45 protein-coding genes, 1 pseudogene and 2 riboswitches (1 of these 48 running past the window's edge) are annotated in these 57,671 nt (G+C 35.7%); of the genes and pseudogenes, 14 read left to right on the top strand and 32 right to left on the bottom strand.

Annotation, left to right across the window (positions count from 1 at the left end; all coding sequences use genetic code 11):
- From BLQ66_RS11170 to BLQ66_RS11095, 16 genes are all read right to left on the bottom strand, one after another.
- Positions 1 to 660: the 5' portion of a DUF2225 domain-containing protein gene (locus BLQ66_RS11170; protein ID WP_074522221.1), read on the bottom strand. Its footprint begins 123 nt before the window's first position; 660 of the gene's 783 nt are visible here — the first part of the coding sequence; the start codon lies at positions 658 to 660; its stop codon lies off the left edge, out of view.
- Between the two features lie 123 nt (positions 661 to 783).
- Positions 784 to 1,395, bottom strand: a complete 612-nt coding sequence (locus tag BLQ66_RS11165; protein WP_074522220.1) for a TetR/AcrR family transcriptional regulator — start codon at positions 1,393 to 1,395, stop codon at positions 784 to 786.
- Positions 1,396 to 1,922: 527 nt separating this feature from the next.
- Complete coding sequence (locus BLQ66_RS11160; RefSeq protein ID WP_074522219.1) at positions 1,923 to 2,228, bottom strand: type II toxin-antitoxin system PemK/MazF family toxin; 306 nt, start codon at positions 2,226 to 2,228, stop codon at positions 1,923 to 1,925.
- Between the two features lie 46 nt (positions 2,229 to 2,274).
- The gene (locus BLQ66_RS11155; RefSeq protein ID WP_027431278.1) at positions 2,275 to 3,258 is read right to left on the bottom strand and encodes a LacI family DNA-binding transcriptional regulator; all 984 of its coding nucleotides are present in this window, start codon (positions 3,256 to 3,258) and stop codon (positions 2,275 to 2,277) included.
- Position 3,259: 1 nt separating this feature from the next.
- The gene (gene ptsP, locus BLQ66_RS11150; RefSeq protein WP_074522218.1) at positions 3,260 to 4,879 is read right to left on the bottom strand and encodes a phosphoenolpyruvate--protein phosphotransferase; all 1,620 of its coding nucleotides are present in this window, start codon (positions 4,877 to 4,879) and stop codon (positions 3,260 to 3,262) included.
- A gap of 21 nt (positions 4,880 to 4,900) precedes the next feature.
- Positions 4,901 to 5,158: an HPr family phosphocarrier protein gene (locus tag BLQ66_RS11145; RefSeq protein WP_027431280.1), complete on the bottom strand. Its 258-nt coding sequence runs from the start codon at positions 5,156 to 5,158 to the stop codon at positions 4,901 to 4,903.
- A gap of 241 nt (positions 5,159 to 5,399) precedes the next feature.
- A complete protein-coding gene (locus tag BLQ66_RS11140) occupies positions 5,400 to 5,777 on the bottom strand; it encodes a response regulator (protein WP_074522217.1) in 378 nt (125 codons plus the stop codon).
- Between the two features lie 2 nt (positions 5,778 to 5,779).
- The gene (locus BLQ66_RS11135) at positions 5,780 to 7,972 is read right to left on the bottom strand and encodes an ATP-binding protein (protein ID WP_074522216.1); all 2,193 of its coding nucleotides are present in this window, start codon (positions 7,970 to 7,972) and stop codon (positions 5,780 to 5,782) included.
- 4 nt (positions 7,973 to 7,976) lie between these two features.
- The gene (locus tag BLQ66_RS11130; RefSeq protein ID WP_074522215.1) at positions 7,977 to 10,547 is read right to left on the bottom strand and encodes an ATP-binding protein; all 2,571 of its coding nucleotides are present in this window, start codon (positions 10,545 to 10,547) and stop codon (positions 7,977 to 7,979) included.
- 84 nt (positions 10,548 to 10,631) lie between these two features.
- Positions 10,632 to 11,921, bottom strand: coding sequence for a transglutaminase domain-containing protein (locus tag BLQ66_RS11125; protein ID WP_074522214.1), 1,290 nt, complete (start codon positions 11,919 to 11,921; stop codon positions 10,632 to 10,634).
- An 8-nt stretch (positions 11,922 to 11,929) separates the two neighbouring features.
- Complete coding sequence (locus BLQ66_RS11120) at positions 11,930 to 12,493, bottom strand: DUF5662 family protein (protein WP_074522213.1); 564 nt, start codon at positions 12,491 to 12,493, stop codon at positions 11,930 to 11,932.
- 14 nt (positions 12,494 to 12,507) lie between these two features.
- Positions 12,508 to 13,782, bottom strand: a complete 1,275-nt coding sequence (locus tag BLQ66_RS11115) for an ATP-binding protein (RefSeq protein WP_074522212.1) — start codon at positions 13,780 to 13,782, stop codon at positions 12,508 to 12,510.
- Between the two features lie 24 nt (positions 13,783 to 13,806).
- Positions 13,807 to 15,300: a carboxypeptidase M32 gene (locus BLQ66_RS11110; protein ID WP_074522211.1), complete on the bottom strand. Its 1,494-nt coding sequence runs from the start codon at positions 15,298 to 15,300 to the stop codon at positions 13,807 to 13,809.
- 110 nt (positions 15,301 to 15,410) lie between these two features.
- Entirely contained in the window at positions 15,411 to 16,757 is a 1,347-nt protein-coding gene (locus BLQ66_RS11105; RefSeq protein WP_074522210.1) for a vWA domain-containing protein, read from the bottom strand.
- 1 nt (position 16,758) lies between these two features.
- A complete protein-coding gene (locus tag BLQ66_RS11100) occupies positions 16,759 to 17,805 on the bottom strand; it encodes a leucine-rich repeat protein (RefSeq protein WP_074522209.1) in 1,047 nt (348 codons plus the stop codon).
- A gap of 3 nt (positions 17,806 to 17,808) precedes the next feature.
- Complete coding sequence (locus BLQ66_RS11095; RefSeq protein WP_074522208.1) at positions 17,809 to 19,170, bottom strand: GGDEF domain-containing response regulator; 1,362 nt, start codon at positions 19,168 to 19,170, stop codon at positions 17,809 to 17,811.
- Between the two features lie 209 nt (positions 19,171 to 19,379).
- On the opposite strand from BLQ66_RS11095, the gene BLQ66_RS11090 reads away from it, so the two are divergent.
- The 3 genes from BLQ66_RS11090 (at position 19,380) to BLQ66_RS11080 (ending at position 23,650) form a co-directional block, all read left to right on the top strand.
- Entirely contained in the window at positions 19,380 to 21,134 is a 1,755-nt protein-coding gene (locus tag BLQ66_RS11090) for a GGDEF domain-containing protein (protein ID WP_074522207.1), read from the top strand.
- A complete protein-coding gene (locus BLQ66_RS11085; protein ID WP_074522206.1) occupies positions 21,127 to 22,836 on the top strand; it encodes a GGDEF domain-containing protein in 1,710 nt (569 codons plus the stop codon). Before BLQ66_RS11090 ends, BLQ66_RS11085 begins: the two co-directional genes overlap by 8 nt.
- Positions 22,837 to 23,149: 313 nt before the next feature.
- On the top strand, positions 23,150 to 23,650 hold the full coding sequence (locus BLQ66_RS11080) for a DUF2798 domain-containing protein (protein WP_074522205.1): 501 nt from the start codon (positions 23,150 to 23,152) through the stop codon (positions 23,648 to 23,650).
- Positions 23,651 to 24,454: 804 nt separating this feature from the next.
- Here BLQ66_RS11080 and BLQ66_RS11075 read toward each other — a convergent pair.
- Positions 24,455 to 25,936, bottom strand: coding sequence for a DUF1846 domain-containing protein (locus BLQ66_RS11075; RefSeq protein WP_027431291.1), 1,482 nt, complete (start codon positions 25,934 to 25,936; stop codon positions 24,455 to 24,457).
- 157 nt (positions 25,937 to 26,093) lie between these two features.
- Positions 26,094 to 26,203, top strand: a riboswitch (TPP riboswitch).
- Between the two features lie 65 nt (positions 26,204 to 26,268).
- Between BLQ66_RS11075 and thiD the strand changes: the two genes are divergently transcribed.
- The 7 genes from thiD (at position 26,269) to BLQ66_RS12360 (ending at position 34,925) form a co-directional block, all read left to right on the top strand.
- A complete protein-coding gene (gene thiD, locus BLQ66_RS11070; protein ID WP_074522204.1) occupies positions 26,269 to 27,147 on the top strand; it encodes a bifunctional hydroxymethylpyrimidine kinase/phosphomethylpyrimidine kinase in 879 nt (292 codons plus the stop codon).
- 111 nt (positions 27,148 to 27,258) lie between these two features.
- Positions 27,259 to 28,575 (top strand): phosphomethylpyrimidine synthase ThiC, encoded by a 1,317-nt coding sequence (thiC, locus tag BLQ66_RS11065; protein ID WP_074522203.1) that lies wholly within the window; start codon positions 27,259 to 27,261, stop codon positions 28,573 to 28,575.
- A 46-nt stretch (positions 28,576 to 28,621) separates the two neighbouring features.
- Positions 28,622 to 29,290 carry an energy-coupled thiamine transporter ThiT gene (locus BLQ66_RS11060; RefSeq protein ID WP_074522202.1) on the top strand — a complete coding sequence of 223 codons (669 nt, stop codon included), beginning with the start codon at positions 28,622 to 28,624 and terminating at the stop codon, positions 29,288 to 29,290.
- A 165-nt stretch (positions 29,291 to 29,455) separates the two neighbouring features.
- Entirely contained in the window at positions 29,456 to 30,214 is a 759-nt protein-coding gene (locus tag BLQ66_RS11055) for a CAP domain-containing protein (RefSeq protein WP_074522201.1), read from the top strand.
- A 79-nt stretch (positions 30,215 to 30,293) separates the two neighbouring features.
- Complete coding sequence (locus tag BLQ66_RS11050; RefSeq protein WP_074522200.1) at positions 30,294 to 31,496, top strand: exonuclease SbcCD subunit D; 1,203 nt, start codon at positions 30,294 to 30,296, stop codon at positions 31,494 to 31,496.
- Positions 31,483 to 34,722: an AAA family ATPase gene (locus BLQ66_RS11045; RefSeq protein WP_074522199.1), complete on the top strand. Its 3,240-nt coding sequence runs from the start codon at positions 31,483 to 31,485 to the stop codon at positions 34,720 to 34,722. The genes BLQ66_RS11050 and BLQ66_RS11045 overlap by 14 nt, the downstream gene beginning before the upstream one ends.
- A 20-nt stretch (positions 34,723 to 34,742) precedes the next feature.
- Positions 34,743 to 34,925: a helix-turn-helix domain-containing protein gene (locus BLQ66_RS12360; protein WP_408606431.1), complete on the top strand. Its 183-nt coding sequence runs from the start codon at positions 34,743 to 34,745 to the stop codon at positions 34,923 to 34,925.
- 23 nt (positions 34,926 to 34,948) lie between these two features.
- On the opposite strand, the gene BLQ66_RS11035 is transcribed toward BLQ66_RS12360, so the two are convergent.
- The 4 genes from BLQ66_RS11035 to pepT form a co-directional block, all read right to left on the bottom strand.
- Positions 34,949 to 37,402: an amidohydrolase family protein gene (locus BLQ66_RS11035; RefSeq protein ID WP_074522198.1), complete on the bottom strand. Its 2,454-nt coding sequence runs from the start codon at positions 37,400 to 37,402 to the stop codon at positions 34,949 to 34,951.
- Between the two features lie 71 nt (positions 37,403 to 37,473).
- Positions 37,474 to 37,953: a Cys-tRNA(Pro) deacylase gene (gene ybaK, locus BLQ66_RS11030; protein ID WP_074522197.1), complete on the bottom strand. Its 480-nt coding sequence runs from the start codon at positions 37,951 to 37,953 to the stop codon at positions 37,474 to 37,476.
- Positions 37,954 to 38,149: 196 nt separating this feature from the next.
- The gene (locus BLQ66_RS11025; protein ID WP_074522196.1) at positions 38,150 to 38,401 is read right to left on the bottom strand and encodes a hypothetical protein; all 252 of its coding nucleotides are present in this window, start codon (positions 38,399 to 38,401) and stop codon (positions 38,150 to 38,152) included.
- Between the two features lie 20 nt (positions 38,402 to 38,421).
- Complete coding sequence (gene pepT / locus BLQ66_RS11020; RefSeq protein ID WP_074522195.1) at positions 38,422 to 39,654, bottom strand: peptidase T; 1,233 nt, start codon at positions 39,652 to 39,654, stop codon at positions 38,422 to 38,424.
- A 182-nt stretch (positions 39,655 to 39,836) separates the two neighbouring features.
- Between pepT and BLQ66_RS11015 the strand changes: the two genes are divergently transcribed.
- Positions 39,837 to 40,928: a papain-like cysteine protease family protein gene (locus tag BLQ66_RS11015; RefSeq protein WP_074522194.1), complete on the top strand. Its 1,092-nt coding sequence runs from the start codon at positions 39,837 to 39,839 to the stop codon at positions 40,926 to 40,928.
- Positions 40,904 to 41,410, top strand: a complete 507-nt coding sequence (locus BLQ66_RS11010; protein WP_074522193.1) for a hypothetical protein — start codon at positions 40,904 to 40,906, stop codon at positions 41,408 to 41,410. The genes BLQ66_RS11015 and BLQ66_RS11010 overlap by 25 nt, the downstream gene beginning before the upstream one ends.
- A gap of 51 nt (positions 41,411 to 41,461) precedes the next feature.
- Here BLQ66_RS11010 and BLQ66_RS11005 read toward each other — a convergent pair whose 3' ends face one another.
- Entirely contained in the window at positions 41,462 to 43,129 is a 1,668-nt protein-coding gene (locus tag BLQ66_RS11005) for a glycoside hydrolase family 13 protein (RefSeq protein ID WP_074522192.1), read from the bottom strand.
- Positions 43,130 to 43,448: 319 nt separating this feature from the next.
- Between BLQ66_RS11005 and ascB the strand changes: the two genes are divergently transcribed.
- On the top strand, positions 43,449 to 44,939 hold the full coding sequence (gene ascB, locus BLQ66_RS11000; protein ID WP_074522191.1) for a 6-phospho-beta-glucosidase: 1,491 nt from the start codon (positions 43,449 to 43,451) through the stop codon (positions 44,937 to 44,939).
- A 433-nt stretch (positions 44,940 to 45,372) separates the two neighbouring features.
- On the opposite strand, the gene BLQ66_RS10995 is transcribed toward ascB, so the two are convergent.
- The 3 genes from BLQ66_RS10995 to thrH form a co-directional block, all read right to left on the bottom strand.
- The gene (locus tag BLQ66_RS10995; RefSeq protein WP_074522190.1) at positions 45,373 to 46,641 is read right to left on the bottom strand and encodes a 6-phosphofructokinase; all 1,269 of its coding nucleotides are present in this window, start codon (positions 46,639 to 46,641) and stop codon (positions 45,373 to 45,375) included.
- 862 nt (positions 46,642 to 47,503) lie between these two features.
- Entirely contained in the window at positions 47,504 to 48,715 is a 1,212-nt protein-coding gene (locus BLQ66_RS10990; protein ID WP_074522189.1) for a Gfo/Idh/MocA family protein, read from the bottom strand.
- 120 nt (positions 48,716 to 48,835) lie between these two features.
- Positions 48,836 to 49,435 carry a bifunctional phosphoserine phosphatase/homoserine phosphotransferase ThrH gene (gene thrH / locus BLQ66_RS10985; protein ID WP_027431312.1) on the bottom strand — a complete coding sequence of 200 codons (600 nt, stop codon included), beginning with the start codon at positions 49,433 to 49,435 and terminating at the stop codon, positions 48,836 to 48,838.
- Positions 49,436 to 49,711: 276 nt separating this feature from the next.
- Here thrH and BLQ66_RS10980 point away from each other — a divergent pair, with 276 nt between their 5' ends.
- A complete protein-coding gene (locus BLQ66_RS10980; protein WP_074522188.1) occupies positions 49,712 to 50,983 on the top strand; it encodes an ATP-binding protein in 1,272 nt (423 codons plus the stop codon).
- Positions 50,984 to 51,040: 57 nt separating this feature from the next.
- Here the strand turns inward: BLQ66_RS10980 and BLQ66_RS10975 are convergent, their stop codons facing one another.
- The 7 genes and pseudogenes from BLQ66_RS10975 to BLQ66_RS10945 form a co-directional block, all read right to left on the bottom strand.
- Positions 51,041 to 51,595: a hypothetical protein gene (locus tag BLQ66_RS10975; RefSeq protein ID WP_074522187.1), complete on the bottom strand. Its 555-nt coding sequence runs from the start codon at positions 51,593 to 51,595 to the stop codon at positions 51,041 to 51,043.
- 33 nt (positions 51,596 to 51,628) lie between these two features.
- Positions 51,629 to 51,736: pseudogene (locus tag BLQ66_RS10970) on the bottom strand (flavin oxidoreductase); the annotation flags it as partial.
- A gap of 120 nt (positions 51,737 to 51,856) precedes the next feature.
- A complete protein-coding gene (locus BLQ66_RS10965) occupies positions 51,857 to 53,344 on the bottom strand; it encodes a hypothetical protein (RefSeq protein WP_074522186.1) in 1,488 nt (495 codons plus the stop codon).
- Between the two features lie 309 nt (positions 53,345 to 53,653).
- Positions 53,654 to 53,729: riboswitch (cyclic di-GMP riboswitch) on the bottom strand.
- A 135-nt stretch (positions 53,730 to 53,864) separates the two neighbouring features.
- The gene (locus tag BLQ66_RS10960) at positions 53,865 to 54,572 is read right to left on the bottom strand and encodes an RloB family protein (protein WP_083330358.1); all 708 of its coding nucleotides are present in this window, start codon (positions 54,570 to 54,572) and stop codon (positions 53,865 to 53,867) included.
- Positions 54,572 to 55,924 (bottom strand): AAA family ATPase, encoded by a 1,353-nt coding sequence (locus BLQ66_RS10955; protein ID WP_074522184.1) that lies wholly within the window; start codon positions 55,922 to 55,924, stop codon positions 54,572 to 54,574. Before BLQ66_RS10955 ends, BLQ66_RS10960 begins: the two co-directional genes overlap by 1 nt.
- 224 nt (positions 55,925 to 56,148) lie before the next feature.
- The gene (locus BLQ66_RS10950) at positions 56,149 to 56,709 is read right to left on the bottom strand and encodes a flavin reductase family protein (protein ID WP_074522183.1); all 561 of its coding nucleotides are present in this window, start codon (positions 56,707 to 56,709) and stop codon (positions 56,149 to 56,151) included.
- A 563-nt stretch (positions 56,710 to 57,272) separates the two neighbouring features.
- Positions 57,273 to 57,671: RNA-guided endonuclease InsQ/TnpB family protein (locus BLQ66_RS10945; protein ID WP_143453009.1), on the bottom strand; the 399-nt coding region annotated here is incomplete at its 5' end.

Below are 57,671 nucleotides of genomic sequence, written 5' to 3'. Positions count from 1 at the left end.
ATCCCCACAATTCATGGCAAGGACGCCAATAAGGAATTCAATGGATTCTTCATCCATACCACAAAGTGGTGGATACTCCTTAATTAAGGCCTCTGAAAAGCCCTTATAGGCCTCTTCTCTGTACTGTAAAAGGCCCTGCTCATAAACAATATATTTACTAAAATCTTCGTCAGATAATTCATTTTTATCTCCACCATCTAAAATCTGCTCTAGTCTTCCCTCGTATAACCAAGAGAGCTTTAGGCACAAAAAGGCGCACTCACTTAACTTTGCAGGTAGTTTATTAATTGCTGTTAGTAAGGCCATCTTATAACGTACAATAGCATCATCATATGTATAAAACGGCTTATTAGACATATCAACACCTGCAAATTTACTTCCAATTACCTCGTTTAAATGAATTCTCTGGCTATCTGATACAATATCAAATTCTCTTGAAACCGCAGAATACCCACATACTGGACACATAATAACATCGTATTTAACTGTATCGATATTAGAATATCTAGGTCTTAAATCATCATCTGTGCCTATAAATCTTGCTTTTCCAGTTCTTACCTGCTTATAGGTGAAATCAGCATTACATGCGGCACACTTACATTTCTTGTCAAATATCAAATCCGATTCGCTTACTGTCTTCTTTTCATTATTACCGCCCATATTCAACCTCATCAAATATTAAATTTATACACTAGTAGTATTTAAATTATATCATTGATTTACAAAAAAGAAAAGAGCCTGACTCCCCAGTCAGACTCTTTTCTTTCACGTTTATTTTATTTGTTACACCCTGAAAATTTCTCGCCAACCTGGCTCAAAAAAGTCAATTAATGTTTGAAGAAATTGCTCTGCTTGACTTCTTGTAAAATCTCTTCTTACAACTTCAAACAAGGCTCCATAATATGCACGCATCAAGATCTGCATATATTCTGGCTTCACGGTATTAATAGGAACTTTTTTCTCTTTGGCAATCTGAATAAAAGAATTAACATCCTTTAATTCACGCACAACAATGTCATCAAGAAAATTCTCGTATTTAGTTCCCGTTGAGCAATAGATAATAAGTTTAAAAGCATCAAAATCTGCGTATAACATGTTTAACACGTTCTCAATACTATTCGTATCATAGATAGCCTCTAGATTATCCTCATCAATCCTTTTGATGCTATCTCTCTTCACGCTCTCGTAATAGTTATTGAATTCATCCATTGCAGGTTGTACCACTTCGTCAAACAACGCCTCTTTGTTTGTGAAGAGCTTGTATAACCCTGCGACACTAATTCCCACGTCGCTGGCAATGTTACGCATGGAAGTGTGCTCAAAACCGTTCTCTAGAAATTCGAGTTTGGCTTTAGCCACGACTAAGTCTCGAACCTCTTTAGTTAATTTCGGCATTGTGCCTCCATTCACACTACGACTATATTTCTGTCCCTAATGGCTTGCGTCATCAAGGACGCAATGAGTTTGGCGTAGTCCAAACTCTAGAATTCATGAAACCAAAGTTTAAATCCCAATCAGCTCTAGTTTTGAATTCTTTCTTTCTCCCGTCTACTTATCCCGAAGGTTCCCCAGCAGTGTTATCTCCCTACATATATCTACTTAAGTTCTAAGGGATCCCACCCCACTTAGATACTCGTATTACAGCAGTAAAGTGTTCGTTAACACTGTTTACAGTATAATTTACTGAATTTAGACGGTCAAGGGGGTTTTTTACGTGGAAATATTTGACTATCAAACTATCGAACAAAGCTAGATTTTATCTAGGTTTGTTATTTATATACCAATAATATAGTTTCTTAAATTACCCCCTTTTTGTATCTAAATTTGGGGGTAAAAGGGGGTAGATATAACAAAAATACCCACCCCCTTTTAGTCCTTATAACAAAAAATCATAAAAAAAGGATTAGTTTTTATACTAATCCTTAGAAAAATTTCATCATACTATTCACTGTTCTAGTAATCTCTGCTATGTCTTCATAGCTTATATGATCTATTGCTTTATATTGTTTAGCCAGTAGATTGATACGTCTTACCTGATCACAGCAAGCATATCCTTTTATCTTCTCACCTTCAACATAAACATGTTTGTCATTGTTCTTGTCTTCATCAATTATAGGACACACCATTACCTTTGCATCCCTAGCATTCTCGTTATTATTAATTACTAGCGGAACAAAATCAATTCCTGCTACTTCAATAATATCACCTTGTTTAATATTTGCTGCCATCTAATCTCCTTTGCTTTTCGCCAGCCTATATTTAACCTTTACATTGCTATCTTGTTGAATCATTCTCAATTATTTCGTAGCCAAGCATTACCTCGTTAGCACTAATAGGTATCTCTCTAATTAAATTTAGTAACATAGCAGCACCCTTAGCACCAGCCTCTTCATAGTGATACTTAACTGTTGTAAGTGTTGGCGTAATAGCCATTGAAAAGTCAGAATAGTCGTGTCCTACAACCTTAACGTCTTCAGGAACTCTCTTTCCTCTATCCTGTAAATACTTTATTGCACCTACAGCAACTCTATCTGAGGCACAGACAACACCATCAAGATCCGGATAGTTACTATACAAGCTCTCCATGATTAAATATCCAGATTGCTTCTTAATATCGCTAGTACTTATCTGACTGTCTTCACAAGGCAAATGAGCATCCTTTAAGGCCTTTATAAAGCCCTTTCTTCTCTGCTTACCATTGGAAATGTCTGCATCATTAAAGCCAATAAAAACAATTCTTTTACAGGCCTTCTCAATTAGAAAATTAGTCACCATATAAACTGCTTGGTAGTCATTATAATAAATGCAATTGCAGCCCTCTACATTCTGTCCAATTATAACCACAGGACATTTCAATTTATCAATTGCAAGTCTATGCTTATTAGTTACCATAGAACTTAGCAATATAACTCCATCCACTCTATTCTCATTAAAAACCTGAAGGTACTTTAGTTCCTTAGATACATCGTCACCGGTGTTTCCAAGTAATAATTGATAGCCTTCAGTTTCTAGTCTATCCGATATGCCATTAACAACTAAGTTAGTTGCAGTGGAATTAAGTCTTGGAATTATAACGCCAATTAGCTTTGTCTTCTTAGTTCGCAAAGTTTGTGCCTGGGGAGATGGGACATAGCCCGTCTCCTCAACCACTTTCCTTATTGCTTCTCTTTTTTCATCAGAGACATAGCCATTATTAAAATACCTAGAAACAGCTGCGTTAGATACGCCAGCCAATTTAGCTATTTCATTAATCGTCATATTAATCCATCTCTCTAACTATCTTTCTTAACTTAAGCACCATTGAAGGTGATACTGAAAGCTCATCAAGTCCCATCTTAACAAACTCTTCTGTAAGCTCTGTATCAGCTCCTAATTCACCACAAATACCACACCAGATACCTGCCTTGTGAGCATTGTCTGTAGCCATCTTAATCATTCTTAAAACAGCTGGATGATGTGAATCATAGAAATCATCTAAGTTCGCATTCTGACGGTCAATTGCAAGTGTGTACTGTGTTAAGTCGTTAGTACCAATACTAAAGAAGTCAACTTCCTTAGCAAGCTCTTCACTCATAATTACAGATGCAGGAGTTTCAATCATAATACCCTGCTCTGGAATTCTATATTCAATACCAAGAGAAGTAAGCTCATCTGCTACTTCCTTGACAATTTCCTTAATCTTTCTTACTTCAGCAACTGAAATAATCATAGGATACATAATAGAAATGTTACCATAAACAGCAGCTCTTAAAAGGGCACGTAACTGTGTCTTAAAGATATCTGGCTGCTTTAAGCAAATTCTAATAGCTCTATAACCAAGAGCTGGGTTGTCCTCTTCACCTAAGTTAAAGTAATCAACCTTCTTATCAGCACCAATGTCGAGAGTTCTGATAATAACCTTCTTATCAGCCATGTTCTGAGCTACCTGCTTGTAAGCTCTAAACTGCTCTTCTTCACTTGGGTAATCTTCTCTACCAAGGTATAAGAATTCTGATCTAAATAAACCGATACCTGAAGCATCGTTCTCAAGAACAAGTGCAACATCACTAACAGCACCGATATTAGCATAAATGTTAATCTTCTTACCGCTCTTAGTTACATTCTCCTTACCCTTTAACTGATTAAGGAGTTCTGCCTGTTCTTCCTGCTTCTTAATCTGCTTCTTAACTTCAGACTGCATCTCAGCTGAAGGATCAAAAGTAACTTCACCCTTAATACCATCAACTACAGCAAGTGTACCATTCTTAATCTTAGATAAATCCATATCTACTGATACTAATGCAGGAATGTTCATCATTCTAGCAAGGATTGCAGTATGTGAATTAGTTGAACCATGAACTGTTACGAAGGCAAGAATCTTCTCCTTATCCATCTGAACAGTCTCACTAGGAGTTAAATCATCTGCAATAATTACAGATGGTTCCATAGATGAGAAGTCAACTACTTCATTACCCTGTAAAATGTTAATAAGACGGTTTGAAACGTCTCTAATATCTGCAGCTCTAGCTCTCATATAATCATCATCCATAGCTGCAAACATCTCAGCAAAATTATCACCTGCAACAGCTACAGCAAATTCTGCATTAACATTCTCTGTTCTAATGATATTCTTGATAGAATCGTTATAATCCATATCTTCAATCATCATCTGATGAGCTTCAAAAATTGCTGCTGAAGCCTCACCAACTTCCTTTAAAGCCTTATCATATAAAGCTCCTAACTGCTTAATTCCTTCTGCAACAGCAACATCTACTCTTGCAACTTCAGAATCTGTATCAGTAATCTTTTCACGAACTACTGGTTTATCTTTCTTATCCAATACAACTACGTTACCCATTGCAACGCCCTTAAATACTGATTTACCTGTAAATTTATCCATAATTAACCTCGATTCTTTAAATTATAGATTGTTCTCAAAGAAGTCCTTGATGCTAGCAAATGTAGCTTCTTCATCTCCGCCTTCTACATTAACAGTTACAGTATCGCCACACTTAACACCCATTGCCATTAAAGCCATAAGCTTTGTTGCTTCTGCTGATTTATCACCCTTGCAAACTGTGATCTTAGAATCATAGTTCTTAGCTTCCTTTACTAAAAGACCTGCTGGTCTAGCGTGAATTCCTACTTCGTCTTTAATTACATAATCAAATGATTTCATTTCAAAACCTCCAAAATTAATAATCTAATAATCAATGTGTCTCAACTGAAAGCCTTACATTTCATACGTTAAGCCCCCACTTAATAAATATGCAAATGTGAAAACGTTTACAGTTCATACTAAAATTATAACATGTGATTTTTTGTTGTAAATTGCTATTTTCTATATAATCACATGTTATAATTTGGTAATTATGCACAATTCAATTTATTTATGTTTAAGAAGAATTGAGTATTTATGCTTATTTGTGAGCGTTTCTCCCGAAAGTCTTTTCCACGCTTTCTAAGAGTTTTTCTGGTAAAAATGGCTTCACAATATAATCATTTACGCCTAATCTCTTAGCCTTTAAAACCGTTTCTCTGTCAGCGGAAGATGTAAACATTAAGATTGGAATGCTATTCCATTTCTTATTTTGCTTAACTAAGGACATAACCTCAAAACCGTTCATCATTGGCATTTCAATATCTAACATAATAAGATCCGGCTCAAAATCCTGAATCATATCAATACCATCAATTCCTGAACTTGCACATTTTACCTCATACTCATCCTTTAAGACGTAATCTGCAAGCTTTAAAATCATTTTGTCATCATCAATAATTAATATCTTCTTATCCATCCTTATGCCTCCTCTCGATAGCCCTTAATAACCTCAATAGTACTCCTATACAAAGATAAAAATGCTCTTGCATTAGACTTTATATAGTCTAAATCTCCTCGTTTAAACGCCAGCTCTAAATCCTTAGCGCTTCTTGTAAGCTCCATAGCGCCAATGGTTTGAGAGGTGTTTCTAACAGAGCGAAGTGTAAGCAAAAATGCGTCCCAATTTTCTACTTGAATGTAAGTAAGTAAATCTCCAATTTTCTCATTTTCTACATAAGTATTTAACATATCTTCATAAAAGGCTACATCATTCATGCAATACTTTAAGCCCATCTCCACATCAAAGCCCTTCAAACCCTTTTCAAGCTTAAGAATTTCCCCTCTTTGAGGCTTATTCTGAGTGTGCTTGTTTTCCTGTTTACTTGGCTCGATTTTCTTTGTTACATTAATAGGCTCTACCCTTTGTTGCTTGTCTTCCTTAACCAAATTTGGCTTTATCTTTGTAGGTTTTTTCGTATCTTTCTCGGCTAATTTAGCCTTCTTTTGTACTGGCTTTTTTTCTTTAACCTCCTTAGTTATAGGCATCTCTGCCCTGTCTTTATCCTCCTTAACGAGATCTAACTTAACATCACTTTTTTTCTTTTCCTGCTTTTCAATTTCAAGCCCTACCTCTGCTAGTTTGTTAGCAAGCAAATCTTCTTTAATATCAAGCTCCGCCTTGGTTTTACTAAAATCCTCCTCCATTATAAGAGGCTCCACCTTAGCAGGCTTATCAACTCCTTGTACTACTCCAAAGGAAAATGTTGTGCCCTTTCCATACTCGCTCTTAAACTTTAATTTACTACCCATTAAAGAAAGAAGTCTCGTGGCGATATTTAGGCCAAAGCCTCGGCCCTTTGCATTTTTGTTATAACCAACAATTCCAGATTTCAGGCTCTTTTCTAGGCTCTCTTTTTCTTCTGGCCTCATACCAACTCCAGTGTCTGAAACCTCAATGGTCATCTTGCCCTTATTCTCATCCTCCTGATTCCACAAGGCCTTAAAGTTAACTTTGCCCACTTGAGTGAATTTCAGAGAATTAAATATAAGAGAAGATATGATTTGTGAAAGTCTAGGCCTGTCCCCGTAAAGTTTCTTAGGGAAGTCCTCATCAATTTCATAATCAAAATCAAGACCCTTTTCTCGAGCATTATTTTTACCAATCTCCACACAGTCCTCAAGCATCTCCCGAGGTGAATACTCCTCCACGTTTAACTCCATCTTATCATCTGTTAAACTTATGTAATCATTAATATCCTTAAGAGTTTCCTTTAACTTTCCTACAGAATCAATGATTTTTTCTGTATCCTTTAGGATATCCTGATCCGCCGTTTTAGCAGATATCTTCTGAGTGTAAGCATTTATCCGGTTAACTGGCGTCTTAATGTCCTGTCTAATACTTTTTAAAAATGTATCTTTAGACGCATTTAAATCTAAGACCTTATTAGTGGCCTCCTTCGCCTTATTAGTCACATCGTTTAGTTTATACATTGCCTCTATAAAAAGCCTATAATCAGGTGTTTCCATAGCAAGGAAGGTAATCCAGATTCCCACTGAAACAAAGAACATAGTAAGTAAAATGTCCTGAAAGAAGAAGAACTGAATCACAAGTCCTATCAATATCAAAAACATGTACATGCCAAAGGATACCAACTGCTTTACAGAGAAACATTTTCTATTAAGCACGGCAATTACCGAAGCATACAAAAGATAATAGATAGGCAGTATAAAAACTAGGAAATAAAGTGGTCCATGCACATAGCCCTCAGTGGCATTAAAGCTGAAAACAAACCCAATAGGGATATTTACCACAAGCATTACACAAATGGCGCAAACCACTACTTTACCTATAATTACATCCACATCTTTTTTATCGCTAACCCTTACATAGGCATTGATGTATTTTGTGTAGGAATAGCCCATTAGGGCAATAGTCACGAAATACACCGTGTTTAAAAGGCTGTTAAACCAGAAGGGAACAATATTGCCATATGAAATTGTAAGTGCTGTTGTTAAATCAAGAACTGTGGCTACTAAAGCCCACATAACCAAATCTCTAAAGGCCCTGCTTACATCTGTTTGTGTTACAAAAAAGTAATTCATACACAGCCATAAAACCATGTCGAATACCGCTGCAGCAATTTCAAAATCAATATTATAAGCTAGTTCCAAGTTATCACCTCCAGCCCAACATCTTTAGTAATTTCTCGTAGCTTTCCATTAGATAAGCCTGTTTTTGATGTGCAATATCTATATTTCCAGCCTTAACTCCCTGCTCGATTTCCTTGCAGAGAGCCGAAAAATTCTTAGCACCAATAGTAAGAGATGTACTCTTTAAACCATGTACAGCAATTCTATAATTATTAAAGTCATTAGCTTCATAGAATTTCTTAATATCCTCGAAGCGATTTTCCTTAACGTAATCTGCCTTTAACTCATCGTATAGCTCTCTAATTCCGCCGCAATATTCCATACCCGTCTTGTCATCGATATAGCAGATATCCGCCATATCAATAGCATCTGCCACTGCATTTTCAACGGTTTTCTTAGTATCTAGATTATTGGCATCTAATTTCGTTATATCAAGTAAGCCACCCTCCTCGATGATCTTATTAAAATCCTCATCCTTAGTTGGCTTGTCATACCATCTATAATTCTCATGCCAGTTTTTATCCACTTCCTCATCCACGATGCTATCCGGTGGTAAATATTTTCTTATGATGGCCTCTAGCTGCAACTCCCTAATAGGCTTTGCTAAATAGTCATCAAAGCCAATGGATAGGTACTCTTTCTTAGCCCCATTAATGGCATTGGCCGTAAGCATAATAATAGGTGTTTCCCTATTTAAATTATCCTTATCCGCCTTAATTTCCTTAAAGGTCTCAACGCCGTCCTTGCCAGGCATCATATGATCAAGGAAAATCATGTCATAGTTTACATTTCTAGTAAAGGCAATGGCTGTGTTACCGTTGTCGCAGTAATCAATGCCAATATTTGTATTTTTAAGGAGGCCCTCCACTACCTTAATATTTGCCGGAATATCGTCCACCACAAGGATTTTTACATCATTTACCACAAAGGAAATGTGTCTATTCTCCTCATAGTCCTCATCGTTTTTAAGAGAGGAAATATCTCCAAGAAGCTCGTCTCCATCTAGCTTTTGAGGGATTGTTATGGTAAATGTAGAACCCACGCCATATTCACTTTCCACCTCAATGCTGCCTCCCATAAGGTCTACTAGCTGCTTTGAAATAGAAAGACCAAGGCCTGTGCCCTCTACCGCATAATTTCTCTCAATATTAATTCTCTGGAAGGTATGGAAAAGATTCGATAAATCCTCCTTTTTCATACCCTGACCCGTATCTGTCACCTGAACAATTAAGTTTATTATGTCCGCCTCATCTGTTGGAGAATAGCCAACAAACATGGTAACACTGCCGTAATCTGTATATTTTATTGCATTTGTTAAAATGTTATTAATAATCTGACGGATTCTAATGGCATCACCAATTAAACATGCCGGAACTTTAGTATCATTTTTTAAAACCACTGATAAACGCTTACTTTTAGCCCTCATCATAATCATGCCAATACAGTCATGAATCATGCTCTTTAGATTGTAGCTAGTCTCAACTATTTCCATTTTTCCTGATTCAATCTTAGAAAAATCAAGGATGTCATTAACTATGGTGTAGAGATTATTACTGGCTTTCTCAATATCTCTTGCATAGGATAGGATTTCAGGGTCCTTAGAATCCCTTAGAATCATGGTATCCATACCAATAATGGCATTAATAGGAGTTCTTATTTCATGAGACATGTGGGCAAGGAAATTAGACTTTGCCTTATTTGCCACCTGAGCCTGCTGTTTAGCCTCATCGGCTTCCTTTTTAGCCTCTCGCAATTTATTATTTTGAGACTCCATGATTTCTACCTGCTTTGCAAGCATTTCTGAGGAAACCCTTGAATTTTCTAGCAAAGTCTCCATAAGTCTCACAATAAGCACGATTACCATAATGATGCTATAAACTGTAATTCCGTATCTAAAGTAGGTGCCCTTTACATTTTTAATATCACCAAAGCCTAAGCAGACATCGATAATACCGCAGGAAATGGATACAAAAAGTCCGATTTCTTCAAGTTTTAAATCCCAGACCTTAAGCCTGTGATTTTCTAGGGTACAGCATACAAAGAAGACAATTAAATCTATTACAATGTAGCTATAAGTTGAAAGGAAGATATATTTTACATCTATAGCTTTTGATAAAAAGAGACCTAATTGTACAAAGAAAATAAGGAAGGATAGCAAAAGCATCACATCATATAATCTTCTATATTTATTGCCATATTGTTTTTCGTAATAAAGTAAAAGTAAAATTGGAATCGTCATTAGAATACTGATTAAACCAGTGGTGTAGGTGGTTTCAACGTAGAAATAACCGCCTATATACTTGCTTTCTAGAAAGAAATAAAGAGTTGCAAGTAAATCAAATAAAGTAAGATATTCAAGGCCAGTATTACGGCCATCCACGAACCTGCGAATGACAGTAATACCCCATGAAATCAAAAAAGTCAACAAAATAAGAAGGTCACAAATAAAATTGACCATATTACTAACTGCGCTAAATGGCAGTGTATTCATATCATATTTTATAACGTCCTTCATCTGATAGCTGATGAAGTCTATAATCAAAAGAACGAATTCTCCAAGCAGAAGAATCCATAAAGCCTTCTTATACCCCTTCATATCAGTTCCCTCTACAATTAACACGTACTATTTATTGTTACAATTATTGTACTACATTAACTATAAACTGGCAACTTGTTAAGGTTAATTGATAATTATTAAAATGTATTTAGATGGCAAATTAAAATATGTATAGCTAACAGATACACTTCCACTAGTGTTATAAACGTTTTTAAGAATCTCGCTTACTATAGATTCTACTGCAGCTTCTAATTCACTACTACTAGTATAAAAAGAACTATTCTTATAAGCAATTATATAAGGTGAAGTTGCTGAATTTTTATAACTTTGCGCCGCAGACACCGCTTCAGAAGTTGAAGTTACCACGGTTTTTGCATAGCTTCCATAATCCGCTGTGCTGTAATAGCTATAAAGTGCATCATCAGTTAAGTTTGCGTTATTCGCCTCATATCTTGAGTCTGTGCAACTATGCTTTGCTGCAAGATATCCCGCCGCTGCAGAGGCATTTATGGTGTGATCAGCACTAATTGTAGCATCTGTTACAAGGAAATAATCGTAAATTTTTATCTGTTCAGTAGAAGAAACAAATGGCGCATCCCAAGTACAATCAATGTTATACCAAGTACCATCAATTCTTACCTGATTCCAAGCATGACCTATAACACTTGAGCCGTTATTGGCTGGACCTGAAACGATTTCTGCCTGTACCCCTGCTAAATAGCATAATAATGAAAATGCATCTGCATAGCCTTGGCATACAGCCACCTTGTTAATTAGCGCACCTGTACAGGTAAAGAGGCTTCTATTACTTGTATCAATAGTTGATGGGTAAGTAATAGAGTCAATTAGGTAATCGTGAATTGTTTTTACCTTAGTATATTCTGACATTGAGCTAGAAATAATGCTGTTTACAATAGACTGTGCTGCGCTATATTCACTTGCTGTTATTGCTGAAAATGTATGTAATTCAACGCTAGTGCTAGAGCTATCTGAAACAGACTCTAATAGTGAAGAGTTATCACTTTCTTGGCTAACTCCACTTACTGCTGATTTAGCAACTTGTAAAGAGCTAGAAGAATCAGTTGAGGCAGCACTAGTCTCTTCTTTTATTGTAACTTGTTGGCCTGAACTTGTTGTAATTACAGTTGTGCCATCCTCAAGTGTTGTAACAGAAGTCTCTTCTTGACTTGCGCTTGTATCTTCACTGCTCTCCCCTGTAGAAGCCTCAGTGGATTCATCTGATGAGATTTCTTCCAAGCTTTCATCATCACTTGATTCTATTGTGTCATCGATGCTTTCTGCTGCAAGATTTCCCGACTTTGCAGAAGATGCTTTATTGCAGGCAGTTATATTAGTGCATAAAAGCATTAAAAGCAACAGTAGGCTTAAAAATCTAAATTTGCGATTACCCATATTTCCTCCTATTTCTTACGGTGTAAGATCTTACGTCTTATATATGCATATGTGTAGTCTTCTCCCTTTTCTGATAACATTTTCAAAAGGCGATAAAGGAGTGCCTCTGTGTCTGGGTGCATAAGATAATGTCCCCTGCCCTGTAAATAGTAGTTTAAGGCATCAGAATCGGTATATTTGTCTTTATTGTAGATTTTGCTTGCTGCTATTCTGTCGCAAAACATTTCTATAATGTATTTCTTTGGCATTGGCATGCCTTCTAGGTTGATATCCCCTGTCTTTTTTGTAGAATAATCAATCCAGTATTCATAGTGGTGTCTGTTACGGCCCTTGTGATGAAGCCAAGCACTAGAGACACCCTCTTTTTCTCTCTGGGCATTATTCGGACTTCTATTCCCCTGGAAATAAATTACCCCCGGTATAAATTCCACAGGTGAATACTTAGAAAGGTCATGAGTAAGACCTTGATAATACATACCAAGTTTAAACATTTCCTTTCTAACTAATCTTCTATGGGCATTAACGGTATGCAAATGTCCATAAAAATTTTTCCAAAATTGAATAAATGTCATCAATTCACCCCATTCTATTTGTTCAAATCTTTTAGAATCTTTGTCTTCTTAGAGTTTATTAATAACTTATCAGCATATTCTAGGTAGCTTTTATTAGGGTTGTTAAGTAGGAATATTGCTGCATTTTCACTAAGTGTAAGGTTAGTAATAAATATAAGCATACTTCCCTCGTCTAAGCCTTCCTTAATAAAACGAATAGTATTATCTAGGTTAGAGCTTGCCATTTCTGAACTAACGCCCACTTTAAGCTCTAAGCTCATATCATAATCTGCTCCTGAATCCTTTGCTTTTTTAAGCTCTTCGGCACTTTCATTGGCCTCTTTAAAATCTCTATCTAATCTTTCTAATAGCAGATTAATAAGAATTAACTTCTCATCATATTCTGCGTTGTTTAGTCTAGCATAAACCGCTGCATCAACGCTAGCTTTTAATATAAGTTCTATCTCATAATCTTTGCTATATTTCATGTAAAGATCATAGAAGCTTAGGAAATCCTCAGCCACTTCTCTATCTCTTAAATATTCATAGATAATGTCCTCAGTAATAGTAATTCCAAGCTCTTCATAGCTATAAAGAAGGGTACTTAAATCCTCCCAGCCTCTAGCTGTAACAAATTTTAAACCGTCTACATCAGAGTAGACCTTATAGAAGTTATCGGCTTTTACATCCAAATAACTTAGTATACTTCTGTGAACCTTGCGATTAATAGCATAGATTTTCCAAGCATCAAGGTCAGGCTCTATATTGATTAAACGAACTCTATCAAGAGTTACAACGTCAAGTTCTCTAACCTGCTTGTTGTATTCTGAAGGGTTTCCAGCCGCTACAATAATCCAGTTTTTTGGAAGCTTTTGATTACCAAAAGTCTTAACCTGTAAAAACTGTAGCATCATAGGCATAAGTGTCTCAGAAACACAGTTAATCTCATCGATAAAGAGAATTCCCTTCTTGTGCCCTGTCTTTTCCATGTATTCGTAAATGCCTGAAATAATCTCAGACATTGTATACTCTGTAACATCTCTTTCCACGCCGTCATAAACCTTCTTTGAAACAATAGGTAGACCTACGGCTGACTGTCTTGTGTGATGTGTAATTGTATAAGAAACAAGGCCAATGTTTAACTCCTCGCTAATTTGCTGCATAATCTGAGTCTTGCCAACCCCTGGAGGGCCCATTAATAACACTGGTCTTTGTCTAAGTTCAGGAATCTTAGGATTTCCCTGTTCATCCTTTAAAAAATAAGCCTTTACTGTATTGGCAATTTCTTCTTTTGCCTGATAAATATTCATAATTTTCTCCTAACTATAGGCTAATTATAAGCCATATAACATTCCATATTTATTTTCAATGTATTCTAAGAAGTCCTTTGAAGTTAATTCTCTAGCTGTAATCTGCTTGATCCAATCGCTAGAATCGAGTTTGTCTGCGTCTTTCCATACATTTTCAAACATCCACTTATTAATTGTATCCATGTGGCCTGTTCTAATTGCATCTGCCACATCAATCTCTTCCTTCATCTTGTTGTAATACATGCTGTTGTAGAAGTTACCAAGGGCATAAGTTGGGAAATATCCAAAACCAGAAGTCCAGTGAACATCCTGTAAACAGCCAAGGGTATCATTAGTTGGAGTAACTCCAAGATAGCTCTTATACTTCTTTGCCCAAGCCTTTGGAACATCAGCAATATCAAGCTTTCCCTCCATAATTTCCTTCTCGATTTCATAACGAATAATTATGTGGAAAGTATATGTAAATTCGTCTGCCTCAGTTCTTACAAGACTAGGCTGTACTTGATTTACATAGTCAAAAATTTCTGTCTTTGAAACGCCCTTTAACGCCTCTGGGAAAATGTCCTGCATTCTATCATAAATGGCAGCAATGAAGTTTTCGGATCTACCGATAATATTTTCATAAAATCTTGAAACTGATTCGTGCTGACCCATGCTCTTATAGTCGAATAAATAGTAGTCCCAGTCCTTATCTGGTGTGCTTAAATCAAAGAGGGCATGGCCACACTCATGAATTACAGAATACATACTTGAGAAGAGATTATCCTCATAAAAATGTGTTGTTACCCTTTCGTCATTTCGGCCCACAAGTTCAGTAAATGGGTGCTCTGAAAGGGCATAAGTGCCCCTATTAAAGTCAAAGCCTAGAGTTTCAAGTAAGAACTTCATGAATTCTTCCTGTTGATAATCCTTTACCTTTCTAGTGGTAAAGTCAGTTCTAATAGGCTTTTTAGCGGCCTTTATCTTTTCAAGTAAAGGAATAAGGCTTTCCTTACACTCTCCAAAAAGCTCATCAAGCTTGGCGCTTGTCATACCTGGCTCATAGATATCAAGTAAGTTATCATAAGCCACATCCACTGCCGACTCGTTTAAAGCTATCTTTTTGAATTCCATGTCCTTTATCTTAGCAAGACTTGGTGCAAATTTTGTGAAATCTGCATCCTTTTTTGCCTCCACCCAATTTGCGAAGGCTTCGTTTTCTATATTTGAAAATTCGAGATTAAGCTCTGGGCTTATATTCTTGTTTCTTTCAATGTCCTTGTAGAGCTTGCTAACCAAAACCTTCGCCTCAGTTTCTAGGCTATCTAGCTCTTTATGTAGGGCCACTACGCAGTCCACAAATTCCTTGCTATGAGTAATCTCATAAGCTTTATTAGCAAGTAAACTCTGTAGCTCACCCTGAGCTTTAAGGCCCTTAGCTGGTGTCTTTGTTTCCATATCAAACTCTATGATTTTACTAGCGTGCTCATACTCCTCTGCTTCTTTTAGTTTTCCCAGTAAAAATTTTAAATTGTCCATTTTCCTTTTCCTTTCTTAATAGCATATCCTCACTTGCTATCTCTATAAATGTGTTTTATGTTTTGTGTTTTAAAGTGTTTTAAAACGTTTTTTACACTTAAATATAAGCTTTATTCCTGCTCTAGGGTAGATTTATGAATTATCTCTTTGTAAACCCAAGCCGGAACCTTTATTTCCTCTTTTCCTTCATATCCTTCAAGGAATACAAAAGCAGTCTTATATTCTGGCTTTGTCTGTGGGAAAATGCCTCTTCCATCCGTAAAATAAATCACTCCGTCAGGACTAGTTATTTCTCCCGTCTTAATTAGATTATTTATATAAGTAAATGTTGGCCTAAAATCAGTGTTTCCGCCACCTTTAACTTGGAAATCTGAGAATAGTTTTTCTATATTATAATCTCCATTAATAATTATATCATCTCTTACCAAATCATCTGCCTGTATTATTCTAACTCTTGCATTCTTAAAGAAATTCTCGCTTTGTCCTAAAATTTCTAAAGTCTTTTTTAGAAAATTTTTGACTAACTGTCCAGAAGTAGAATAACTAGTATCAATTGCAATAATAAAATCTCTGATCTTATTAGACTCCTTAGTTTCAAGGGGTTCAATAAGAGGTATATTTTCATAAAGACGAAGTCCGTAGCTATAAAAGGCTAGGTCAAACTCGTCTGGGTTAGTCTTTAGCTCTTCATGAAGGGAGCTAAATTTAATTAGGAAATCTCTATAGCTTGCCCCACGTCTTGCCTCCACCGCTAGATTGATGGATGCAATATCTCCTCCATCGTCACTATTTGAAAAGGACTTGTTATGAGAAATCTCCTTAGCTCTTTTCTGCCAGTCCTTATAGGTGTCGTTCTCTCTTTGAGACATTTGCTTATTGTCCTTTTTAGGCCAGAAGCTGTGATCGTCTGTGACAAATTCCCTAGCTAATTTCTGATACCATTTTATATACTCTTCTGGGTCGAAATTCTTGCTATCCTCATATAAAAGCTCGTAAATCTGAGAGGCGGAAACTATGTTTAGATTCTTCAATCTCTCATAGACCTGCTTTCTTAAAAGGGTGAGAATTCTCTTGGTGCAAGGCTTATTAAGGCTATCAATAACCTGCTCCACGGCAATATCGCAGGCAAGATTCCACAAATCTTCTCTTCTATCCTGTCTTATCCACAAATGCCCATAAATACAGTGCAAAATACTGTGTAAATAAGCTCTCTCTAAAAAGCGCTCGTTCTTTTTAAAAATCTCTATAGTGTGTTCTGGCCCAAAGTAAAGCATTCTGCCATCTGTGGCAAACATCTGCATACCTTCCCTCTCCACAAAAGTTAGGGCTGAAAGGGCCACATCCATAAATCGTAAATCTTTATATATCTCGTCTCTTAAAAATGATAAAATCTCCTTGCCCATTCTGGCTTCCCATTGGCTTTGAGACTCATTTTTAAGCTTAAACTCTTCATCCATCTCATTCTCCTCTAAAATTTATAATCTTTGCTGAAGCCTCTAACCACTGATACTTTGTGGCTTCTCTTAAGGCTAGCATCTTATCTTCATTATTTATTATGTCCATTTTTAACAAAAATTCTAAGCTCTCCATATCCTGCTTTCTTATGACTTCCTTTAGGATTTCCGCCTTATTATCTGCAATGAAATCATAGTACATCTCTTTGTTTGCCTTTGATAAATCCACAGGATAAAGCAGTCTATAAATTGCCATTAGGGCTAGGGTATTAACAGCTTCCACGCTTACTGCCTTACTAAAGGTCTCATCATAGCCATTAATTATTAAAACTCCATTGGAAAATTGTTGTCTCGCCCTGTAGCCTTCACCATCCACGTTAAAGGCAAAGATATGGGCAGGTCCAATTTCTTCATAACTCTCTGAATATTCAGGAAAATAGAATCTTGCAAGGACGTTATCTAACTTATTAGTAGTTTCTAATTTATCTGGCTCCTTAAAGGTTACAAGTAGGCCCTGCTTATACTGGGCTAGGACATTTCTTATTCCTGTAGCATCCTTAATTTCTGCCTTTAAATTAATCTTTGACAATTTATTACAGTTCATAAAGGCATCTCCGTCTACTAGGTTAAGGGCTTTACTCATTTCCATAAACTTTAGACTACGACAATTGTAGAGCGCAAAACTCTCGATTTTGACAAGATTTTCATTAAGATATAATTCCTCAAGGATGTCCCCTGAAATCAGGGATAAATCTGTGTCGTAATCGTCTATATCTATTAGTTTTTGTTTCGGAGCAAAGGCATATTTTCCTAAAACAAGAACCTTAAAGCCCTCTATCTCATTAGGTAAATAAACTAAATTAAGCTCGCCAAAGAGGCGCAGTAATCTAATACCCACATCCCCTATAGCAAGCTTATTATCCTTCATATATTCTGTAATTGTTCTCTCGCCTAAATCAATAGGCTTTAAATCCTTAGTTAGCACATAATCGTATGCGCATAAAAATCTATAATCGTAATAATCTATTGAAACACTGTACTCAAACACCATTCTCTATTCTTCTCTTTCTTGCATGTCTTTTACTTCGTAAGAAAGCTCTATGGATTCTCCCATTAAGTATCTTTCATAGATCTTTTCCACACGGGAAACTACCTTATCAATGTCCTCGTCCTTGACATTCATAAGCAAAACCACGTACTGGGAGCTATTGTATTTTGTTGAGACATCCGAATTTCTTAGGGCGTCGCTTACAGCTGCTTCTAGGGAATTCATAGCCTTTTTTAAAGTATCCAATTCAATAATCTGATTTCTACCAAGGGTAAATACCACCATCTTGGCGTTTCCTGGATATCTTTTTAAATATCTGCGAACAAAATTATATATCTTCTTAAAATCATTATATTCAACCTGAAAAGCACCATCCCTCGTATCTAGATGACCTTCAATGGTATAGATAACATTTTTCAATTCCACGTTACCTTCTCTTGAAGTCTCATCTAAAAACTCATCATATAAATGAGTTCCATTCTTACCATTTAACTTAACTGTGTAAAGGGCCTTATCTGCCTTTCTATAGAGCTCTTCAACTACCGTTCCATCATCGGGATATCTAACCACACCGCAGGATATAGTAGCAATATCACGATAACCTAATTCATTGAATTTCTCAATAGCTTTTTTATTAATTTTTCCGGCTAAATTCTTAATTTTTTTCTCAGATAAAAAAGACATTACGCAGATAATAAATTCATCTCCACCAACTCTAATGGCAAGGTCTTCCTTATTAATATTCTCAGAGATAATTTTACCTAGGGCACGAAGGGCCTCATCTCCTGCAACATGGCCATAGGTGTCATTTATCTGCTTGAAATTATCAATATCCATCATGAAAATGGTCATCTGCTCGTATTCGTGACATTTTTCAATCCAAAGCTCAACCCCACCACTTCTATTATAGATGCCCGTTAGGTAATCAATCTTGGAATCGTTAACTACCTGCTCTATTGTCTCTTCGTTTTTCTCAACCTTATTTTCAAGGCCTTTTCTATATTTAAAGTCCTCAATGACTTTTTTTACCTTATTTAAAATCAAACTAGCACTGTAGGGCTTGCTAATTACTCCCTCTGCGCCAATTTCCAAACATTCTAGTTCAATGGCGTAATCTCTCTCACTTGTTAGGAATATAAAAGGAACATTCATCTTGTCCTTGCTTGCCTGAATTACGCGCACTGTATCAAAGCCATCAATGCCCGGTAAATAAACGTCAATTAATAGTAAATCAAAATCTATCTCCTCCGCTAATCTAATAGCATCATGGCTTACTTCTGCAACAACTATTTCGTAATCATCCCCAAGTATTTCTTCTAATGCTTCAATATCTTCCTCGTCATCATCAACTAATAATATCTTCTTCATTGACTAACATCCTCCTGCCCCAATAGCTATGATAACTGTACTTTCCCTATTACTTAACAAATATATATTAACACATTTTTTTGTATCTTAAAAGTAATGTATCTTATTAATTAATAATCTTGATGAACTCCCTAAATTTATGGTATATTTTTATATAACAATTTTACAAACAACAGTAATAATTTTTATTATTATGGGGATAGAAAGTTATGAACTTTAAACATATAGGGAAATACTTAATTGCAGGAGCAATTATTATTATATACATGCTTTGTATTATAAAGCTTGGTTCTAATAAATACGATATTAAAAATGTTTTTCCATTCTATAATATTGATAGTGGATGGACAGTCACAGAAAATGGGGAGAGTCGAGAGATTGAGAGCCTTTTTAAGGCTAGCATCGGTCTAGTAAATAAGCACGATTCCGTTACAATTACCACAACAATTCCAGATGTAAGCGAGATTGTGTCGCCTTGCATCTCTTTTAAGACTATACTTTCTACAGCTGACGTTTATTTAGATGGCGAGCTTATCTATAGTTATGGCCATAATACTGAGGATAAAGGACTTATGGTTAATAAAAGCTACCACTATGTACCTTTATCAAGTTCAGATAGCGGTAAAACTATAAGCATAGTTATCACAGGTACAGAGAATAGCGCATTTTCAAGCTTTTCAAACGTCTATGTAGGAAACATTTCAGATGTCTATAACAAATACATTCAGGTACATAAGATTCCATTTATTATAGGATTTTTCTTATGTATCTTTGCTCTTGTGCTTTTGGTGCTTTCTACTTATCTAATAAGTTCAAGCCACAAGGATTACAGTATAATTTTCAGCTCCATAATTTCCTTTCTTTTAGGAGCTTATATTCTTGGCTACAACGACGTTATTATTCTAATTTCTGACCGACTGCGTCTTGGAACAGTGCTAGAATACATTACTTTACTTTACATGCCAGCGGCTATCATTGGCTTTATTATTACTGATAATATCGGTTTTAACACAGTGGTTACCCGCTTCTTTTTGGCTGTAAATGTTATCTTGCCAACAATTTTTTTAATTTTACACTACACTAATATTTGTCACATTTGCAATTTTGTTAGCATATTCCACCTTCTTGCTATGATTGAGGGTTTTGCTAGCCTTTGCCAATTCATCCTTGTCATAATAAGGAAGAAAAAAGACAAAAAGAAACAGATTAATATTGAAAATAGATCTTTCATCCACAGTTATTCAGGGGATGTACTTGCTATCGGCCTTATGATTTTCATTGCCACAGCAACTTACGAGATTCTAATCTTTAACTATCAGAAATATTTTTCTCCTACTGGAGACAGATTTTCCGTATCTGTGCTAACTATTGGAGCGATTATATTTGTTATGTCACTATTCCTTAACTTCTTTTTCCATAACATCGATCACTACAATTCAAAGGCCCTTTTTTCTAAGCTTGAAAATATAGCTTATACCGATGAGTTAACTTCACTAGCTAACAGAGCCTTAAGCGAGAAAGTTTTGGAAAATCTTGAAAAGACCAATGCAAACTACGCAATTATTAGTATTGACCTTGACCAATTAAAATTAATAAATGACAATTACGGGCACACCTGTGGAGACCGCTATATATCTAACTTTGCCCGTATAATAGATGAGGTGTTTATTAACTCAACCATTTCTGCAAGAATCGGCGGAGATGAATTTTTAATAGCCCTAAAAGACGCCGACGAATGGGAATGTAGTTCTCTTTTATCCAAATTTGAAACTGCCCTAATCAAGGAAAGTGAAGCTAGTGATGAGTTTACTTACAAAGCTTCCTATGGTTTTGCAATTCACAAATCAAAGGATAAAAATATTGGTTCCCACGAGGTTTACATGCTTGCAGATAAGCGTATGTATGATATGAAGCAGGAACACCATCTAAATTATGATAAAGAAGGAGAGATTGAAAATGCTTAATAAGAAAAATTATCTTTCTATAGCAGTAGCTGCATTTTTACTACTAACAATTCTGTTTGCAGTTTCATACTCTCTATCTTACAAACCTCTTGGTATTACTTGCTATTTAGATAGTCCATGGACTGTAAATTATAATGATAAAACTTATACAGACATAAATTTTAAAAACATTAACGATTTAACTGCTAATGGCTTTATAAAAAAGGACGTAATTAGCCTTACTACTAATTTAGCGGATGTTAATGTAGATTTTCCATGTCTCTTTTTTACAAGTAAATATTCTGCTTTTATCGTTAGTTTAACTAACCTTAAGGATGGCACAAGCCTTGATATCTATTCTTATGACTATGATAGATATCAAGATTCTGACTTTGTAGGCTGCGATTATCACCTAATTAACTTGCCTGAGGATTATGAAAATTACGAGTTAACCATTACTATTTACGTTAATTCTGACACTGAGGCTCTACCTATATCAATGCCTTCACTTTCATCTTATCACAACCAGATTAATTCCTATATTAATGACCATATTTATGCTCTTTGTATAGGTTTATTTGCTGTGGTTTTTGGAATTTCCTTCCTATTTATTTCACTTATGTTTATAGGTGTTTCCAAAAATTCCAAGATAGAAATCTTAACTGGCCTTTTCTGCCTAGACATTGGTATTTGGCTTCTTAGTTATTACGGACTTCTAGATTTCTTCTACGAATCTAGAAACACAACTTTCATGTCTTATATAACTATGTTTTTGATTTTACCAATTACATATTTAATAATTGACACAGTGCATCCAACAAAAAATAAGCTGATTTTTTCAGCCGTCAGTTTTATTAACATTTTCATACCAATTGAACTTGTGATGTTGCATCTTAATAGGACTGTGTACTTTAACGAGTCCAGGGGCATCTTCTTTATCACTGCCCTAATCACTTTCTTAATTCTTACAAGTTATCTTGTTACAGATATTAAGACGATTCACAAAACTAGAACCTTTAAGAGTGCCTCTAACAGATTGCAGCTCTATGGTTTATTCTGTTTTGCTTTGTGCGGAATTATTGAAATTGCAACGGTTAGCCTACACATTTTTTCTGAAGACATAATTTTGATTATTAAAAATATAACTCTGCCTACAGGTATTTCTATTTATATAGGCACTGTTATCTTTAACTACATTATCTTCTCCACAGAAGGTCTTGCTAGAGTTCAGCAGTATAACAAGCTTAAGGAAATGGCCTATGTTGATGTTTTAACTAAGCTTCCAAACCGCGCCGTTAGTGATTATTTTATGAAGCGTTATGTTAATTCTACTAGCAACTACTGCATCATCAGTATTGATATTAACGGCCTTAAATCTGTAAATGATACTTATGGACATACAGAAGGGGACCGTCTTATTAAGGACTTCGCCAACTGTCTTTCTGAAAATTTTGAAGACGTTGGGGTCTGCACTCGTATGGGTGGCGACGAATTCCTTATTTATATTGATTCTATTAAGGAAGTGGATTTAAAAAAACGTCTTATAAATCTTGAGGAGAGCTACTCAAGTCTTGATGAGAACAATGAAAAGGGAATCAGACACAGCTTTGCCTATGGTTATGCCTTTAAGAATAATTTGGAAAATTCATCTCCTCATACCGTCTACATGGTTGCAGATCAGTTGATGTATGATATGAAGAGAAAGCAGCATGAGCAGAGCTAGGACTAGATGAGATAGAGTTGCAACTTGCGACTTGCCGTTTGCGACTTGCCGTTTGCGGCGAATTGTAAATTTAAGTGTGCACAAACTCCTATTCTTATTATGAAGTTCTGTACAAAAGATTATGAAAAATTTCCACTTGACTTTGCTATTAGTTTTGTGATAAATTAGACGCTGTCGGTTAAACGCGCCTACAATTGTTTAAACGAACACAATTCAATAAGGTTATTATTGGAAACTATGCATTTCTTTGCAGGAACAACACTTGTTAATTACGATATTAATAAATGTTGTTTTTGAAAGGAGTGCTATTTTTATGCCAAAAACTAAGTTTCAAGATTTTATTTTCACATTAATCATGGTTTTCGTTATGGTTTATGCCATGGTAGTTTACAACATCGCAGGTGATAAGGGTGGCCTTACACTTGAATGTTTCAGACTTGCAGTATTTGAATTACCTATTATGATTCCTGTTGGTTTCATCTTAGAATTCTTCATCATCGGTAACCTTACAAAGATGGTTGTATTTAGACACTTAACTCCAGCTGATAAGCCAATCCTTATTACATTCTTTATCTCAGGTGTTACAGTAGCTATGATGTGTCCAGTAATGAGTGCTGTTGCTTCTGTATTATTCAAGGGTGCAACTCTTAACACATTCTTTACAACATGGATTGGACTTACAGCCCACAACTTACCAATGGCTTTCTTCTGGCAGTTTATGTATGCTGGACCATTCGTAAGATTTGTATTTAAGAGAATTTGCTTACCTATTATGTCATTAGGTAAGAATAGCGAAGCAGAAGTTGCTGCGTAATATATAGAAAAAACGCTAGTTAGCAGGGTCGTGAATGGCCACTGCAGCGTAAACATTAAATTTATAGAAGGCTATAATCCTTTGGATTATGGTCTTCTTTTTTTAGTGACGCAACCGGTCTGCGACGGTTGCTGGTGGGGATTTCGGTTGCTGGTGGGGATTGCAGTATCTGTGGGAAAAAGCTGTAGTTAGCGGGGATTTCGGTTACTGGTGGGGATTAGTTCAATCTTTTTGTGCTATTTTGGAAATGTTGACCTAGCGGGAAAATAATAGCCTCTAGGTCCTACAAAACTTGCTTTTTAGGAAAGAGGTTTAATCCTTATGGCGAAAAATTTTCGGAAAAGTATTAAAGCCCCTAAAATTCCAACTTGCTTTATTTAATTTCGTTGACCTAATGGGCTAAAAAGTGTCAATTAGTATTAGTTTTTAAAAATGCATAATTTCCTAGTTCTTCATCTCTTGACCTTTTCAGGGAAAAATTGTCGGTAGGGATTATTCCTTCCGGAGAATTTCTAAAATTTGGAAGTAGTTTAAGTAGTAAGCTCCAGATTGTATATAAGTTTTTCGATTTCGTCAGATAAATGATACAATCTATCTGACGAAAGTAAAAAATAACTATTAATTTCCGCAACTAAACACCCCATCTTTGTTAGAACAATACAAAACCTTAAGTTAAGCAGCCCTTAAGACTACAAAAAAAGCAGGGTCAGATAAGCGACGACTTATCTAATCCTGCTTTATATATGGGCTTATGCCCTAAGTCAAGACTCAGTCGGAGCTTGTACTCCGACTGAGTTAAATTTCTTACTTATGGAATAACTTCTTTGTCTGATATACAGGCTGGCATGTTAAGTTGATTCCTAACTTCTTAAATGTGCTTACATCTACTGGTGAAAGGATTACAGATGAGTGGACCTCTGTGCCCTTAAGTTTTGAGAGCTGGTCGAGGGCCTTCTGTGCATTTTCATCATTCTTAGCACAAATTGTAAGTGCGATTAAGATTTCTTCGATATGCATTCTTGGATTGTGGTTTCCAAGTCTTTCCACCTTTAACTGCTGTAATGGCTCGATAACATCTGGTGAAATGAGCTTAACTGAGTCATCAAGGCCAGCAAGCTTCTTTAAAGCGTTAAGTAACATTGCAGAAGATGCACCAAGAAGTGTTGATGTCTTACCTGTAATGATTTCTCCTGTTTCAAGCTCAATTGCTGCAGCTGGTTCTCCTGTGATTTCAGCCTTTGTATTAGCGGCTGCAACTACTGGACGATCTGCAACTGTGATACCGCTCTTCTCCATGAGAAGCTCAATCTTATCAACGATTTCCTGACTTCCGTTACCCTTTCTTAAATCGCAAAGTGCTGTGAAGTAACGTCTAATAATTTCCTGATTAGAAGCGGCCTTTGTGTTCTCATCGTTAACGATACAGTAACCAGCCATATTAACACCCATATCTGTAGGTGACTTGTATGGTGATTCGCCATAAATCTTCTTAAACATACCATTAAGAACTGGGAATACCTCTACGTCTCTATTGTAGTTAACTGTTGTCTTACCATAAGCTTCAAGGTGCCATGGGTCAATCATGTTAACATCATTTAAATCAGCTGTTGCTGCTTCATAAGCTAAGTTTACAGGGTGGTTAAGAGGGATATTCCAAATTGGGAATGTCTCGTACTTAGCATAACCTGCCTCAATGCCCTTCTGATGCTCATGATAGAGCTGTGAAAGACATGTTGCCATCTTACCAGAACCAGGACCAGGGGCTGTAACAACTACAAGTGAGCGCTTTGTCTCGATATAGTCGTTCTTTCCGAAACCTTCATCACTTAAGATGTGAGGTACATTTCCTGGGTAACCAGCGATTGGATAGTGTCTATAAACCTTAAGGCCAAGGCCCTCAAGTCTCTTCTGATAAGCAATAGCACTTTCCTGTCCTGCAAATCTTGTTAAGACAACAGAACCTACATAAAGGCCATAGCCTCTAAATGCATCTATAAGTCTAAGGACGTCCATATCATAAGTGATACCAAGGTCGCCTCTTACTTTATTCTTCTCAATATCGTTAGCATTAATAACGATTACGATTTCAACATCATCCTTAATCTGAGTTAACATTCTAATCTTAGAATCTGCCTCAAATCCAGGTAAAACTCTCATTGCATGATAATCATCGAAAAGCTTTCCACCAAACTCCAAGTAAAGCTTTCCACCAAAATGACTGATACGTTCCTTGATGTGTTCTGACTGCATCTTAAGATACTTTTCATTATCAAATCCGATCTTCATAAAAATTACCTTTCTTAAACTCCAACATAGTATTACTTTATTATATTAATCTTTCCCCCAAATTTCTGCAAGTATTTTAGTACTTTAGCACTATATCTTTTTAGGCACATTTACAATATAATCGATATGTTGATTAAACGTACATTTTATCAATAAATTTTATACTAATGGGAGCTGATAATTCATTCGGCTGAGAGGAAGTGTAGACACTTCGACCGTAAACCTGATTTGGATAATGCCAACGTAGGGAAGATCTATTCGCGTCGTCCATTGGATGACGTTTTTTTATTTTTACTACAAGTCATTAAATTAACTCCCTAGAAAGAAATACTATGAATAAAGACAAAACAATTGAAAAGAAAAAGATTCCGTGCGCTCTTACTATTGCCGGCAGCGACTGCTCTGGTGGCGCAGGAATACAAGCAGACATTAAAACCATGCTATCTCTTGGAGTTTATGCATCAAGCATTATTACTTCACTTACGGCACAAAACACCTTAGGAGTAAGAGATATTTTTGATTTAACGAGACATTTTCTTGATGAGCAATTCGACGCAGTCTTTACAGACATCTACCCTGATGCCGTCAAGATTGGCATGGTTTCTAATAAGGAAATCGTAGAGGGCATCGTAGAAAATCTTAAAAAATACAAGGCGAAGAAAATCGTCGTTGACCCAGTAATGGTCTCAACTTCCGGTTCTGTACTTTTACAAGAAGACGCAATTTCAATCTTAGTAAATGAGCTCATCCCCCTTGCAACTATGATTACACCTAACATTCCAGAGGCCTCTAAGCTTTCTGGCCTTGAGATAAAAAAGCGCGAGGACATGATTAAGGCGGCTTACCTAATTGATGAAAAGTATAAGGGAAAAAGTATCGCTAGCGATAGTTCTAATCTTAATGGAAAATGTAACAAAAATAACAGACCTGCCATCCTAATTAAGGGCGGTCATAGCATTGAGGATGCTAACGATTTGCTTCTATATAATGGAGAGCTTACTTGGTTTGAAAATGAGCGTATCCACAACGACAACACTCACGGAACGGGATGCACCCTTTCAAGTGCTATTGCTAGTTACCTAAGTCTTGGCTACGACTTAAAAGAGGCAATTAAGCATGCAAAGGAATATATTACAAATGCTCTAAAGTGCGATTTTGACTTAGGTGCGGGAAGTGGACCACTTAATCACGCTTGGAAAATTACAGGTTAATTTTGAATAAATCGAACACAAAAATCAGTTTGTTTTTGAATAAATCAGACATGATTAATTTTGTAAAAATACGACATATATAGATTATAAAAAAAGAGAGAAGGAAATTTTATGGAAACAAGAAATTACACAACACAGATGGACGCAGCAAGAAAAGGCATCATTACTGAGGAGATGAAGATTGTTGCAAAGAAGGAAAATGTTAGCGAGGAATTTATTAGAGCTGGCCTTGCAGATGGTACTATTATCATTCCTGCAAACAAGAACCACAAGAGTCTTGATCCTAACGCTATTGGAAGCAAGTTAAAGACTAAGATTAACGTAAACTTAGGTGTTAGTAGAGATTGTAAGGACTACGATCTTGAGATGGAAAAGGTTATGAAGGCTGTTAACATGGGAGCTGAAGCTATCATGGATTTATCAAGTCACGGAGATACAGAGATTTTTAGAAAAAAGCTTTGCAAGGAATGTCCTGCAATGGTGGGTACTGTGCCAGTTTACGATGCAGTTATTCACTATAAGAGAGACTTAAAAGAGCTTACAGCTAAGGATTTTATTGACGTGGTTAGATTACACGCTCAAAACGGTGTGGATTTTGTTACTGTTCACTGCGGAATTACTAAAAAAACAGTAGAGCAAATTAAGGCAAATAATCGTATAATGAATATTGTAAGTCGAGGTGGTAGTTTAATTTTCGCATGGATGAGCATGACTGGAAATGAGAATCCATTTTACGAATACTATGATGAAATTCTTGATATCTGTAGAGAATACGACGTTACAGTAAGTTTAGGTGATGCTTGTAGACCAGGTTGTTTAGCTGATGCTTCTGACCTTGTTCAGATTGACGAGCTTACAAGACTTGGTGAACTTACTAAGAGAGCTTGGGAAAAGGACGTTCAGGTTATGATTGAAGGTCCAGGACATATGCCAATGGATCAGATTGCTGCTAACATGAAAATTCAGCAGACAATTTGCAAGGGCGCACCTTTCTATGTACTTGGCCCTCTCGTTACAGATATCGCTCCAGGTTATGACCACATTACAGCTGCTATTGGTGGTGCTATTGCTGCCGCAAACGGTGCTGCTTTCCTTTGCTATGTAACACCTGCAGAGCATCTTGCTCTTCCTAATTTAGAAGACGTTGCTCAAGGTATTGTTGCTAGTAAAATTGCTGCTCATGCCGCTGATATTGCTAAGGGAGTTCCAGGGGCTAGAGACCAGGATGACAGAATGGCAAGAGCTAGAAGAAAGCTTGATTGGGATGCACAGTGGCTTGAGGCCCTTGATCCAGAGACAGCTAAGGCTATTAGAAATTCAAGACTTCCTGAGGATGATCACTCAGAGGCTTGTAGTATGTGTGGAAAATTCTGTGCGGTAAGAAGTATTAATAAGGCTCTCGCAGGAGAAACAATTGATATTTTATAATGAATTAAAAAGGAGGAAGTAAGACTTTTAGTTTTACGAAAATGTTATGTTCTTTTTAAACAACGGGGATGGTAGTTATTCCCTAACTTCAAACGGCTATGCATTAATAGCATTTATTCTTTTTGCAGTTTTAATCGCTATTGCATTTTTAGCTGGAAACAATAAAAAATTCAGTCCTAGAGTACTAATCTTTTGCTCTGTGTCTATTGCACTTGCAACTGTTTGCTCTATGATAAATCCATTTAAGTTACCAATGGGTGGCTCTGTTACTGTATTTTCTATGCTCTTTGTTACAATCATTGGCTATTGGTACGGCCCAGTAATTGGTATCCTAGGCGGTGCAGCTTATGGACTTTTACAGTTTATTATTGACCCATATATCCTAAGCATTCCTCAGGTTTTCGTAGATTATATCTTCGCCTTTGGTGCTTTAGGTATTTCCGGATTTTTTAGTAATAAAAAGCACGGTTTAATTATTGGTTACATCGTTGCTATCTTTGGAAGATATTTCTTTGCAGTACTTTCAGGAGTAATCTTCTTTGGCGCATACGCAACAGACTACGGTTTAGGTCAGTTTAATGCCTTAGTTTACTCCCTCCTCTATAACATCACATACATCGGTGCAGAGGGAATTATTACTGTAGTTTTACTACTTCTTCCAAGTGTATCACAGGCCTTTAATTTCGTTAAAAAGCAGGCTCTACAGACCGTTTAATTTTGCAGTGGATTTCGAGATATATTTTCATAAGTCTTAATAAAAATATATCAAAAAAATTCAAAAAGTAATTGAAAAATTTTATAACTATGAGATAATATAATTCGTGCCTAGTTTCCATTAGGTGCGAATTATATTTTTTTATTTGAATAGGGTAGATATAAAATGACAAAAAATGAAAGACATGCTTTAGTTATATTGTGCCTTATTGTACTTGTTATGGTATCTTCTGTTTTAGTTATGAAGGTCTATGCACATTTTCAAAATACTTATAATCAGAAGAATAACGCCAATACCCAGGCGGAAGAAGTCCTAAGCCAGGAGGAAACTGCCGAGGTTGCCGCAGATGACGATAGCACAATAGAAACGACTTCGCCAGAAGAGATGACAAACACTGAAGAGACAACAAGCGAAAGTACGGTAACTACAACTACTACAGATTCATCAAAGGTTGTCACTAGCAAAAACCCTACTAAAGAGGAAACTACTGAAAATGCTACGAAGGCCAATTCAGATAGTCAAACACCAACAGCTAACAGCTATGCAGCTCTCACACAATACAACCAAGCCATTTTAGATGCCATAAATGAGGCAAGAAAATCAGCGGGTTTAGGCTCGGTTTACTTAGATTCACGTTTAACAAATGATGCTTTAATAAGAGTTTGCGAAGAGGCTACTGCACACGAGATAAATCATGTAAGACTAGATAACAGCGAATGTTTTAGCGTTGACAAGGGATATTATACCGCAGAAATTCTTTACCGTGGAAACACAACTGACGCATCTGTAATCGTTAATGCTTGGCTAGCTTCTAAGAAGCATCACGATGTAATTATGGATGTAAATAGCTCTCATAGTGCACTGGGTATTGCCTTTATCCTTGGGGATGACGGCCTTTACTACTGTTGTATAGGCTGGAGATAAATAACCAAACAAGTGTTTGCATATTGTAAAATTCATGCTATAATATTTGTATCGATATACAGGTTTTATAGGAGGATTTATGAAGTTTATGCACCTTGCCGATCTTCACATAGGTAAGAACGTTAATTCCTATGAATTAATTGAAGATCAGTCTTATATACTTGATGAAATTTTGAATATTTCGGACAGCAATAATGTCAATGTAATAGTTATTTCAGGCGATATTTATGATAAGAAACAGCCTAGTGAAAAGGCTGTTTCTCTTTTTGATAATTTTCTTACAAAATGTAGCACTAAAGGCAAGACTGTAATTGCCATTAGTGGTAATCATGATTCCGATGAAAGACTTAATTTCGGAAGTCGAATTTTTTCAAATAATAATTTATACATAACAGGTTTATATTCTGGGGAAGTGCCTTTTGTGGAATTAGAGGACGAATATGGACCAATATATTTTCATATGTTGCCTTTCATTAAGGCTTCTTTAGTAAAGTCCTACTATCCTGAAGAATTTGAAGACGAGGAAACTAACAGCTATCAAAAGGCAGTTGATGTGGCTTTAAAGCACCCTGGTCTTGATTATAAGGCTCGTAATGTGTTACTTGCCCATCAGTTTGTGGCTGGCTCTACAGACCCTCTCCTATCCGATTCTGAGGATGCTACAGCCGATGTTGGAACTGTTGAGAAGATTGGCACTAATATCTTTGATGCCTTTGATTATGTGGCTTTAGGACATATCCACATTCCACAGCAGGTAGGCCGTGAAAACATTAGATATAGTGGTTCTCCACTTTGCTACTCAGCTAGTGAAATTACAAGAGAGAAGTCTGTTCCTATTGTGGAAATCAAGGAAAAGGGCGACGTTTCAATTGAATTAATAGCTTTAAAGCCTCTTAGAAAGATGAGAAAAATTAAGGGAGAACTCTCTAACTTAATTAGCGCAGCAAGAGCCCTTGACCCTCATGAAAGATCAGATGAATTTGGAAAGAATGGACCTTTAGAGGACTACATCTTCGCTACCCTAACAGACGAAGATGAAGTGCCAAATTCCTACGATAAACTTAAGGATATCTATCCTAGATTAATGTCTTTGACTTTTGAGAATAGTAGAACTAAAGCCTTAGCTAAGGCAGAAATCTCAGATATAAGCACAGACAAATCTTTTGTAGATTTGATGTCCGATTTTTACAAACAAATTTTGGGGACAGAGATCGATGAAGAGGATTTCGATTGTCTAAAAGAAGTTGCTAAGGAGGCGGGAATTATTAATGAAGCCGATTAAACTTGAAATGTGTGCCTTTGGCCCATATATAGATAAAACTGTAATAGATTTTAATAAGGACCTAGGTGAGCATGGTCTATACCTTATTTGTGGTGATACAGGTGCTGGTAAATCAACAATTTTTGATGCCATTACTTTTGCCCTTTACGGAGAGGGAAGTTTAAAGGATAAGGATAAGAAGGCCTTCCGTAATGAGTTAGCTGGGCCTGAATTGGTATCTTACGTAGATTTTACATTTTCTCACAACGGTAAAGAATATAATGTGCATCGTGAACCGGAACAGGAATATGCTAAAAAGCGTGGCTCGGGAACTAAATCCTATAAGGAATCTATTGTTGTTACAATTGATGAACACAAGACTATTGAGAAGTTATCAGAGGCTAATAGATATATTTCCGAGGAATTACTTCACTTAACTTTTGAACAATTCAGACAAACTGTCATGATTGCTCAGGGGGAATTTTATAAGTTACTTAATGCAGATTCTAACTCTCGTAAGGCTATTATGCAGACTATCTTTCAGACTAAGAAGTATGAGAATATGCGCCAGATTATGAAGAATAAGAAGGATGAGGCTAACTCTGAAATTGCAGATGCTAATAAGCAGGTTGTAAGCTATTTTGAAAGCGTTAAGGCAAGTTTTAATGAGGATTTAGCCGAAAGCCTTGCAGACATTAAAAAGAGCTATGAGGAGAACAGTAACGCTGTAGATGCCCTTTATTTAATGGACTTCATTGATAAGATTAACGATTTTAATGAGAAGTTTGCAAAAGAGCTTAAAACTAAGCAAGAAGAAGTTAATAAGGACTTTAACAGGGTTAATGCAGAATATAGCACAGCAGATACCACTAATAAGCTTCTTGATAGACTTGATGAATTGAATAAAAAGGACATGGAATTAGAGACTAGAAAAGAGGAAATTAGCCACAAGGAAGAAAGCTATCAGATTGGTAATAAGGCCTTAATCTATGTTAAACCTGCCGAGGATAAGTATATTGAGGCTAAGAAACTTTTTATAGAAACTGGAAATGATTTAGACCATTCAATTGAACAGCATAAGAAATCCCTAGCTAATTTTAAGGCTAGCGAAGAAGCCTTAGAGCTTCATAAGGATAGCGAGGATAAGATATCTAAGCTTAGATTAGATATTCACACTCTTTCAGAGAAAGAGCATTATTATACAGATAAGCTAAATCTTAATAGACAGATAAATGATGCTAAACTTGAAATCGAGACTCTAACTAAGCAGCTTAATGGTTTTGAAGAAAAACGACTTGATTTAGAAGAGAAGATTAAAAAGAGACAAGACTATATTAATGAGAATGAAACGGTAGCTCTTGATTTACAGAATGCCAATGTGATTTTTGAAAAAATCGGACAAGCAAAGAACGAATTAGATAGCATTCTAGACACAGCTCTTCCAAAGTTAATTCAAGGCAGAGATAGATTAGAGGAAGAAAAGAATAAGCATATCCTACAGCAAAATGGCTATTTAGAATCCTGCAACGAATATGCTAGTAAGTATAAAGTGTATATGCAAAATCAGGCAGGAATCTTGGCAAAAGATCTTGAAGATGGGATGCCATGCCCTGTATGTGGTTCTACTAGTCACCCTATGCTTGCAACATTTTCAGAAGAAGAAATAAGTCAGGAGGAACTTGATGCGCTTAATAATAGGAACAAAGAATTACTAGAAGCTATTAATAATCACAAGTTAGCAATGGAAAAGCAAAGGCAGGGTTTATCTAGTATTTACCACAATATATTAGATAACTATAACAGAATTTATAACTCTGTTACTGACCTTCCAGTTCTAGAAGATAAGGATTATTTAAAAACTGATTCTTTAGATATCGATGTTTTATATGATTTTGAGGCAGGACAAACTCTAGAAGAAGAATTTAAGGGCCTTTTAAATAGAGCTAATGATCTGCTAGATAGCGCTATTAGTAAAAAGCAGGAGGAAATTAATGAATTTTCTAAAATTAATAATTTCTGCCAACAGGCTAAAAAGCAATTAGCTACATATCAGGAAGATCTTGAAAAGCACAATGCATCAAGAGAGAATCTAACTAATAAATTAGAAACAGCTAAGACTACTTTTAGTAAGTTTGAAGGCCAGTTAAATGCACTTCCTAAGCTTGAATTTGAAACTATTAATGAGGCTATTGCTAAACGTGAAGCCTTAACTAGAGAAATGAATGACCTTGAGAATAGTTTTAAAGCTGCTAATAATAACTTAGATTTAGCTAAGGAAAACTTAACTAAGGCAACTAGTTATTATGACAATGCAAAGAAGAATCATGATGCGGCTGATAAAGCTTGTTTAAAGAATTCAAGAGCCTATGATGATGCTATTAAGGCTTATGATTTTGCTGATGAATTAGATTATCATACACATTTACTTTCAGCTGATGACTTAACTAGATTAAACGAGGAAATTAACAACTATAAAAACGAAGTTAAGCTTGTTAAGGCTCAACTTGAAACAGTTAAAAAGGACTGCGAAGGTAAAACTAGAGTTGATGTTTCTAGCCTTATGGAAGCTCTTAATAAACTTAGGGCAGAACTTGATAAGATTAAAGAAGACATCACTATTGCTAATAATGAAATCGCTAATAATAACAGCACTAAAGCAGCTATTAATAAGAGCTTTAAGAAATCTGAAGATCTTAGTAATAAGGCTATCAGATATAAAAGACTTGATGACTTACTTAGTGGACAGGTGGCTGGCTCTAATAAGTTATCCTTTGAGACTTTCGTTCAGCTAGAAGGTTTTGAAAAGATTTTACATGCTGCTAACAAGCGACTTTTTACCTTAACTGGGGGACAATTTGAATTTAGACGTCATTCCGATGGCAACAAGGATTTCCTAAAGTTAAATATGCTTGATAGCTACACAGGTAAGGAAAGACCTGTTGGTAACCTTTCTGGTGGTGAAAGTTTTAAGGCTTCTCTAAGCCTTGCTATTGGCCTATCAGATAGCATTAGCCATTCTTCAGGCGGTATTGAACTGGATACTTTATTTATCGATGAAGGTTTTGGTACTCTTGATGAGAAATCTCTTAATGATTCTATGGTGCTCCTAAAGGAACTTGCCTCTGGTAGCAAGCTTGTAGGAATTATTAGTCATAGAGAGGAATTAAAGTCTACTATAAAGAAACACTTAATCGTAACTAAGAGTAGAAGCGGCGGAAGCCACTTAGAAATTGACAGCGGAATCTAGCTGGTTCTGTTACACCACCAATTGCCTACTTAAATCAAATTCGTATGCAACATGCTGCTAATTCTCTAATAAAAACAAATCAAAGTATACAAGAAATATCAGCAAGTGTAGGAATTTATGACTCTAATTACTTTGTGAAAATTTTCAAAAAAGAATTTAATCTTACTCCAACGGCTTATAGAAAAAAGCTGTGGCAGAAATAAATATCTGCCACAGCTTGTAATTACTATTCTTGTTTTTTTCTTAGTTTTTCCATAAGTTCGGCTAGCTTTTCATTTTCATCAAAAGAATAAACATATCCATGTAGGGACTTAGCCTTTTGCATTAGGACTTTCGAATTTGCCCAAATAAAGATTGCAGATTTACCCTTACCGTTTTTAGCCTCCTGAATTAAGTTAGCTGCGGCACTATTACCATCAAAGGCAATTACCATAGATGGACGACGTTCAAAGATTTCATAGTTGAAACTCTTATAAATACCCATAGCTTGCGCTTCTGTAGATACTCTTACCTTAACCCCTGCGTTCTTGATTTTTTCAGCTTCACGCTTGGTTACTACCGCTGGTACGAAAGAATAAATTCTAAAATTCTTTTCATTATGTTCTAGAAGATATTTCTCATAACCTGAAATCTTGTGACCTATCACAAAGCAAACTTCCTCTGGATTTAAGTATTCTAGCATTTCGTCAATCTGCTTTGTAGCATTTGTACTAAGCTTAGTCGCACGACTTTCAGTATTAAAGCTTCCACCCACTAAGACAATTGGGAATCTATCCCAAGTAATTTCTTGAATATGTTCTTTTAATTCCTTGTTAGAATCATACTTAAGCTCATGCTTTGAATTGCTAGATTTAATCTTAACTGTCTGCATCTTATCAAGTAAAACTTCCTCGAAATCCTTATTCTTTACAAGTCTTTCAAAGGCTGCCTTCTTATCAGAATAAGCCTGCTGGCTCTCTTCAATAATCTTCTTTTCAGCATCCTTCATAAGTTGCACTTCCTTATCGGTTAGGCCAAGCATTTTCTTTAAAGATAATTCTTCTTCGATGGCGTCTGTTCCGTAAAGGGCTGCTCCATCAGTACCCTGAACGCAGGCGATGCCATGCTTTAGATACTGCTTTAATGGATGCTTTTCAAGTGTATTTAAATTGTTTAGTCGAACATTACTTGAAATCTGGAATTCAAGTACAACGTTATTATCAATTAATTGCTTTAAAGTCTCCTTACCCTTCTTACTTGTAAGGCTGTAAGTGTAAAGTCCATGTCCAAGGCGCATCTTTGGCATCTTCTGGCCTGGTGCAAGGGAATCCTTAACGCACTCGATAGAATGGGCGATGTTGTCCTTCTGGCTATCATTTTCTCCAGCATGAACTCGAATTACAAAACTAGGATCTGCTGCGGCAATCTTAACTAATTCCTTAAAGGCTGGCTTTAAAGTGATGATGTCGTTAATTTCCTCACCAACAAAATCGCAACCTGCAACATATGGATCAAGAGCTGTAGCCTTTAATACCTCGAGATTTTGCTCAAGATAATTATCTGGAGTTACGGCATCCTTAATAATTGTAAGTGGAATTCGTCTCATGGCTGCGAGGAACCTAATCATAACGCCAGTTTCCTGATAGATGCTTGGCATAACTTCATGTACCTGACGTAACATTTCAAGAGATTCATACTTTTTAACAAGTGTTGTATCACTGATTTCGGCATAAACAATGCCCTGTCTTTTATAGCTTCTTGCTATCCAAAGTAACTTATCTTGGAAAATTGTGTTGTGGCAATATGCAGGATTTTCCTTATCTCGAACCATTTGCATAAGAGCTGCTCTTACATCTTTATCTGGAATCATGTCTTTTTTTATCAAACTAATCTTTTCCTCAGACTCAACGCCCTTACAGAAAACATAGCGGTAAATGTAAACCTTCTCAAGGTTAGTAAATACGGCCTGTCCATCCTTAATAACTGCAAGAGAACCGCGGATTTTGACAATATTTTCCTCAGCATTATCCAAGTTATTAAGAATTAAATCAGCGAAATTAATGAAAGTATTATCGTTAATTTTACGGTCAAGATACTTGCCCTTAAGGTCTGAAGTTACGAACTGTCTTGCAACCTTCTCCCTTTGCTCTGCTAGCTTATCCCACTGACTCTGAGTCAATTTAAGGTCTAACTTCTTCACATAATAAAGCGGATATCTAATCTGATGGGCAATACCAAGGGCAATTAGCACATCACCTGTTAGATTACCGTTCATATGAGTGTGGAGATCTGCTCTAAATTTTAAATCCTTTCTAATGAAAGTCTCAAAAAGTGTTTTATCAAGAGGAAGTAGGGCCTCCTTTGACTGACTAAGTAAAGTCTTAGCGATTGCAGGTATTGTGGCCTTAACTTCAACACTTCCATCCGGAAAGATTCTCGCAATCTCAGTATCTCCGAATTTGAAAATGTAATTCTCCTGATTGTTTCCATCAATAAAGCAAGGAACCTCGCCCTTTATAATGAGCATATCGTTCTCGTCCTTAGATAATTTCAAATCACAAATCTTGGCAATATTACGAATTAAGTTACCAGATGCGTGATTTGGTGTTTTTAAAATGTAGTAGATTCTATCTAAATCCTTATACAGATTTACGATAATATCTTTTTCCTTATCAAGAAAAAACCATGTAAAATAAGTCATCTTGTTAACCTTTCTATAATCTAAGTTAATGTGTTCTAAAATTTTATCTCATTTATAACTTCCGTAAAAAATCAATCCATTACAATATCAGTAACTTCGGCTCTTATTACCTTTACTAAATCCTTAGGATCTAGTTCAAGCGTTAAGCCAACTCGTCCACCACTAATATAGATTTTGTCATAATCTAAGCAACTACTATGGATTACAGTTTTAAAATTCTTCTTCATACCAAGTGGGCTACAGCCACCTCTAATATAACCTGTAAGTTTAGTTAAATCATTTACGTGAATTAGCTCAACATTTTTCTCACCCACAGCTTTAGCGGCCTTTTTAAAATCTACTTCAAGGGCAACTGGAATTACGAAAACGTAATGTTCTCCTGACTTTCCAACAGCAACTAGAGTCTTAAAACTTCTATCTGGGTCATGACCTAGAATCTCGGCTGAATGAACCCCATCTGTAAATTCCTTCTCATCATAAGTTTCTTCTGTATATGCAATTTTATTTTTCTCTAAAAAACGCATAGCGTTTGTCTTTGCTTCTTTAGCCATTGTATCACACTCCTTATATATATTATGATATCATACCATATTATTTTTAAGATAAAAGAGTCTTTATTCTTTTTTTACTAAACATTGTAACAAATTTAATATTATTCTTCCAGTGAATCGCAGTTTAAACAAAAAACCGAATTTAGATTTTCAAATCCAAATCCGGTTTTTATTATCTTTATCTTACAAATTTATCTTAAAAAAGCCATATAGCAAGTGCAAAAACAATAACTGCAAATAACACATATGCAATTGATTCTATGACTTTTTTCTTTATCTCTTTTTCTTTATCTAAACATATTCTTGCCACAACTACAAACACAAGTAAAAGCATCAATAGCCCAACAGTTCTATGTGATAAGATAATATGTTTTTTATATCCTATAAACATAAAAACTAGAAGTGATAAATATATCAAATCAAATACTCTACTTAAATATTTTCTCATTAGTACTTACTACCTTTCTCTTATTTAGCAAAATTACAGCAAGCAAGTAATCCAAGCATCTCTGTAATCTTTTCCATAGATTCTACGCATACATATTCATAAATACCATGGAAGTTATGTCCACCTGCGCAAAGGTTTGGACAAGGTAAACCCTTATATGAAAGTGCTGCACCATCTGTACCACCACGAATTGGAACTACCTTAGGCACTACATCTAACTTCTTGAAAGCTTCAACTGCACCATCTACTAAGAACATGTAATCTGGCTCAACCTTTTCTCTCATGTTGTAGTATGTATCTGAAATATCAGCTGTTACTCTACCTTCACCATACTTCTGATTTAAGAAGCTTGCAACTGACTTAAGTAATTCCTTCTTAGCTTCAAACTTAGCTCTATCATGATCTCTTACAATATACTGTAACTTAGCCTCGCTTGTATTACCTTCCATGCTAATAAGATGAATGAAACCTTCGTAACCTTCTGTGTATTCTGGCTTTTCATTCTGAGGTAACATTTTCTCAAATTCCATAGCAATTGAAGCTGCGTTAACCATCTTATTCTTAGCTTCACCTGGATGAACATTTCTACCAGCTACCTTAATTACTGCAGCTGCAGCGTTGAAGTTTTCAAACTCGATTTCTCCAAGAGCACCACCATCAACTGTATAAGCAAAATCTGCACCAAATCTTTCAAGGTCGAAATGTGCTGTACCAACACCGATTTCTTCATCTGGTGTGAAGGCAATAGCGATTCTACCATGCTTTCTTTCTGGATGATTGATGATTTCGCTAGCCATTGTCATGATTTCTGCAATACCTGACTTATCATCTGAACCAAGAAGTGTTGTACCATCTGTTACAATTAGTGTCTTTCCCTTATAATCAAGTAATTCTGGGAAATCAACAGGACTCATCTTAATGTCCTTTTCCTTATTTAAAATGATTTCGCTTCCATCATAGTTTTCAATTCTTCTTGGCTTAATATCCTTACCACTAGCATCTGGTGCTGTATCCATGTGTGAAATAAAACCAAGAGTCTTAGTATTCTCTGGATCATTAGCTGGGATGTGACCATAAACATAGCAATACTTCTCATCAAGATAAGCATCCTCTATACCCATCTCAAGCATTTCCTTTTGTAACATTCTAGCAAGATCAAACTGTCTAGCTGTACTAGGGCTTGTCTGGCTTTCATCATCTGATGTAGTGTGAACACTAACATATCTTAAAAATTTTTCAATAACTTCTGACATATATTCTCCTACCTTTGTATAAATAAATGTTTTTGCCTCATGATTATAGCACATTTACTTATAGTTATAAACTCTGCATTCATAGGGCCTTAGATTTGAAAATATTATATTTTTTATTTACTTTTAATATTATATATATTAAAATATATTATAATATATTTTTATTTAAAAAGGAGGATATTATGAAAAAATTAAACTTTTTTACTTTTTTATCATTATTAGTTATTATTATTGTATTTTTTAATTCTCGTACAACAAAAGCTGAAACCTGTAATAATTTGAACGTAAGCAGCTTATCTATATCGTCTAATTATGACGATTATGCAAAAGAAGTTTATTTACAACATTTAAATGTATTAATAAAGACTGGAGATTTAAAACATTCTATTTCAAATTATTATCTTGGACATCCATTTACAGTTTTCAACGTTACCAACGATAATTATAATGCTTGTTATCCAATTATTTCTAATATAGACAAAAAGATTGAAGCTATATTGGAAATAAATTATGATACTTCCTTTTCAGCATCAATGTCTATTTCTTTTTCTAAGGAATTAAATCAATTCATTTCAGATTATAGTGGAAATTATGCATTTATTTCAGATGGTATTAATTTATATGCTTATAATGAAACACAATTAATTAAAATTTACAGTATGTTTGATAATATCAATTTTTTAGATATAAACACTGTTAAAAACTCATCGTTCAATTATAATAATACTACATTGCTTAATTATAATGATTTGCTTAATAAAATAAATGTTACTTATCAACCTCAACGTTACAATTTAACAGGTATAGATCGTCCATCATCATATAAAACCATTAATGTTAACGGGGTAAGTCAAGTTGGTAACACTTGTTGGGCAGCTACATGTGCAGCTCTAATTAATTATTATAAAAACACAAATTTATCCTGCCTAGATGTTGCCAAATATGTTTATGGAGATAATTGGAATAATGGTGGAACATGGACAGAAATTAAAAAAGCATATAACCATTGGAATCTTTATCCTAATCAAACAGGAACTATAAGTTTTACACAAATAAAAAACAATATTAATAATAACAAACCCATGCATTTAGGTTTGACAAATCATTCTGTTGGATTAATCGGTTATGAATATTGGAATAGTTCTAACAAAATACTTATTTTATTAGAACCAAATGGTGGTAGACACAGTAGCGTTTCATTAAATGCTAATGGGAATTTTTCATATGAGCTAGGAGGGGAATCAAGATCATGGAAATACACAAGATACTTCTAAAGTTATCTATTATAACAATTATATTAAGTATAACTGCTTGTTCTACTTCGGTTAAATATAGCTCAATCTTCCCAAGAAATGAGAAGGGTTATCCAAAAGCAAACTGTCTTATAATTAATAAAACTGTCTACACTATTGGTGATACCTCTTTAAATTATTTTGATCAAAAAAAATACGAAGTTAACATTTCCCGCGAAAGCCTTAAAAATAACACCCTTACTGTTGTTTTACCTACCATGTACGTAATTAACACTTGGATAATCTCTGACTCTAATGACTATAAAGCCATAAATACTGACATAGAAGAATGTTACATTAAAGGGGTTGTCCCAGAAGGTCCCTCATCTGACCTAAAAATTTTTAAGATTGAGATTTCAGATAATTGCCAATCAATTTCCTTTAAATGGACCAATGTTAATTATATGAACGAAGATTTTGAGAATATTGAAGAAGATTCATTATTATTAATAAATATAGACTAAAATAAAGAGATGAAAATTGTTTTACATGCAATTTTCATCTCTGTTAATTTATTACTCATACCTATAAACTCTGCATTCATAGGGCCTTAGAATATCTAGTCTATGTCCATCCTCGTAATTACTAAGTTTGAGCTCTCCCTTTAATCCTTCATATTCTTCTGGCATTTTATAGCTTATATATTTCCCTTTTAAATTACAGATTATTAAAAACTTTTCTGAAGATAATGTTCTTTCATAAGTATATACATTTTTATCCTTAGGAAAATATTCCTTATAGTCGCCCCATATGAGTGCGTCGTTATCTTTCCTTAATTTAAGGGCTTTTCTATAGAAATTTAAAATGCTCTTTTCATCCTCTTCCTGGGCTTTTACATTTATCTTCTTATAGTTTGGATTTAAGTAAAACCAAGGTTTCACAGTTGAAAAGCCGGCATATTTTCCATCAGACCATTGCATAGGCGTTCTTGCTGAATCTCTTGAGCCCTCGCCAATGTAGTAAAGGCGCTGGGATTTAGACTTTTTAGTATGGAAAGTCATGTATGCATTTTTAGAGGAAATATCCTCATACTTATCGATAGAATTTAAGCGGAGGTTAGTCATACCAATTTCCTGTCCCTGATAAATAAAAGGACAGCCTTGAAGGAAAATGTAACTAGCAGCCAAGCTTGTAGCACTCTCCCTCCACATCTTCTCACTACCATATCTACTAACAACCCTTGGATGATCGTGATTCTCAATATATACGCAGTTCCAAGATTTGCCATTCATAGCGTACTGCCATTTTGAAAAGGCCTTCTTATATTTAATTACACTAAATGGTCGCCTAATAAAATCCGAGAGGAAATTATCGGCGTTCATGTAATCAAAGGTAATTACCATGTCCAAAGATTTTGTCTCTCCTGTTAAATAAGGCATTGCCTTATCTGGACCTGTCATTGGCATCTCACCCATCTGGAAGCAATCGTAATCCTCGCAGACTTCTCTAAATTCCTTCATATACTCATGAATATGTGGACCATGCTGAGTGTAGCGAAGACCATTAATCATTGGAAGCTCCGGATAGCCATTAGGAAGTCCTTCCACTTTAGATATAAAGGCAATGGAATCTTCTCTAAAGCCATCCACACCTAAATCAAGCCAAAAGCGCATAATATCTTTGATTTCCTCACGAACCCTTGGATTATCCATATTTAGATCAGGCTGTTTCTTGGCAAAAAAATGTAAATAATACTGTCCTCTTTCTTCGTTATATTCCCAAGCTTTCCCTTCAAAAAGCGAGTTCCAATTATTTGGAAGTAACTTCTTACCTTTTTTATCTGTCTTGCCATCGCGCCAGATATAGTAATCCTTATAAGGGTTATCATCCCCACCCTTACAGCTTTCCTTAAACCAAAAATGTTCATCAGAAGTGTGATTTATAACTAAATCCATAACAACCTTCATTCCTAGTTCATGAGCCTTATTTAAGACTTTTTTAAACTGCTCTAAATCACCGTAATCTGGGTGAATATCCTTGTAATCTGAAACATCATAGCCATAATCTGCATTTGGCGATGGGTAAATTGGCGAAAACCAGATTCCATCAATTCCCAAAGACTTGATGTATTCTAGCTTGTCATAAACCCCATATAAATCGCCGATTCCATCCCCGTTGCCATCTGCAAAGGAACGAATCCAAATCTGATAAAATGCCATATCTTTAAACCAATTATTATTCATACTTATCCCCTTTATAGTAAATTTGGCGTGCTTTAATAAGCCTACGGCTTTCTCTGAATTTTAGCACTATATACATTTTCACAAATCAAAATACTAATTATATTATAACTACAATATTAAATAAATTCAAGAATTCCTAGCACCGAGACTAAGGGCAAAGATACACATATATGTCAAGAATCGCGAGCGAGTCTTGACAATATACATCCATACAAAAGTGTGTTAAAATATTATCTAGAATTCACATTGTGTTAATATTTATATGTTAAATTCATAAGTAGAAAATATCACAATATAATAACGAATTTTGGAGGTTTTTATGTTACAAAAGGACTTTTTATGGGGTGGCGCAACAGCTGCAAATCAGTGCGAAGGTGGTTATAACAAAGGAGGCCGCGGCCTTGCTTTAGTTGATGTGGTTCCTGCTGGCAAGAACAGATTCCCAGTTGCTCTTGGCAAGCTATCATATAAGGATTTACCGGCTGATAGTTTTTATCCGGGCAGAGAGGCCATCGATATGTATGATCACTACATCGAGGACATCCGCCTTTTCGCTAAGATGGGCTTTAAGTGCTACCGTTTTTCAATGTCATGGTCTAGAATTTTCCCTAATGGCGATGAAAATGTACCTTGCGAGGAAGGTCTTAAATTCTATGACGAAATCATTGACGAGATGCTTAAAAATGGCATCGAGCCTGTAGTTACAATCTGTCACTTTGATGCACCTCTTGGCTTAATTGAAAAGTTTGGTGGTTGGAAGAGTCGTCAGATGATTGATAGATACTTGGCTTACTGCGAAGCCATTTTCACAAGATTTAAGAATAAGGTTAAATATTGGATTACCTTTAACGAGATCAACATGATTCTTCATCTTCCATTCATGGGCGCCGGCATTAGCTTTAAGGAGGGTGAAAATGAAACTCTCATCAAGTATCAGGCTGCACATTATGAACTTGTTGCTTCCGCTGCAGCTACAAAGCTTGCCCACAGCATTAACCCTGACTTTATGATTGGTTGTATGCTTGCTGCTGGAAACTACTATCCATACAGTTGCGACCCTGATGATGTGATGGATTCAATTAATAAGGATAGAGAAAATTATTTCTTCATCGACGTGCAGTCTCGTGGTTACTATCCAAGCTATGCTCTTAAGTTCTTTGAACGCGAGGGTATTAACCTTGATATGACTGTTGAGGATGACAAGCTTTTAAGAGAGAATACAGTAGATTACATTTCCTTTAGTTACTACTCTTCTCGCCTTACAAGTGCTAATCCAGAATTGACAGATAAGACTGCCGGAAATGTATTTGCAACTTTAAAGAATCCACATCTTAAGGCTTCTGAATGGGGCTGGCAGATTGACCCAGTTGGTCTTCGAATCACACTTAACAGCATTTATGACAGATACCAGAAGCCTATGTTTATTGTAGAAAATGGACTTGGTGCTAAGGATACTGTTATTAATACAGAAACTGGCAAAGAACTTACTCCAGGAACTGAAGAATTTAGAGAAGCTGTTAAGACTGGCAAGGCTGGCGTTAATGATGATTACAGAATTGCTTATCTTAAGGCTCATGTTCAGGAACTTATGAAGGCTGTGGAAATTGATGGCGTTGAACTTCTTGGTTACACACCTTGGGGTTGCATCGATTTAGTTTCAGCTTCAACTGGTGAAATGAGTAAGCGTTACGGCTTTATCTATGTTGATAAGGATGATGAGGGAAAGGGCGATTTAGCTAGATTCCCTAAGAAGTCTTTTGATTGGTATAAAGAAGTAATTGCAACTAATGGTGAAAGTACTAGAGAATAGACTTGCGATAGAATTTTTTAACTCAGTCGGGGTACAAGCTCCGACTGAGTTAAACGCTCCGCGAGGATGCGCACGGATTCGGACAGGAATTTGTCTTCTGAAGCAGACCCGAATCCGGCGCGCAAGACTCGCGAGCGAGTCTTGACAATAAATGTGAATCCGGCACATGGTGGAAATTGACCATGTGCCTTCTTTTATGACTTGGGTGGTGGCTTTAGAATCTGAGGTCGCAGAAATATATATTATTTTTCCTTTTCGTCAGATAAATGATATCATCTATCTGACGAAATGAAATAAGACATACCTTTCTCTGACACATTTTAAAAAAAATACAAATCAAAAAGTTTGAAGCCTCTACAAACACAAATAATAAAAAATGAGGCAGTAGGAAATTTCCTACTGCCCCAATAATTAAGAAAGATAGATAGTTAGCTTATTCATTGAATACCTTGTAGAGATCCTTGTAGCCTTTGGTATTCATTGTAAGATGTCTTGGAAGACCGTCTACCATCATTGGTGAATAGTCACCCTGAATTAATGGCTTTAGATAACTTACAAAATCATCTGTAACATAGTCTCCGTCCTTGTTAATCCACTCGCGTGGAACAACCTTTTCGCCGTTGGCGATTCTATGAACGTCGTAAACACCAGTTGTTGACTGGTATGGATCGTCTGATAATCTATCAATAACTACCATCATTCCTGACAAACCTTCATCTGCAGCCTTGATTGCTGCACCGCCTACCATAAAGGCTTCATTAATATCGATTCGGCTTGCAAGATGTGAAGCTGAACGCTGTAATGTAGAAAATTCTACAGAACGTGTCTTGCAACCTAACTTATCGTGAATATAATTTGCAAGATAAGCAGCTGTTCCTGTCATCTGGATATGGCCAAATGCATCTTTAGTGGAAGAGCCTGCTGAAAATTCGCAAATATATTTTCCTTCTTTATTCTTAATACCCTCTGATACTGCAGCTACTACGATGTCCTTTTTCTTCAAAAGTGCTTCCACCTTCTTTGTAAACTTATCAATATCAAATGGAATTTCTGGTAAGTAAATCAAGTCTGGACCGTCGCAATCTTCAGCCTTTGAAAGTGCTGTTGCACCTGTAAGCCAACCTGCGTTTCGTCCCATAACTTCAATAACTGTTACATTTTTCTTCTTATAAGAGAAACCGAGGCAGTCACGAATTACTTCCTTTGTTGATGTTCCGATGTACTTAGCAGCACTGCCGTAACCTGGTGTGTGATCTGTAAGTGCAAGGTCATTATCAATTGTTTTTGGACAGCCAATGAATCTTTGCTTAGCACCTGTAAGAATTGCGTAATCAGATAACTTCTGAATTGTATCCATTGAGTCGTTACCGCCGATATAGATTAAGACTTCAATATCCATCTTATCTAATAGATGGAAAATTTTTTCATAAACCTCTTTATCTTCGTGAATAGCTGGTAACTTATAACGACAAGTTCCAAGAAATGCCGATGGTGTTCTCTTTAATAATTCTAGGTCGAGTTCGTTCTTTACGTATTTTGACATGTCAACATACTGCTCATCAAGGAAACCTTGAATTCCATAACGCATACCATATACCTTATTAAATCCTCTATCCATTGCAGTCTTGAAAACCCCAGCAAGACTAGAATTGATAACGGCTGTAGGGCCACCAGATTGGCCAACTAATACATTACCCTTCATATAATGTACCTCCCCTATATATAATTTTACAAAAATCTCTTTAAGTAAGTATATCATAAATAAAATTATTTGAATAGAGTTTTTTTAGTGTTGGTATTATTTTTTGTCGCTAGTAGGCTGTTGGGGGGAGTGGGGGTTCTATTGAAGGATTTATGTGGGGAATTTTGTTTTTATTAGAGGATTTGCGGAGGGGAATTTGACTTTTGGGGAGGATTTGTGGGCGAAATTTTGACTTTTTTACTTGTATGCTTAATTTATAGCCACTGGCTATTTATAAGATTTCTTTGTTTCCCGGGAGATTTTTGGCTATAAGTGAGGATATCTCTTCTTTTAGCCACACAAATTTTAATTTCTTCCATGGTGTCTCACTAGTTCTGTGCTTTTTCCACGTCAACACTCAAGAAAAGTCACAAAGGTTTTTGATTTCTTCTGTTAATTCCGGAAATCTGTTGACTATTCTTCAGGTATCGCTAAATTACAGGCACACGCGAGAAATTTCCGATGCTTCCAACTTGCTTAATTTTAATGCGAGATGTGACTGTTTTTCAGGATTCGTTGAAGTTTAGTCACAAATCAAATTTCCGGCAATTCCAACTTGCTTTTAGGAAAATAGATTTGTTGGCTGTTTTCCGAGTTGATGGTGAGAATAGGCACAGAGCCCGGAAATTCCGAATAAATCGGAGCCACAAATTAGCAAGAACAGAATCTCTAGGGAAAAACTAGCTACTTATAAGCTCATAACGCAACAAAAGCGGCAAAATGATTGCTCATTCTACCGCTTAAATCCGCTTATTTCGTTAATTTCTGAAATCTCTAGACTATCTTACTTGCCTAGAGCTTCCTAAATCCCACAAATCTTTCTCTAGCCCAAAACCTCAGACTCATTATGTTTCATTTCATCTAGGAAATCTCTATATTCTTCGCCATTTACTGGGATGCGTACCTTCTTGCCTTTAAAGGCTGAGAGGTAGGCGCCGCAGGTAAGCTCTAGAGTGTTGATGCCGTCCTGGCCATTTGTGATTGTTGTTTCTGTTGCAATTGGAGTGTCTGTTGCTTCTGCTAATTGGTTGGCTATCTGACTTGAATTTTGATTCATCTTTAATTCTACTGCCTGGCCGAAGTTTTCTAAAACCTTTCTATATGGCTCGTCGCCAGATTCTGTTTCTAAGTCGAATTCTTCGTAGCTTTCCGATAATTCCTGAGTTGAGGAACATGTTGCATTTTTAGAATACTCCTCAAGGTCCCTTGAAAAGCGCCAAATTCTAAGTTTGTCGTCATCGATTCGGATGTGACCCTTAGTTCCGCTGATTTCAATATATCGCTCCTTGTGGCCCTCACCTGTGGAAAGAATGAAGACACCTGTCATGCCATCTTCGTAGTTGAAGTTGATGATGGCTTCGTCGTCTACGATGAAGTCATTGTATTTGCCCCAGTTGATGAAGGCGCCGACTTCCTGTGGCATGCCAAAGAGCCACTGCCACATATCAAGTAGGTGCTGGCCCTGATTAATAAGAGCGCCACCGCCCTCGCCCTGCCAGCTACTTCTCCACTCGCCGGAAGCGTGGTAGGATCTTGTTCTATAGTAACCTGTATCGATTTGTCTAACTGACTGGATGCGACCAATTTCACCATCGTCTAACATTTTCTTAAGCTTAATAAAACGGGAATATGTTCTTTGATGGAAAATGAGTTCGTAAACCACGCCTGCAAACTTGCTTTCCGAATACATCTGTCTTGCGCTGATTACATCAATGCCGGCTGGCTTCTCACAAAGCACGTGCTTGCCTGCTCTAAAGGCTCTAATTGCTGTATCTGGATGGAGTTTGTGAGGTGTTGTGATTATGATGGCGTCGAAGTCTGCCATTGCATTTTCATAAAGCTCATTCTCATTGCGATAAATCTTAACCTCGCCTTTATCTACAGCCCCGTCGCAATTCTCGTTAATCCACTGCGCTGCCTGACTTGATCTAGTGCACACGCAAGCCAAGGACAAAGTCTTAATTTCTCCCCTTGAAATCATCTTGGCGTAACGCTTGCCCATATGACCTAAACCTATAATTGCTACTTTTACCATAGTTTCCTCCCCTTTTATATAAAGAAATTTCTTAATTATAAAGAAAAAAATTCCCACGGCACTAGCTTTATGCATTAATGCCGTGGGCTATATTTCTATTATACAAAAATTTAGTAAAAATTAAAGAGCTTTCTTGATTGCTTCGTATAAATCGTCATATTCCTCGAAAGCCTGAAGTTCTGGGTATTCAGCCTTGATTGCATCTGTAGATCTAAAGAGGAAACCTGCCTTAGATGCCTTAATCATGCCTAAATCGTTGTGGCTATCTCCTGAAGCGATTGTTTCAAAGCCAACTGACTGTAAAGCCTTAACTGTTGAGAGCTTTGACTGTTCACAACGCATCTTAAAGCCTGTGATTTCGCCATTTTCTGCAACTTCAAGAGTATTGCAAAAAATTGTAGGTAAACCAAGCTTTTCCATAAGAGGCTTTGCAAACTGTGTAAATGTATCGCTGATGATGATAACCTGTGTGAGTTCTCTAAGGTCATCGAGGAACTTCTTAGCGCCTGGAAGTGGATCAATCTTAGCGATTGTCTCCTGGATTTCCTTAAGGCCAAGGCCATGTTCCTTTAAAATGCCAATTCTATACTTCATTAGCTTGTCGTAATCTGGTTCGTCTCTTGTTGTTCTCTCAAGTTCAGGGATGTTTGTTTCCTTTGCAAATGCGATCCAAATTTCTGGAACAAGTACACCCTCGAGGTCTAAACAAACAATATTCATGTCACTCATTTTCTTACTTCCTTCCTACATTCCTAAAGCCGCCATAAAGCTTATAGTTATGTCTTAAAAATATTACGGACAAATGTATTTCTGTCGCGGACATTAAGAATTATATCATAGAAAAGGGAGAATAGAAACTGGATTTTGAAAATGTATTGCAGAAATTTTCATCGTGTGTATACGATAAATTTCTTTATTTTTATCGTGTAGAAACGATAATTTTACTTGATTTTATCGTGTAGAGACGATAAAATAATATATAAGAGGTGATGTTATATGAATAAGAATATACTTAAACAAGTGATTCTAGAACAACTAGAAGTAATTGAAGAAAGCACAATTATAGACAGAAACTACCGTTTCGAAAAAAATATGAATTATATTTTGGTGGGACTTCGTCGTGCTGGAAAGTCTACTCTTCTTTATAAGATTGCAAGAGATCTTGTTAAGTCTGGAATTGACTGGTCTCAGATTATTTATGTAAACTTTGAAGATGATAGATTATTAGGTTTTCAAAAAGAAGATTTTAACGATATTGTTGAAGTGGCCTATGAACTGGCCGAAAGCAAGGAAATCTACTACTTCTTTGACGAGATACAGATTGTTGATGGCTGGGAACATTTTGCTAGAAGAATGGCTGATCAGAAAAAACACGTCTACATTACTGGCAGCAACGCCAAGATGCTAAGTTCGGAGATGGAAAAAGTTCTTGGAGGCCGCTATTTATCTAAGATGATTATGCCTTTTTCCCTAGCTGAGGTCCTTGACTATTTAGAAATCGACCACTCCAACAAGGCACTTTTAACTAGTTCTAAACTTGCCAAGATTAAGAATGCGACTAATAACTATATCAATTTCGGAGGCTTTGCAGAAGTGCAACATTTACTAGACAAAAGAGAATATATCAAAAGCGTTTACGAAAAGGTGCTTCTTGGGGACATTTCCGAACGTGAAAATATCAAGAATCAAACTGCCCTCCGCCTTATGGTTAAGAAAATCGCAGAAACTGTTATGCACGAAATCAGCTTTAACAAGCTTGCCGGCAACATTAAGGCAACTGGCGTAAAGACCTCGACAGATTCCATGATTGAGTACACAAGTTATGCAGAAAGCGCATTTTTACTGTTTAGAACAAGAAATTATGTGAATAAGTTTTCAGAGAAGGAGAGCACTCCAAGATTTTACCTCTATGATAATGGCCTGCTCAATCTCTTCCTAGTCGACAAGGCTTCCGCCCTTCTTGAAAATGTGGTCGCTTGCCATTTAAAGCGCCTCTACGGGGAGGATGTCTATTACTTTAAGTCAAGTAAAACTGGCATTGACATTGACTTTTACTTAGCCGAAAAAAAACTTGGCTTGCAGGTGTGCTATGAGCTTGAGTCCGCCTATGAAAGGGAGACTAAAAACCTCTTGGACTTTAAGGATAAGTTTGAAAATGTAGAGCGACTTGTGATTGTAACTCTCGACGAAGAAGACACTATAACTGAGGGTGATAAGACAATTGAGGTAATACCAATTTATAAGTTCTTGCTTATGGATGAGTTGTAAAAAAAAGACCATGAAATGCCATGCATTTCATGGTCTCTACTACTTTGCTATCTTGAATCAGTCTTTCTCCAGCCTCACTGCATTATTATTAGAACTAATCCTGTATTCATAAATCAAATCCTTAAAGCTATCTGTGGCCGATGATATGTAGTTTTTCTCATACTGCTCTCTTGTCTGCATATAGTAATAGATCCCCACTGCCTTGTTTCCATTTTTTTCTTTAAGATAGTCAATTAAGCCAGTGGCTGCCTTTAGGGCTTCTTCTTGACTTTGGAAAGGATTTACCATAAGCACGTAACTTGTGGCCTGGGCTCTCATCAATATGTCTCCATCTCCCTCCTCTAAAGAATTCACGCTAGAAAAAACTTGAAAATCCGTCTTAGGAAAATTTTCCCTAATATAAGTAGAAATTGCTTCCTCGTATTCTCTAGTCGATAGCATCTCCAGGTAATTGTCAGTATAACTCTCCTCTTCCAATTTAATTGTAACAATCTGCTCCTTATCCCCTGCCGGATAGACCTCCATGGAAGGCGAGATAAAGCCCGTACTATCAGCGTAATATTTGTAAAAGACAAAATCCTTATGATACTTATCCTCGATATAAGCAAGCATGGAACCGATTTAAAATAGTTCCTTACCTGAAACCCAGGCTGCATTCATGGCGTTTGGCACACCATTCTCATCATAAGTTGCTATAATCCACACTGGCTGTGGAAGTGTAAGTGGCTTTGGGTCAAAATTCTTTCTAGACATAAAAACCTCCTTAAGTAGATTTGGTTATTTACCTTGTCTACTTAAGGAGGTTTCTTTTTTTATTTCTATATTTCTATTTTTTGCTTCTAACTCTTTCGAATCTATCTTCCCACAATCTGATTAATTTTCTTCTTTAAATGTCTTTTCTCTAATTACAATTCCTAAAACTGCAAGTGCGGAAATTACAGCGATAACGATGAATAGAGATACATTTGCATAATCAGCGCCATCAACGCCTGAATTAGAATTTTCTGATTCAACTTTGTCTGTGTAAACTAACTGGTAATCAGAGAACTTGTCTGACTCAAATACAATGAAACCGTTCTCGATTGTTGTATCTAAGACATCAACCTTACCGTCATGGTATCTTAATACCTTGTAAGTTACATTTTCACCAATATCAGAAGGAACAGCAACTCTAAATTTAATTGCGTTATCAACTTCAGGAATACCGCCGTCTACCTCAATGTTAAGGAAAGCAATTGACTTAAATTCATTGTCTTCTACAACAGATGCAAGGGCCATCTTAGCCTCTTCTGTCGATGGTTCCTCAATCTGCTTGAATACGATGTCATCGTGGTATGGATCAGTTACTCTAGGAAGGTAGAGATATTCTGATGTTGATGAGGTGTCTTCTGTGTATATGAACATATCTTGGTTTAAATTATTATTTGATTCATTCACAGTTTTCATTGCTAAATAAAAACTTGTATTACCAGAAATATCTTTTGTCATTGTATAAAATGAGCCAAACCTCTCTTCTTCTGCTATTTTATTAGGATTTGCTGTTACCTCAGTTACAGTATGTGTTCCGTCAGATTCTTTCTTATCAACGATTATTTTATAATCTTTATTATTAGCATAGACTTCATCCTCTAAAACTACAACCTGAGAATATCCTTCAGGTAACTCTGTCAATTCTTTCCTAGTTATAACTGTAATTGTACCATTTACAACAACACTAACATCAGATAAAACTGTACACGAATTAGTTTCTGAATCTCCTGTGATTTCTGTTTCGTCTGCTAAACTTACAAGTAAATTATCAGCTGATAATTCTACTGAATCAGATGTAACAATACCAAGCTTTGATAATGCTTCTAACTTTAAAGCTTCTTTAACTTCAACTACTGCTTCATCACTTGTTGATGCAGTTTTACTAACCCCTGTAGTTGAGAAGCTATAATTAGAAAATGTGTAAACTTCTGTAATTGTGTATTTTGCAGGTTCAAATGTCATTGAAGTAAATGCATCAGCATTATCATCTATTATATCTGCAAATACAAATTCGTCTTTATATACCATATTCTGTACACCTATATCTATTTTTTTAGATGCCTTCTTGTAAGGTATACCACTTGTTCTAGCTTTTACATCTTTTGTAACTCCAGTTGTAACAACCTGACCCTCACCTGATTTAATTCCCCATGCTGCTTCTGCAAGATCTTCTTGTACTGTATAACCTATTAGTGCCACACTCTTATCCTTTTCCTCATCATAAAGCTCTGGTGCTAAAATCTGTGCATATACAACAGGTACAACACTAGTAACAAGAATTGCTACTAACATCGCTACAGCTAGGATTACTTTTCCCACTTTTAACTTCATCTTTTTGTTCCTTTCTTTCTTACATAAATCTCATTTAAACACTTAAACCCCTTATCATTTTCGTAATTATACTTAAATAAAAAAGACGTCACAGGGTACACCTATGACGTCAAAAAGTAAAGCGGACATTCGGAATCCGCTTCGCTACTTCCTCATGAACGCAGTGGCACTTTGTGCCACCTGTCAGAAGGGGCTTTAACCCCTTCTGACACTAGTAAGCTTTATACCCCCGCTTAAAGCTTACGCTTTTGAAGCGGGGGATTGCTTACACTGCGTTCAAATATAAATTTATCATATCTAACTAGTAGATAAGGCAACTGGCTGACATTTTACAGTCCCTATAGCTTTGCGTCATAAGATTTCTCTTATTTTGCCGTATTAAGTTTTCAAACGTTCACAATTTTATCACAATTATATAGTGATTACAACTATATGTTTTTAAACAAATATTTTTTACGTTTGATTTTTAACAATGTCATTATACGTTTGAAAACTTGTTTTATCTTTCCAAATTATCCTTTTAGTTACTAATTACTTTTTCATTAATAATCTCTGCAATTATTTGACCAATATTACTTGTAATCTTACCTTTAACATTATGAGTATCTTGATTGATATTTTTCTCTTCTTCTATTGCTTTTAGTATGTCATTAGCTAAGTCACCAATCTTTGGGTCCTTCTTTGGATCTATTCCAAGTTCTTCTTTTACTAATTCATATGCATATCCGTAAGAATTACCTTTTGTTGGTGTCATAAACTCCTTTTCATGACCCTTTATATATTTTTCATAAGCATCATCTAAATGCAATAATAAAAACAGCTCAAAACCTGGATTTGTTACACCCAAAATATTATCGCTTTCCTGCTCAACTTTCTCTACGATTTCGTCGTAATTTTTATACATTGTCTCAAAAACATCTGCATCAAACACAATAATAACTCGATCTAGTTTTTTATCATAATTATCTAGTTTTTTCTTTTGTTTAATAGCAAAGTCTACAAGTTTTGAAGGTGCTGATAAATGAGTATGTTTCCCTGTTTTTTCCATTAGTCTAATATCAATTAGTGGATGTATTCCTAATTTTTTTCTATTGTTTATTAATGATTTTATGTAATAAGGTTCAGTTTTTTCACCTTCACAGATAAAATAATAATGTCGATAAGGTTCTTTCTTTTCTTCTTGGTCTGTTGCTCTTTTATTCCAATTACTATAAACATGTACGGGCATTATTTTTCCTCCTGTGAAAATGTAAACTTCTTAAACACAGGTATTGCTCCATATCTACCTTCTAAGTATGCCTTACTTAAGACCTTGTCATATCTTTGTTTAAATCGATCTAGTGAATAAATTTTACTAGCATTATTATTATCTCTTTCAACAAACCATATTTCATCACGTCTAAATAAGCTTTGACTCATTATAGTATCTTCATGTGTAGTAAAGAGTAACTGAACTTTTTCATTAGCATGAGATTCCATAAATAGCTCTAAAAATCTTTCCGTAAGTTTTGGATGCAAACTTCTTTCCAACTCATCAATAACAAATATGACATCATCTCCATGAGAAATCAAAATATCCACCAAGTCAAACAATCTTTTTGTTCCATCAGATTCTTCACCATAATCAAAATCAGAATTTCCATGTTTTAATACTAATGTCCTAATCTCTGGTTCTTCATTTCCAATCTTTCTTACACTTATAAAACTATCGTTAAATCTCCATGATGCCTGAACTTTATTAGTATCACTGTTTTGAATTTGTTTTTGTAAATGATTCACTACATCTTTAAATAATTCCACTGGAATTATCTTATTTAATTCATCCATAGTTATGTTTTTTGTTAAAACTTCTGTGATTCCAGTATCAAATGTTCTAATTAAATTGCTAAGTTCGTCTAGACTCTTTTTATTATAAAAAATCTCCGAATTTGATATTCCTATTTCTGGAGTTAATATAATAATATTCCTATTCATCCAATCAAATACATCTTTAAAAAATATCAATTTAGAATTATCTTCGTATTTTTTTCCTCTATTCATTTCGGAAATAAATAGCTCATAATCATGTCCCGCGAAATCATCCGCATATACTTTAAATCTATTCTCCTCATTTATAGATGGCTTTACAGTATCTCCTAAATGAACCTTAGCGTTGTTATCTCTTGTGAAAAGCTCCTTAGCAACACCATTTTGCAACAGCTCAAACAACCATTCTTCTGTAATTATTCTCTTGGACAGAATACATGAAAAACCATAGGCATAAAACTTATTATCAATGGTAAACTGTAATTCAAATACACTTTCTCTATTTTCATTTTCTTTCTTGTTTCTGCAATAATGATTCATTGCATCCATTGGTATTCCACCATTTAAAGTCGCTTTTATTAATGCAAATGCTCTTATAATATTAGATTTACCTGAAGCATTCGCTCCATATATTACTGAATTTCTAAGTAAGCTAGTTTGTTTTATCTTAACCTTATGTTCTTTTTTTTCACGAATTTTACTAGATGAAATCATAGATAGTTCTTCTCGCGAATCAAAAGATTTGAAATTCTCTACCGAGATTCTAACTAACATAAACTTACCTCCTAATCTAAATAATTCGCCTATTTTTATCTTATTATAACTTTATTTTACCATTAAATAGGAATTTTGCAATCAGAATTTGCTTATAAAGAGATTTTTTCTCTAAATAAGTATTTTTATTAATGAACAATTATAAAAAAAACTCAAGTCTACTAGCAATCATCATTCTAGTAAACTTGAGGTTTTTCTCATATCTTCTTAAAAATCAATAACTTCTACATCAATTCCTTACCTGAACCCCAAGCATCTCCCACCTTTTCTCCTAACACGTGATACGCGTTGTTAAAGGGATCAAAGGCGATTGGTGCTACCTTAGAGATATCAACCTTGTCCTCTGTAAGTGCTGCTTCGTCAACGCTTACATTTACAATTTCACCCTTGAGGATGCAACTGTCATGGTCGAAGCTCTTGAGCTTGCATTCAAGGCACACTGCGAGTTCGTTGATAATTGGAGCATTTACTAATTCGCTCTTTGTAGCTGTGAAGCCTGCTTTTGAAAATTTATCTTCAGTCTTATTTCCTGAAGAAATACCTACGTAATCACAGCCTGCAACGTGAGCTGCATCAGCCATGCTGATTGTGAAAGCACCTGTCTTTTCAAAGTTCTTGCAAGTCTTATGGCCTACTGAAAGGCAAAGTGTAATCTCGTTGGATTCACTGATTCCGCCCCAGGCTGCATTCATTGCGTTTGGGACTCCATTTTCATCATAAGTTGCAATAATCCACACAGGCTGTGGAAGTGTAAGTGGCTTTGCGCCAAAATTCTTTCTTGCCATAAAAGCCTCCCTAATTGATTGATTGAATGAATTTTAATTGGATTAAATCTATTATATAACTTATTTCAAAAAATTAGTATAAAGAAAGAATAAAATTATAAATCTAATAGTTTTCTCAAATCCCATGATTTTATAATCTATTTATGGTATAAGATTCTAAAATGTTGATGTGTGAACATTTTTTCTTTCCAAAATGTTAATTGATGGACATTTTTGCTTTCCAAAATGTTGATGAACATACATTTTAACTTCTAACTCCTTCATCATAATTAATGTAAAATGGAGCTAAGCACACGCCTAGCTCCACCCTGTTTCAGTATCAATTCTACTATTCACTCTCTTTTATTGCGTCGATTATCTCTTCATCGGTACACTCAAACATACTCATTTCATATACCGTTACTGAAAACTTATAAAAAGTTATATACTTTATGTTTCATTCCTACTTCAGCGAGTATGCTTTTGATGGTATAAATACCTATCTACTCACAAGTTCTTGTACTCTCCATAGGCGTAAATTCCGAACTAACGTATCCGTACATATTTGCATTAACGTTTAAGTGTTAGCTTGCAAATTTTTCTCCATAAGCTCTTAGATTGATTGATGCTTGGAAATCTCTATCTATAACATTTCCACACTCACATCTATAAGTTCTATCAGATAGTTTTAGATCCTTTTTAATTTTCCCACAGCAACTACAAAGTTTTGATGATGGATAAAATCTATCAGCTATAATAAGTTGAATACCACTATCATTGCATTTGTATTCTAGTTGTTTTCTAAATTCATAGAATCCCTGATTTTGAACTGCTTTTGATAGGTGCCTATTCTTCATCATTCCACTTACGTTTAAATCTTCAATACAGATAAATCTTGGTTTTCGATTTACTATCTCAGATGTGGTTTGATTCAAATAGTTTTTACGGATATTTGTTAATCTGTGATTTACCTTGAGTAAAAG

The organism is Lachnospira pectinoschiza (genome assembly GCF_900103815.1).
GTDB lineage: Bacteria > Bacillota > Clostridia > Lachnospirales > Lachnospiraceae > Lachnospira > Lachnospira pectinoschiza_B.
This window is presented reverse-complemented; position numbering and strand designations above follow the sequence as displayed.

What these genes read in the sequence shown, in the direction of transcription:
- BLQ66_RS10980 (WP_074522188.1), top strand. Translation starts at nt 49,712, where the DNA reads ATGAATAAGAATATACTTAAACAAGTGATTCTAGAACAACTAGAAGTA.
- BLQ66_RS11025 (WP_074522196.1), bottom strand. Translation starts at nt 38,401, where the DNA reads ATGAGAAAATATTTAAGTAGAGTATTTGATTTGATATATTTATCACTT.
- BLQ66_RS11015 (WP_074522194.1), top strand. Translation starts at nt 39,837, where the DNA reads ATGAAAAAATTAAACTTTTTTACTTTTTTATCATTATTAGTTATTATT.
- BLQ66_RS11035 (WP_074522198.1), bottom strand. Translation starts at nt 37,402, where the DNA reads ATGACTTATTTTACATGGTTTTTTCTTGATAAGGAAAAAGATATTATC.
- BLQ66_RS11090 (WP_074522207.1), top strand. Translation starts at nt 19,380, where the DNA reads ATGAACTTTAAACATATAGGGAAATACTTAATTGCAGGAGCAATTATT.
- BLQ66_RS11060 (WP_074522202.1), top strand. Translation starts at nt 28,622, where the DNA reads ATGTTCTTTTTAAACAACGGGGATGGTAGTTATTCCCTAACTTCAAAC.
- thrH (WP_027431312.1), bottom strand. Translation starts at nt 49,435, where the DNA reads ATGAATATTGTTTGTTTAGACCTCGAGGGTGTACTTGTTCCAGAAATT.
- BLQ66_RS11075 (WP_027431291.1), bottom strand. Translation starts at nt 25,936, where the DNA reads ATGAAGATCGGATTTGATAATGAAAAGTATCTTAAGATGCAGTCAGAA.
- BLQ66_RS11125 (WP_074522214.1), bottom strand. Translation starts at nt 11,921, where the DNA reads ATGGGTAATCGCAAATTTAGATTTTTAAGCCTACTGTTGCTTTTAATG.
- BLQ66_RS11055 (WP_074522201.1), top strand. Translation starts at nt 29,456, where the DNA reads ATGACAAAAAATGAAAGACATGCTTTAGTTATATTGTGCCTTATTGTA.
- BLQ66_RS11080 (WP_074522205.1), top strand. Translation starts at nt 23,150, where the DNA reads ATGCCAAAAACTAAGTTTCAAGATTTTATTTTCACATTAATCATGGTT.
- BLQ66_RS11130 (WP_074522215.1), bottom strand. Translation starts at nt 10,547, where the DNA reads ATGAAGGGGTATAAGAAGGCTTTATGGATTCTTCTGCTTGGAGAATTC.
- BLQ66_RS11100 (WP_074522209.1), bottom strand. Translation starts at nt 17,805, where the DNA reads ATGGTGTTTGAGTACAGTGTTTCAATAGATTATTACGATTATAGATTT.
- BLQ66_RS11155 (WP_027431278.1), bottom strand. Translation starts at nt 3,258, where the DNA reads ATGACGATTAATGAAATAGCTAAATTGGCTGGCGTATCTAACGCAGCT.
- BLQ66_RS10950 (WP_074522183.1), bottom strand. Translation starts at nt 56,709, where the DNA reads ATGGCAAGAAAGAATTTTGGCGCAAAGCCACTTACACTTCCACAGCCT.
- ascB (WP_074522191.1), top strand. Translation starts at nt 43,449, where the DNA reads ATGTTACAAAAGGACTTTTTATGGGGTGGCGCAACAGCTGCAAATCAG.
- ybaK (WP_074522197.1), bottom strand. Translation starts at nt 37,953, where the DNA reads ATGGCTAAAGAAGCAAAGACAAACGCTATGCGTTTTTTAGAGAAAAAT.
- BLQ66_RS11045 (WP_074522199.1), top strand. Translation starts at nt 31,483, where the DNA reads ATGAAGCCGATTAAACTTGAAATGTGTGCCTTTGGCCCATATATAGAT.
- BLQ66_RS10955 (WP_074522184.1), bottom strand. Translation starts at nt 55,924, where the DNA reads ATGTTAGTTAGAATCTCGGTAGAGAATTTCAAATCTTTTGATTCGCGA.
- pepT (WP_074522195.1), bottom strand. Translation starts at nt 39,654, where the DNA reads ATGTCAGAAGTTATTGAAAAATTTTTAAGATATGTTAGTGTTCACACT.
- thiC (WP_074522203.1), top strand. Translation starts at nt 27,259, where the DNA reads ATGGAAACAAGAAATTACACAACACAGATGGACGCAGCAAGAAAAGGC.
- BLQ66_RS11095 (WP_074522208.1), bottom strand. Translation starts at nt 19,170, where the DNA reads ATGAAGAAGATATTATTAGTTGATGATGACGAGGAAGATATTGAAGCA.
- BLQ66_RS10965 (WP_074522186.1), bottom strand. Translation starts at nt 53,344, where the DNA reads ATGAAGTTAAAAGTGGGAAAAGTAATCCTAGCTGTAGCGATGTTAGTA.
- BLQ66_RS10960 (WP_083330358.1), bottom strand. Translation starts at nt 54,572, where the DNA reads ATGCCCGTACATGTTTATAGTAATTGGAATAAAAGAGCAACAGACCAA.
- BLQ66_RS10995 (WP_074522190.1), bottom strand. Translation starts at nt 46,641, where the DNA reads ATGAAGGGTAATGTATTAGTTGGCCAATCTGGTGGCCCTACAGCCGTT.
- thiD (WP_074522204.1), top strand. Translation starts at nt 26,269, where the DNA reads ATGAATAAAGACAAAACAATTGAAAAGAAAAAGATTCCGTGCGCTCTT.
- BLQ66_RS11010 (WP_074522193.1), top strand. Translation starts at nt 40,904, where the DNA reads ATGGAAATACACAAGATACTTCTAAAGTTATCTATTATAACAATTATA.
- BLQ66_RS11115 (WP_074522212.1), bottom strand. Translation starts at nt 13,782, where the DNA reads ATGAATATTTATCAGGCAAAAGAAGAAATTGCCAATACAGTAAAGGCT.
- BLQ66_RS11145 (WP_027431280.1), bottom strand. Translation starts at nt 5,158, where the DNA reads ATGAAATCATTTGATTATGTAATTAAAGACGAAGTAGGAATTCACGCT.
- BLQ66_RS11050 (WP_074522200.1), top strand. Translation starts at nt 30,294, where the DNA reads ATGAAGTTTATGCACCTTGCCGATCTTCACATAGGTAAGAACGTTAAT.
- BLQ66_RS11085 (WP_074522206.1), top strand. Translation starts at nt 21,127, where the DNA reads ATGCTTAATAAGAAAAATTATCTTTCTATAGCAGTAGCTGCATTTTTA.
- BLQ66_RS11165 (WP_074522220.1), bottom strand. Translation starts at nt 1,395, where the DNA reads ATGCCGAAATTAACTAAAGAGGTTCGAGACTTAGTCGTGGCTAAAGCC.
- BLQ66_RS11005 (WP_074522192.1), bottom strand. Translation starts at nt 43,129, where the DNA reads ATGAATAATAATTGGTTTAAAGATATGGCATTTTATCAGATTTGGATT.
- BLQ66_RS11105 (WP_074522210.1), bottom strand. Translation starts at nt 16,757, where the DNA reads ATGGATGAAGAGTTTAAGCTTAAAAATGAGTCTCAAAGCCAATGGGAA.
- BLQ66_RS11140 (WP_074522217.1), bottom strand. Translation starts at nt 5,777, where the DNA reads ATGGATAAGAAGATATTAATTATTGATGATGACAAAATGATTTTAAAG.
- BLQ66_RS10975 (WP_074522187.1), bottom strand. Translation starts at nt 51,595, where the DNA reads ATGCTTGCTTATATCGAGGATAAGTATCATAAGGATTTTGTCTTTTAC.
- ptsP (WP_074522218.1), bottom strand. Translation starts at nt 4,879, where the DNA reads ATGGATAAATTTACAGGTAAATCAGTATTTAAGGGCGTTGCAATGGGT.
- BLQ66_RS11160 (WP_074522219.1), bottom strand. Translation starts at nt 2,228, where the DNA reads ATGGCAGCAAATATTAAACAAGGTGATATTATTGAAGTAGCAGGAATT.
- BLQ66_RS11120 (WP_074522213.1), bottom strand. Translation starts at nt 12,493, where the DNA reads ATGACATTTATTCAATTTTGGAAAAATTTTTATGGACATTTGCATACC.
- BLQ66_RS10990 (WP_074522189.1), bottom strand. Translation starts at nt 48,715, where the DNA reads ATGGTAAAAGTAGCAATTATAGGTTTAGGTCATATGGGCAAGCGTTAC.
- BLQ66_RS11110 (WP_074522211.1), bottom strand. Translation starts at nt 15,300, where the DNA reads ATGGACAATTTAAAATTTTTACTGGGAAAACTAAAAGAAGCAGAGGAG.